Annotated in this window: 44 protein-coding genes, 1 tRNA gene and 2 pseudogenes (1 of these 47 only partly in view); 23 read left to right on the top strand and 24 right to left on the bottom strand. The window is 65.0% G+C overall.

The features are described 5' to 3' along the window. Positions 1-204: 204 nt before the first annotated feature. Complete coding sequence (gene mvaT, locus MXC11_RS06410) at positions 205-588, top strand: histone-like nucleoid-structuring protein MvaT (RefSeq protein WP_250006722.1); 384 nt, start codon at positions 205-207, stop codon at positions 586-588. 51 nt (positions 589-639) lie between these two features. On the opposite strand, the gene sbcB is transcribed toward mvaT, so the two are convergent. After that, positions 640-2079, bottom strand: a complete 1440-nt coding sequence (gene sbcB / locus MXC11_RS06405; RefSeq protein WP_250006720.1) for an exodeoxyribonuclease I — start codon at positions 2077-2079, stop codon at positions 640-642. 149 nt (positions 2080-2228) lie between these two features. On the opposite strand from sbcB, the gene MXC11_RS06400 reads away from it, so the two are divergent. Both MXC11_RS06400 and pyk read left to right on the top strand, forming a co-directional pair. Continuing rightward, positions 2229-3152 (top strand): universal stress protein, encoded by a 924-nt coding sequence (locus MXC11_RS06400; protein ID WP_250006717.1) that lies wholly within the window; start codon positions 2229-2231, stop codon positions 3150-3152. A gap of 50 nt (positions 3153-3202) precedes the next feature. Continuing rightward, a complete protein-coding gene (gene pyk, locus MXC11_RS06395; protein ID WP_250006715.1) occupies positions 3203-4654 on the top strand; it encodes a pyruvate kinase in 1452 nt (483 codons plus the stop codon). Between the two features lie 74 nt (positions 4655-4728). Here pyk and hda read toward each other — a convergent pair whose 3' ends face one another. The 3 genes from hda to MXC11_RS06380 are packed head-to-tail and all read right to left on the bottom strand — an operon-like array spanning position 4729 to position 7559. After that, positions 4729-5433 (bottom strand): DnaA regulatory inactivator Hda, encoded by a 705-nt coding sequence (gene hda, locus MXC11_RS06390; protein WP_250006713.1) that lies wholly within the window; start codon positions 5431-5433, stop codon positions 4729-4731. Beyond that, on the bottom strand, positions 5430-6521 hold the full coding sequence (locus MXC11_RS06385) for an AI-2E family transporter (RefSeq protein WP_462938106.1): 1092 nt from the start codon (positions 6519-6521) through the stop codon (positions 5430-5432). The genes hda and MXC11_RS06385 overlap by 4 nt, the downstream gene beginning before the upstream one ends. Positions 6522-6557: 36 nt before the next feature. Next, a complete protein-coding gene (locus MXC11_RS06380) occupies positions 6558-7559 on the bottom strand; it encodes a DUF2066 domain-containing protein (protein WP_250006711.1) in 1002 nt (333 codons plus the stop codon). Positions 7560-7694: 135 nt separating this feature from the next. On the opposite strand from MXC11_RS06380, the gene purM reads away from it, so the two are divergent. The 3 genes from purM to MXC11_RS06365 are packed head-to-tail and all read left to right on the top strand — an operon-like array spanning position 7695 to position 10154. Further along, a complete protein-coding gene (gene purM, locus MXC11_RS06375) occupies positions 7695-8750 on the top strand; it encodes a phosphoribosylformylglycinamidine cyclo-ligase (protein WP_250006708.1) in 1056 nt (351 codons plus the stop codon). After that, positions 8750-9415 (top strand): phosphoribosylglycinamide formyltransferase, encoded by a 666-nt coding sequence (purN, locus tag MXC11_RS06370; RefSeq protein WP_250006706.1) that lies wholly within the window; start codon positions 8750-8752, stop codon positions 9413-9415. The genes purM and purN overlap by 1 nt, the downstream gene beginning before the upstream one ends. Before the next feature lie 25 nt (positions 9416-9440). Further along, on the top strand, positions 9441-10154 hold the full coding sequence (locus tag MXC11_RS06365; protein ID WP_250006704.1) for a DUF3108 domain-containing protein: 714 nt from the start codon (positions 9441-9443) through the stop codon (positions 10152-10154). 88 nt (positions 10155-10242) lie between these two features. On the opposite strand, the gene MXC11_RS06360 is transcribed toward MXC11_RS06365, so the two are convergent. The 5 genes from MXC11_RS06360 to cysM all read right to left on the bottom strand — a co-directional run bounded on the left by MXC11_RS06360 (position 10243) and on the right by cysM (position 16317). Next, positions 10243-10785 (bottom strand): DUF2058 domain-containing protein, encoded by a 543-nt coding sequence (locus MXC11_RS06360; RefSeq protein ID WP_250006702.1) that lies wholly within the window; start codon positions 10783-10785, stop codon positions 10243-10245. Positions 10786-10821: 36 nt separating this feature from the next. Continuing rightward, positions 10822-11655 (bottom strand): nucleoside triphosphate pyrophosphohydrolase, encoded by an 834-nt coding sequence (gene mazG, locus MXC11_RS06355; RefSeq protein WP_250006700.1) that lies wholly within the window; start codon positions 11653-11655, stop codon positions 10822-10824. A 2-nt stretch (positions 11656-11657) separates the two neighbouring features. After that, positions 11658-13907: a GTP diphosphokinase gene (gene relA / locus MXC11_RS06350; protein ID WP_250006698.1), complete on the bottom strand. Its 2250-nt coding sequence runs from the start codon at positions 13905-13907 to the stop codon at positions 11658-11660. Between the two features lie 91 nt (positions 13908-13998). Continuing rightward, positions 13999-15357: a 23S rRNA (uracil(1939)-C(5))-methyltransferase RlmD gene (rlmD, locus tag MXC11_RS06345; protein ID WP_250006696.1), complete on the bottom strand. Its 1359-nt coding sequence runs from the start codon at positions 15355-15357 to the stop codon at positions 13999-14001. Between the two features lie 54 nt (positions 15358-15411). Beyond that, positions 15412-16317 (bottom strand): cysteine synthase CysM, encoded by a 906-nt coding sequence (gene cysM / locus MXC11_RS06340; protein ID WP_250006687.1) that lies wholly within the window; start codon positions 16315-16317, stop codon positions 15412-15414. Positions 16318-16492: 175 nt separating this feature from the next. Here cysM and MXC11_RS06335 point away from each other — a divergent pair, with 175 nt between their 5' ends. From MXC11_RS06335 to MXC11_RS06305, 7 genes are all read left to right on the top strand, one after another. Continuing rightward, positions 16493-19288, top strand: coding sequence for a response regulator (locus MXC11_RS06335; protein WP_250006685.1), 2796 nt, complete (start codon positions 16493-16495; stop codon positions 19286-19288). 15 nt (positions 19289-19303) lie between these two features. Then, complete coding sequence (locus tag MXC11_RS06330) at positions 19304-20293, top strand: 2-hydroxyacid dehydrogenase (protein WP_250006683.1); 990 nt, start codon at positions 19304-19306, stop codon at positions 20291-20293. 49 nt (positions 20294-20342) lie between these two features. Continuing rightward, positions 20343-20777 carry a hypothetical protein gene (locus MXC11_RS06325; RefSeq protein WP_250006681.1) on the top strand — a complete coding sequence of 145 codons (435 nt, stop codon included), beginning with the start codon at positions 20343-20345 and terminating at the stop codon, positions 20775-20777. Between the two features lie 2 nt (positions 20778-20779). Beyond that, positions 20780-21184, top strand: a complete 405-nt coding sequence (locus MXC11_RS06320; RefSeq protein WP_250006679.1) for an META domain-containing protein — start codon at positions 20780-20782, stop codon at positions 21182-21184. Between the two features lie 102 nt (positions 21185-21286). Further along, positions 21287-21363: transfer RNA gene (locus tag MXC11_RS06315), tRNA-Met, on the top strand. 173 nt (positions 21364-21536) lie between these two features. Then, complete coding sequence (gene rimO, locus MXC11_RS06310; RefSeq protein ID WP_250006677.1) at positions 21537-22862, top strand: 30S ribosomal protein S12 methylthiotransferase RimO; 1326 nt, start codon at positions 21537-21539, stop codon at positions 22860-22862. A gap of 235 nt (positions 22863-23097) precedes the next feature. Further along, positions 23098-23568, top strand: coding sequence for a hypothetical protein (locus MXC11_RS06305; RefSeq protein ID WP_250006675.1), 471 nt, complete (start codon positions 23098-23100; stop codon positions 23566-23568). Positions 23569-23617: 49 nt separating this feature from the next. Here the strand turns inward: MXC11_RS06305 and MXC11_RS06300 are convergent, their stop codons facing one another. After that, positions 23618-26266, bottom strand: a complete 2649-nt coding sequence (locus MXC11_RS06300; protein ID WP_250006672.1) for a PAS domain-containing protein — start codon at positions 26264-26266, stop codon at positions 23618-23620. A gap of 131 nt (positions 26267-26397) precedes the next feature. Here MXC11_RS06300 and MXC11_RS06295 point away from each other — a divergent pair, with 131 nt between their 5' ends. The 3 genes and pseudogenes from MXC11_RS06295 to MXC11_RS12240 all read left to right on the top strand — a co-directional run. Continuing rightward, positions 26398-26868: a prepilin peptidase gene (locus MXC11_RS06295; protein WP_250006670.1), complete on the top strand. Its 471-nt coding sequence runs from the start codon at positions 26398-26400 to the stop codon at positions 26866-26868. Positions 26869-27048: 180 nt separating this feature from the next. Beyond that, positions 27049-27390 (top strand): annotated as a pseudogene (locus MXC11_RS12245) (response regulator); the annotation flags it as partial. Between the two features lie 186 nt (positions 27391-27576). Further along, positions 27577-27765: pseudogene (locus MXC11_RS12240) on the top strand (response regulator transcription factor); the annotation flags it as partial. A 20-nt stretch (positions 27766-27785) separates the two neighbouring features. Here the strand turns inward: MXC11_RS12240 and MXC11_RS06285 are convergent. From MXC11_RS06285 to cpaB, 8 genes are read right to left on the bottom strand one after another with little or no spacing between them, the layout of a single operon-like run. Then, on the bottom strand, positions 27786-28055 hold the full coding sequence (locus MXC11_RS06285; RefSeq protein ID WP_250006666.1) for a DUF3613 domain-containing protein: 270 nt from the start codon (positions 28053-28055) through the stop codon (positions 27786-27788). 60 nt (positions 28056-28115) lie between these two features. Continuing rightward, positions 28116-29192, bottom strand: coding sequence for a tetratricopeptide repeat protein (locus tag MXC11_RS06280; RefSeq protein WP_250006664.1), 1077 nt, complete (start codon positions 29190-29192; stop codon positions 28116-28118). 5 nt (positions 29193-29197) lie between these two features. Continuing rightward, positions 29198-30070 (bottom strand): type II secretion system F family protein, encoded by an 873-nt coding sequence (locus tag MXC11_RS06275; protein ID WP_250006662.1) that lies wholly within the window; start codon positions 30068-30070, stop codon positions 29198-29200. Next, complete coding sequence (locus MXC11_RS06270) at positions 30067-30951, bottom strand: type II secretion system F family protein (protein WP_250006660.1); 885 nt, start codon at positions 30949-30951, stop codon at positions 30067-30069. Before MXC11_RS06270 ends, MXC11_RS06275 begins: the two co-directional genes overlap by 4 nt. Before the next feature lie 57 nt (positions 30952-31008). Then, positions 31009-32256, bottom strand: coding sequence for a CpaF family protein (locus MXC11_RS06265; RefSeq protein ID WP_250006658.1), 1248 nt, complete (start codon positions 32254-32256; stop codon positions 31009-31011). Further along, on the bottom strand, positions 32253-33422 hold the full coding sequence (locus MXC11_RS06260; protein WP_250006656.1) for an AAA family ATPase: 1170 nt from the start codon (positions 33420-33422) through the stop codon (positions 32253-32255). The genes MXC11_RS06265 and MXC11_RS06260 overlap by 4 nt, the downstream gene beginning before the upstream one ends. Positions 33423-33432: 10 nt before the next feature. Further along, on the bottom strand, positions 33433-34656 hold the full coding sequence (locus MXC11_RS06255; RefSeq protein WP_250006654.1) for a type II and III secretion system protein family protein: 1224 nt from the start codon (positions 34654-34656) through the stop codon (positions 33433-33435). Positions 34657-34701: 45 nt separating this feature from the next. Then, a complete protein-coding gene (gene cpaB, locus MXC11_RS06250; RefSeq protein ID WP_250006652.1) occupies positions 34702-35691 on the bottom strand; it encodes a Flp pilus assembly protein CpaB in 990 nt (329 codons plus the stop codon). Positions 35692-36051: 360 nt separating this feature from the next. Here cpaB and MXC11_RS06245 point away from each other — a divergent pair, with 360 nt between their 5' ends. After that, on the top strand, positions 36052-36258 hold the full coding sequence (locus MXC11_RS06245) for a Flp family type IVb pilin (protein ID WP_250006650.1): 207 nt from the start codon (positions 36052-36054) through the stop codon (positions 36256-36258). Positions 36259-36310: 52 nt separating this feature from the next. On the opposite strand, the gene MXC11_RS06240 is transcribed toward MXC11_RS06245, so the two are convergent. Beyond that, entirely contained in the window at positions 36311-38020 is a 1710-nt protein-coding gene (locus MXC11_RS06240) for a ShlB/FhaC/HecB family hemolysin secretion/activation protein (protein WP_250006648.1), read from the bottom strand. 421 nt (positions 38021-38441) lie between these two features. Here MXC11_RS06240 and MXC11_RS06235 point away from each other — a divergent pair, with 421 nt between their 5' ends. The 5 genes from MXC11_RS06235 (at position 38442) to tsaA (ending at position 42872) form a co-directional block, all read left to right on the top strand. Beyond that, entirely contained in the window at positions 38442-38885 is a 444-nt protein-coding gene (locus MXC11_RS06235; protein ID WP_250006646.1) for a TadE/TadG family type IV pilus assembly protein, read from the top strand. 68 nt (positions 38886-38953) lie between these two features. Beyond that, positions 38954-41071 (top strand): pilus assembly protein TadG-related protein, encoded by a 2118-nt coding sequence (locus MXC11_RS06230; RefSeq protein ID WP_250006643.1) that lies wholly within the window; start codon positions 38954-38956, stop codon positions 41069-41071. Positions 41072-41075: 4 nt separating this feature from the next. Next, positions 41076-41651: a TadE/TadG family type IV pilus assembly protein gene (locus tag MXC11_RS06225; protein ID WP_250006641.1), complete on the top strand. Its 576-nt coding sequence runs from the start codon at positions 41076-41078 to the stop codon at positions 41649-41651. Between the two features lie 117 nt (positions 41652-41768). Further along, positions 41769-42134, top strand: coding sequence for a hypothetical protein (locus tag MXC11_RS06220; RefSeq protein WP_250006639.1), 366 nt, complete (start codon positions 41769-41771; stop codon positions 42132-42134). A gap of 45 nt (positions 42135-42179) precedes the next feature. Further along, positions 42180-42872, top strand: coding sequence for a tRNA (N6-threonylcarbamoyladenosine(37)-N6)-methyltransferase TrmO (tsaA, locus tag MXC11_RS06215; RefSeq protein ID WP_250006637.1), 693 nt, complete (start codon positions 42180-42182; stop codon positions 42870-42872). A gap of 2 nt (positions 42873-42874) precedes the next feature. Here tsaA and fpr read toward each other — a convergent pair whose 3' ends face one another. After that, on the bottom strand, positions 42875-43651 hold the full coding sequence (fpr, locus tag MXC11_RS06210; RefSeq protein ID WP_250006635.1) for a ferredoxin-NADP reductase: 777 nt from the start codon (positions 43649-43651) through the stop codon (positions 42875-42877). Positions 43652-43765: 114 nt separating this feature from the next. Between fpr and MXC11_RS06205 the strand changes: the two genes are divergently transcribed. Further along, positions 43766-44692: a LysR family transcriptional regulator gene (locus MXC11_RS06205; protein ID WP_250006633.1), complete on the top strand. Its 927-nt coding sequence runs from the start codon at positions 43766-43768 to the stop codon at positions 44690-44692. Between the two features lie 3 nt (positions 44693-44695). On the opposite strand, the gene MXC11_RS06200 is transcribed toward MXC11_RS06205, so the two are convergent. The 4 genes from MXC11_RS06200 to MXC11_RS06185 form a co-directional block, all read right to left on the bottom strand. Continuing rightward, positions 44696-45064 (bottom strand): diacylglycerol kinase, encoded by a 369-nt coding sequence (locus MXC11_RS06200; RefSeq protein WP_250006631.1) that lies wholly within the window; start codon positions 45062-45064, stop codon positions 44696-44698. Positions 45065-45124: 60 nt separating this feature from the next. Continuing rightward, the gene (gene erdR, locus MXC11_RS06195) at positions 45125-45772 is read right to left on the bottom strand and encodes a response regulator transcription factor ErdR (protein WP_250006629.1); all 648 of its coding nucleotides are present in this window, start codon (positions 45770-45772) and stop codon (positions 45125-45127) included. A gap of 90 nt (positions 45773-45862) precedes the next feature. Next, a complete protein-coding gene (locus MXC11_RS06190; RefSeq protein ID WP_250006627.1) occupies positions 45863-46591 on the bottom strand; it encodes a tRNA-uridine aminocarboxypropyltransferase in 729 nt (242 codons plus the stop codon). Positions 46592-46689: 98 nt separating this feature from the next. Beyond that, positions 46690-48791, bottom strand: the 3' portion of a protein-coding gene (locus MXC11_RS06185) for a xylulose 5-phosphate 3-epimerase (RefSeq protein ID WP_250006625.1). Its footprint extends 262 nt past the window's final position; 2102 of the gene's 2364 nt are visible here — the last part of the coding sequence; the start codon falls outside the window, past its right edge; its stop codon occupies positions 46690-46692.

Below are 48791 nucleotides of genomic sequence, written 5' to 3'. Positions count from 1 at the left end.
CGGATTCGATCCTACTTCCGACATCCCAAAATCGCGTATGCCGCATGATTTGGGGTATTGGGTTGCCGGATTAATACTTTATAAATTCACCCCGTCAACTTTCGAATAAATAAATGTTCGTCACATTTACTTGAATACATTCACTCCCTATCATTTGCACATGTCAGTATTTCGACTGACTTTATTCTTGCAAGGTAAAACATCATGTCGCTGATCAACGAATATCGCGCTACACGTGCCGCCATCGAGGAACTGCAGGCACGTCTTCAAGCCCTCGAGGAAGATGGCAAGCTGCAGCAAGAACTGGAATTCGAACAACGTCTGCGTCAACTGCTGGCGCAATATAACAAGGCGCTACCGGATGTCGTGGCGCTGCTGGATAACGAAGGCAAGAGCCGTCCGGCTCGCCAGGCGCGTGCCAAGGCTGAAAGCGCCCCGGCACGGCGCAGCCGCCGCATGAAGGTCTACACCAACCCCAATACTGGTGAGACCATCGAGACCAAGGGCGGCAATCACAAGCAGCTCAAAGAGTGGAAAGCCATCTGGGGCAGCGACGTGGTCGAAGGCTGGGCCTCGGTACGCGACTGATACCCCGTTCCATCCCACGACCGCTGCACGGCGGCGGTCATGGGATTTGCTTCAGTGCGGCGTCAGCCCGTAACGCTCAGCTATTTGCTGCGCCTGTTGCAGCCAGCTATCCAACAACTGCTGCTGCGCAGGTGTTGCAGACGCCCGCAGGGCATTCGCCTCCTGCATGAACGCCCCCAGCGTCATCGGCGCACCGGCCTGTGGATCACTCAAACGGGTGCGGCAGAACGTTTGCCAGTGCCGCTGTTCCTGAAGATCCAGTGTGTGCGCAAAGTTGCGCGCCCGATAACGGAACAACAACTCCTCAAGACGCTCGTCCGCAAACTGTCCCTGCCAATCACGCAGGCGCTGCGGATCACTTTCGCGAATACGCAGACAGATATCGCGATCACGATCACCGATAAAACCGTCATACAAACGCTGCTCGGGATCGGCCACACCGACAAACTCACCCGCGGCATAAATGACCGCCAACTTGTGCTGCCACAGCGGTAATTCTTCCCGCAACTGGCGCGCGCGCATCTGGCAGGCCTCCAGATCCAGCGCCAGCCGCTGCCGGTCACTGTCACGCAGCACGCTCAGCGGTGCGATCACCGGGCTGCGGTTGATGTGCAACAGTTTGAGCGGTACCGGCCGCTCGCCCGCTTCCAGAGCGTCGTGCCGGGTATACAGCCGCTTGGCCAGCACCTCGGCCGACAGCTCCAGCAGCGGCGTGATGCCCGCCTGCAGATCACAGACGATCAGAGCATTGCGGTTACGCGGATGCCAGGCCAGCGGCAATACCGGCGCGATGAAGTGGCGCGCCGCGCCAAACCGTCCCGAGACATGCAGCAGTGGCTCCAGAAGGCGCACATGGCGGGTGACCTGCGCTTTGTGGCGCAACTGATAGCACCAGTCGTAGAGACGCGGCTGAAGGTCACGCACCTTGCGCGCCAGTGCCAGCGTGGCGCGCACATCCGCCAGCGCATCATGGGCCTGGCCATGCGCGATGCCATTGGCCGCGGTCAGGCGCTCCAGACGCAAGCTGACCCGCCCCTCCTCCTCGGGCCATTCAAGGCCTTCCGGGCGCAGCGCGTACGCGGTGCGCAGCAGGTCGATCAGATCCCAGCGGGCATTCCCGCCCTGCCACTCGCGGGCGTAGGGGTCGAAGAAGTTGCGGTACAGGCTGAAGCGGGTGACCTCATCGTCAAAGCGCAGGGTGTTGTAACCCGCGCTGCAGGTGCCCGGCTGCGCCAGTTCGGCATGCAGGCGGGTCATGAACTCCGCCTCGCACAGACCTTCGCGCTGCAGACGCGCCGGGTCGATGCCGGTGATCAGGCAGGATTGCGGATGCGGCAGGATGTCATCCGCCGGCTGGCAATACAGGTTGAGCGGTGTACCGATCTCGTTGAGCGCCTCATCGGTGCGAATCCCAGCCACCTGCAGGGGACGGTCGCGACGGGGATCGATACCGGTGGTTTCATAGTCGTACCAGAACAGGCTCGCAGTCACGGCAGGGCTCCAGGGATCAGCAGTGCGGCAGTCTACCCGATTGCCTACTTCCGGCCATGCCTCGGGTTGCCGCCCAAGGCCACAGGCGACTAGGCTGAAATCTACTGGCGGCGCCGATCGACTGCGCCGCAGCCTGAGAGGATCTTTGCATGCAACTGCAGCAATTGCTGGTCGTCATCGACCCCGTCCATCCTGATCAGCCGGCCCTGGAGCGAGCCCGCCAGCTGGCCCGGCACAGCGGTGCCCGCGTCGAGCTGCTGCTCTGCGAGTACCACAGCGCCCTGGGCACGGCCAGCCTGTTCCAGCCCGACGCGCAGGCCCGTGCCCAACAGGATCTGCTGGCCCTGCGCCAGCAATGGCTGGAAGGGCTGGCCGAGCCGCTGCGCAAGGAAGGTCTGTCCGTGAGCCTGACTGTACGCTGGGGCAAGCCGCTGCACCGGATGATCCTCGCCCGCATCGAGGAGCTGCAGCCGGATCTGGTGCTCAAGACCGCGCACACCCACGGCCTGCTGCAGCGCCTCTTGCTCAACAACAGCAGCTGGCAGCTGATTCGCCATTGCCCGGTGCCGCTCTGGCTGGCGCGCGCCGGGCAGCCCTGGCAAGGGCAGCGGCTGGCGGTCGCCCTCGACCCGACCCACAGCGCCGACAAGCCGGCCAGTCTGGACCAGCAGCTGCTCGCACAAGGGCATGCCCTGGCCGTCGAGCTGGGCATGGAAGATCATTACCTGCACAGCTATGCGCCGCTGCCACGCACCCTGGTGTTCGATGCCGAACTGGTCGCCGATTACGAGTACTATGTCGAGCGAACCGGCCAGCGGCATCGCGAGGTCTTCGAGCAGTTGTTCGCCGCGCAGACCGATATCCCGCGCAATCACCGGCACCTGCTGCAGGGCTTTGCCGAGGAGACGCTGCCGCGCTTTGTCACCGACAACGGCATCGATCTGCTGATCATGGGCGCGATCGCCCGCGGTCATCTGGATAGCGCATTGATCGGCCACACTGCCGAGCGGGTGCTGGAAAACATCGCCTGCGACCTGCTGGTGATCAAGTCTGCCCAGCGTCCTGCCGCCTGAGCCGCCCGACCGCTGGCCGGCCGCTTTCTTTCCCTTCAAGGAGTGCCCTGATGCCCTCTCGCCGTACCAAGATCGTCGCCACCCTCGGCCCGGCCAGCAGCTCGCCGCAGATGCTCGAGCAGCTGATTCTCGCCGGCATGAATGTCGCCCGGCTCAACTTCTCCCACGGCAGCGCCGAGGACCACATGGCGCGCGCCCATCTGGTACGCGAGCTGGCCGCCAAGCATGGCCGGCATGTCGCGCTGCTGGGCGACCTGCAGGGGCCGAAGATTCGTATCGCCCGCTTTGCCAGCCAGCGCATTGAGCTGGCGCGCGGCGACACGTTCCGCTTCTCGGTCAGCCACCCGCGCGATGCCGGCACCCAGGAGGTGGTCGGCATCGACTACCCGGATCTGGTCAAGGACTGCAAGGTCGGCGACGAGCTGCTGCTCGACGATGGCCGGGTGATCATGCAGGTCGAGCAGGTCACCGCCACCGAGCTGCATTGCACGGTGCTGGTCGGCGGCCCGTTGTCCAATCACAAGGGCATCAACCGCAAGGGCGGCGGCCTGACTGCGCCGGCGCTGACCGACAAGGACAAGGCCGACATCCAGCTGGCCGCGGCCATGGAGCTGGATTACCTGGCGGTGTCCTTCCCGCGTGATGCGGCGGACATCGACTACGCCCGCCAGCTGCTCAAGGAAGCCGGCGGCGACGCCTGGCTGATCGCCAAGATCGAGCGCGCCGAGGCGGTGGCCGATGATGAGGCGCTGGATGGCCTGATACGCGCCAGTGACGGGGTGATGGTGGCTCGTGGTGATCTGGCAGTGGAGATCGGCGATGCCGAGCTGGTCGGCATCCAGAAGAAGATCATTGCCCACGCCCGCACCCTCAACAAGCTGGTGATCACCGCCACGCAGATGATGGAGTCGATGATCCACAGCCCGATGCCGACCCGCGCCGAGGTTTCCGATGTGGCCAACGCGGTTCTGGATTACACCGATGCGGTGATGCTTTCGGCCGAGAGCGCCGCTGGCGAGTACCCGGTGGAAGCGGTGCAGGCCATGGACCGGATCTGCGTCGGCGCTGAAAAGCATCCGACCAGCAAGAAATCCGGGCACCGGATGGGCGAAACCTTCAGCCGCTGCGACGAGAGCATTGCCCTAGCGGCGATGTACACCGCCAACCACTTCCCCGGCATCAAGGCGGTCATCGCCCTGACCGAGAGCGGCTACACCCCGCTGATCATGTCGCGGATCCGTTCCTCGGTGCCGATCTTCGCCTACTCGCCACACCGCGGCACCCAGGCGCGTACTGCGCTGCTGCGCGGCGTCGAGCCGGTGCCCTTCGATGCTGCCGCCCTGCCGCCGTCCAAGGTCAGCCAGGCGGCGGTGGATGAGCTGCTCAAGCGTGGGGCGGTCGAGCCGGGCGACTGGGTGATCCTGACCAAGGGCGACAGCTACACCACGGTCGGCGGCACCAACACCCTCAAGCTGCTGCAGGTCGGTGGTCAGCTGGTCTGAGGCGTCAGGGGGCCGTGCGCCCCCTACCCCGTGTGCCGCTCAGGCTCTGGCTCGTCAGCCTCTGAGCGGCGCGCTTACCAGCCGAGGGTTTCCTTGATGAAGGGGATGGTCAGCTTGCGCTGTGCCTGTAGCGAGGCGTGATCCAGCTGTTCCAGCAGATCGAACAGCGCACTCATGCTGCGCGAGCCACGGGTGAGGATGAAGCGCCCGACCTCATCGGTCAGGTGCAGCCCACGGCGTGATGCGCGCAGCTGCAGGGCGCGCAGCTTGTCCTCATCGGAGAGGCCATGCAGCTGGAAGACCAGCGCCAGGGTCAGGCGCGACTTGAGATCCGGCAGCTTGATCGGCACCTCGCGCGGCGGGGCCGAGGCCGATAGCAACAAGCGCCGGCCGGCATCGCGCAGGCGGTTGAACAGGTGAAACAGCGCCTCTTCCCAGGTCGGATGCCCGGCGATCAGATCCACCTCATCCAGACAGACCAGATCACACTGCTCCAGGTTGTCGAGCAATTGCGGGCCATACATGGCCACCGCATCCAGCGGCAGATAGACCGCCCGACCACCAAACTGCTCCATACGCAGGCAGGCCGCCTGCAACAGGTGGCTGCGCCCGACATCCGCGCCGCCCCACAGGTAGATCAGGTTCTCCGCCCAGTCGGCATCGGTCTCGCACATGCGCTCGACATAGCCGAGTGCCGCCGCATTGGCGCCCGGATAGTAGTTGGCAAAGGTGGCGTCATCACGCAGACGCACACCCAGCGGCAGCTGGATCGGCTTCATGGGGACTCGCGCTCCTCGTCAACGGCCTGCGGTTCGGCGTAGAGGGCCGAGAGTTTATAGAAGTCATGTACATGGCGCAGCAGCACCATGATCACCGCCGCCACCGGCAGCGCCAGCAGCACGCCGGTAAAGCCGAACAGCTGCCCGCCGGCCAGAATGGCAAAGATCACCGCCACCGGATGCAGGCCGATACGATCACCGACCAGGGTTGGAGTCAGCCACATGCCTTCCAGCAGTTGCCCGGCGGTGAAAACCGCCACCACCCCGATCAGCGGATACCACTCGAAACCGAACTGGAACAGCACCGCCAGCAGCGCCGCGACGATCCCCACCACAAAGCCCAGGTACGGCACGATGCTGGCAAGCCCGGCGAGCAGTCCGATCAACAGCCCCAGCTCCAGCCCCACCAGCATCAGGCCGGCAGCATAGACCAGCGCCAGCGCCAGCATCACCAGCAACTGGCCGCGCAGGAAGGCCCCCAGCACTTCATGGCACTCACGGGCCAGCAGGGTGACCAGCCGTTCCTGCCGGCGCGGCAGCAGGTTATGCAGGCGCGCCAGCATCACATCCCAGTCCCGCAGCAGGTAGAAGCCGACCACCGGAATCAGTGCCAGATTGCCCAGCAGCGCCAGCAGGGCCAGCCCGGAGGAAGCGACCCGGCGCAGCAGCGTCTGGGCGATATCGGTGGTCTGACCCAGATGCCCGGCCAGCAACTCGCGCAGCTGGCTGACCTGCCAGAAGTCCGCCTCCAGCCCCAGGCGGCGCTGCAGCCAGGGCAGGGTCTGCTGCTGGAGCAGATCCACCGCCAGCGGCAGCAGCTCATACACGCGCAGCAACTGACGGCCCAGCAGCGGCAACAAAACCAGCAGCATGAGCAGCAGGGTCAGGCTGAAGAAGGTAAAGACCGCCACCACGCTCCAGGTACGGGACAGCCCGCGCGCTTCCAGCCGATCCGCCAGCGGATCACCCAGATAGGCCAGCAGGGTGGCGACCAGAAAAGGCATCAGGACCGGCTGCAGCAGATAGATCAGCCAGGCCAGCAGCAGCGCGCCGACAAGCCACAGCCAGGAGCGCGAGTCACCGAGCATCAGGGCGCTCCCTGTAACAGCCGCCAGCGCGACGCATCATGGACGCACGAACGACAGACGCGCAGGTTGCGTCGTCTGCGCCACAGTGTCGGATGGCTGTTCACGCAGCCCGAGCGCCTGCAGGCGGCTACGGAGCTGCGCCGGCGTGGCGCTGACGGTAAAGCGCAGTACGCGCCCTTCGGCAGCCAGCAAGCGCGGCTTCAAACTGGCCAGTTCACGCTGCAACTGGGCCAGCTGGGCCAGATCCGTGCCGGCAATCTCGACTTCCAGGGTCGGTGCGGCCAGCCCGTCAGCAAAGCGGCGCACCAGCACATTCGCCACCTCGGCAAACACCTGATCAGCCAGTGCCTGCCGGCTGTCGGCACGCTGCGTGCCCTGCTGCAGATGCGTACCGGTCAACAGGCGCCAATCAGCCTGCCATTCCGCCTCGGTGGTGCGCGCCACCACACTCAGTACCCCCTCGGCGGCGTAGGCCTCCGAGGCCAGCTGCAACTCATTGGCCGCGCTGTGGGTCAGCCAGTCCGGCGTGGCCAGCAGCTGCTCCTGCAGATCACCGATCGGCAGCGCCAGCGGCACGCCGCGCTTGAGGGCCGCAGCCTTGAGATCCGCGGCGCCCTCCTGATCGGCCGCCAGCAGCCGGCTGTCGCCATTGGCTTCCTGCAGCCACCAGGCCAGCACTTGCGGGCGCTCGGTATTCCACAGCTTCAAGCCGGCCTCACGCAGTGCCTGCTCGCTGAGCAGCGGATCAAAGCTGACCGAGAGCATCACCGGGCTGCCCGGCTCGTAGACGTAACGCTGCACCAGCTGCTGCGGCTTGGCCAGCAGCGGCTTGAGACGCGGATCACGGGCCGCGCCAGCATCACCGGTCAGCCGCACCGCCAGCGCCTGCACTGCCCGCGCCATGGCCGCCGCTCGCTCCTCGCCCGCCTCAGAGCCGACCGGCTCGCGCACGTCATAAAGCCCCTCGACCTGGGCGGCCAATGCCGGCAGGGCACTCAGGGACAGGCAACAGGCCAACAGGCGGGCGATCAGAGGCATGACAGGGTTCTCTTGGGGACAGTGCGCATACCTTAGACAGCCACCCTGAGCGTGGCAACCGCTCCGGATGACCTGCTTCGCGCGGCAATGCTAGAATCCTGTGCTTTCACGCATCCTCCGCAAAGGCCCGTATTCATGAGCAAGCAACCCTCCATCAGCTACAAGGACGCCGGTGTCGACATCGACGCAGGCGAGGCCCTGGTCGAACGCATCAAGGGCGTGGCCAAGCGCACCGCGCGTCCGGAAGTGATGGGCGGCCTGGGCGGCTTTGGCGCCCTCTGCGAGATCCCGGCCGGCTACAAGCAGCCGGTGCTGGTCTCCGGCACCGATGGCGTCGGCACCAAGCTGCGCCTGGCGCTGAACCTCAACAAGCACGACAGCATCGGCCAGGATCTGGTCGCCATGTGCGTCAATGATCTGGTGGTGTGCGGCGCCGAGCCGCTGTTCTTCCTCGACTACTACGCCACCGGCAAGCTGAACGTGGATGTAGCCGCCACCGTAGTCACCGGCATCGGCGCTGGCTGCGAACTGGCCGGCTGCTCGCTGGTTGGCGGTGAGACCGCTGAGATGCCCGGCATGTACGAGGGCGAGGATTACGACCTGGCCGGCTTCTGCGTTGGCGTGGTGGAGAAGAGCGAGATCATCGACGGCTCGAAAGTGCAGGCCGGTGACGCGCTGATCGCCCTGCCCTCCTCCGGCCCGCACTCCAACGGCTACTCGCTGATCCGCAAGATCCTCGAAGTTTCCGCTACCGACATCGAAGCCACCGAGCTGAACGGCCAGAAGCTCGCGGATCTGCTGATGGCGCCGACCCGCATCTACGTCAAGCCGCTGCTCAAGCTGATCAAGGACACCGGCGCGGTCAAGGCGATGGCCCACATCACTGGCGGCGGTCTGCTCGACAACATCCCGCGCGTACTGCCCGAAGGCACCCAGGCAATCATCGACGTGGCCAGCTGGACCCGCCCGGCGGTGTTCGACTGGCTGCAGGAGAAGGGCAACGTCGATGAGCACGAGATGCACCGCGTGCTCAACTGCGGCGTCGGCATGGTGATCTGTGTTGCTGCCGAGCAGGCCGAGGCCGCCCTGGCCAACCTGCGCGCCTCGGGCGAAGCCCCGTGGCTGATCGGCCACATCGCCGCCGGCACCGACGCCGAGCGCGTGCTGCTGAACAACTTGAAGGCGCACTGATGAATCGGCCCTGCACTGTGGTGGTGCTGATTTCCGGCTCCGGCAGCAACCTGCAGGCGCTGATTGATGCCCTTGCCGACGGCAGCATCCCGGCGCAGATCGGCGCGGTGATCTCCAACCGCGCCGATGCCTACGGCCTGACCCGCGCGCAGAACGCCGGTATCCCCACCGCGGTGCTGGACCACAAGGCGTTCGAGGGCCGCGAGGCCTTCGATGCCGCGCTGATCGAGGCGATCGATGCCCAGCAGCCGGATCTGGTGGTGCTGGCCGGTTTCATGCGCATCCTCACTCCGGGCTTCGTGCGGCATTACGCCGGGCGCCTGCTCAACATCCATCCCTCGCTGCTGCCGCTCTACAAAGGGCTGCACACCCACCAGCGCGCGCTGGAGGCCGGGGATCGCGAGCATGGCTGCAGCGTGCACTTTGTCACCGAAGAACTCGATGGCGGGCCGCTGGTCGTACAGGCGGTGGTGCCGGTACTGCCGAATGACCAGGTGGACAGCCTGGCGGCGCGGGTTCACGTTGCCGAGCACCATATCTACCCGCTGGCGGTACGTTGGTTCGCCGAAGGGCGTCTGCGTCTGGGTGCGCAGGGCGCTGAACTCGACGGCCAGCCGCTGCCGCCCTGTGGTCATCAGGTGCGCGAGCTGCCCGCCGCGCACTGATCGAGCCAGCCTCTGGAGACTCACCATGCGTCAATTGCTGCTCAGTACCGCCCTTGGCCTGACCCTGCTGCCGCTCGGCGCCCAGGCCCTTGAGCCGTTCAGCGCCCAGTACACCGCCGACTGGCAACAGGTGCCGGTCAGCGGCAGTGCGCAGCGTGAGCTCAAGCGCAACAGCGATGGCAGCTGGACCCTGACCTTCCGCGCCTCGATGCTGGTGGCCGGCCTGACCGAAGAAAGCCGCTTCACGGAAGACGGGCCGCGCTTCGTGCCCCTCAGCTACCGCTTCGAGCGCAGCGGTCTGGGCAAGGGCAAAACGATCAGCCATGACTTCGACTGGAGCGCCCGCCGCGTCACCGGCAAGGACCGCAAGCACAGCGTCGATCTGCCGCTGGAAAACGGCTTGCTCGACAAATCCACCTACCAGCTGGCGCTGCAGCAGGATGTGGCCCGCGGCAAGACCAGCATGAGCTATCAGGTGCTAGACGGCGACGAGGTGGAGGTCTTCGACTTCCGGGTACTCGGCCGCGAAACGGTCAGCACCGAAGTCGGTCAGGTCGAGGCGATCAAGGTCGAGCGGGTGCGCGATCCCACCCAGTCCAGCCGCAAGACCGAGCTGTGGTTTGCGCCGAACTGGAATCACCTGCTGGTCCGCCTGCATCAGCGCGAGACCGACGGCAAGGAGTACCAGATCATGCTCAAGCAGGCGACGCTGGACGGCCAGCCGCTCAAAGGGCGCTAAGCCGCCCGCCGCACCACAGCAAAACGCCGCGCCTTCTTCGAGGGCGCGGCGTTTTTTGTGCGCGTTCAGTGCCGCAGCGGCTCGCTGATCACCACATCAGATCATCAGGAATCACGTAATCCTTGTAGGGATCATCCTCGGCATCCGGCACCTCGCTGGCGATGTTGAGCAGGATGATGCGCTGCGGTTCGCGCTCCTGCACCTTGAGCGCCGCCTCGCGGGGAATCAGCTCGTACTTGCCCTCCAGGCGCACGATCGCCAGCGTGCCGCGGCTGAGCTTGTCGCGCAGCATCGGGTTGACGGCAATCCGCTTGACCTTCTTGTTGTCGACGAAGTTGTAGTAATCGTCGCTCTCCAGACGCGGCAGGCGCGAGCCTTCGATCAGCTGGCGAACCTGCGCGGCCCGCGCCTTCTGCTGGGCTTTTTCCTGCTGCTGACGGTTGAGCTCCTGATCGCGGGCGAGCTTCTCGGCCCGCGCCTTGAGCGCCGCCTCACGCTGGCTGTCGTCCTTCTCGGCCTGCCCCTTGAGCTCCAGGCGTTGCTGTTTCTGCTTCTGCTTGCCGACCTGCTTGGCCTGCTTGTCGTTGACCAGCCCCGCCTTGAGCAGCTGGTCGCGTAGGGAAAGACTCATGGGTCGTCCTGATGGCAAATCGATGGATGGGGATGCTCAGCCGCAGGCAGGACCGGCGCGCTCGGCACGCTTGGCCTCGCCCCACAGGGCATCCAGCTCGTCGAGGGCGCAATCTTCCATGCGCCGCCCGTCCTCGCGCAAGGCCTGTTCGATAAAGCGCAGGCGCCGCTCGAACTTGGCATTGGCCGCGCGCAGCGCCGCTTCCGGCTCGACCTTGAGGTGGCGCGCCAGATTCACCGCCACGAACAAGAGATCCCCGACTTCCTCGGCGATATGCGCCTGATCGCCCTCGGCGATCGCCTCCAGCACCTCACCGAGCTCCTCGTGCAGCTTGTCGATCACCGGCAACGGCGCCGGCCAGTCGAAGCCGACCTGGGCGGCGCGCTTTTGCAGCTTGGCGGCGCGCGAGAGCGCCGGCAGCGCCTGCGGCACATCGTCGAGCAGCGACAACTGCTCGGGTACCTCAGCCCGCGCGGCACGCTCCTCGGCCTTGATCTCTTCCCAGCGGCGCTTGATCGCCGCCTCATCCAGACGCGGCTGATCCAGCGGACCATACAGATCGCCATCCGGGAACACATGGGGATGGCGGCGAATCAGCTTGGCGGTGATGCCATCGACCACCGCGGCAAAATCAAACCGCCCCTCCTCACGGCCCAGCTGGCTGTAATAGACCACCTGGAACAGCAGATCGCCCAGCTCGCCCGGCAACTGGGCAAAGTCGCCGCGCTCGATGGTGTCGGCCACCTCATAGGCTTCCTCGAGGGTGTGCGGGACGATGCTGGCGTAATCCTGTTTGAGATCCCACGGGCAGCCGTACTGCGGATCGCGCAGGCGGGCCATCAGGTGCAGCAGATCATTCAACTGGTACATGCTCACACTGCCCCGGAGCGACTGCGCCGGGCCTCGATGATGTTGGGTAACTGATCAATACGCGCCAGCAGACGGCCCAGCGCCGCCATGCCAGGCACCTCGATGGTCAGGTGCATGCTGGCGGTGTGGTCGCTCTTGTCGGAGCGGGTGTTGACCGCCAGCACATTGACCTTCTCGTTGAGCAGCAACTGGGTGATATCACGCAGCAAACCGGCCCGATCATAGGCGCGGATCTCGACATCTACCGGGTAGGTTCGGGCCGGTGCATGTCCCCAGCCGACCTGAATCATCCGCTCCGGCTCGCGCTCGGCCAGCTGCAGCACCGAGGGGCAATCCTGACGGTGGATGCTCACTCCGCGGCCCTGGGTGATGTAACCAATGATCGGCTCACCCGGCACCGGACGGCAGCAGCCAGCCATCTGGGTCAGCAGGTTACCGACGCCAAGGATCTGGATATCGTCCTGCCCGGGGCCACGGCCGCGCGGGCTGCGCAGCGACAACAGCTCCAGCGGATCATCGCTGCGCTCAGGCTCGAGCATCTGCTGCGCGGCATTCACCACCTGCGCCAGACGCAGATCACCCGCGCCGAGCGCCGCGAACATGTCCTCGGCGGTCTTGAGGTTGCAGCGCTCGGCCAGCCGCTCGTGATCGACCGCCTGCAGGGCCAGACGCGCCAGCTCGCGCTCCAGATAGCTCTTGCCGGCGATCACGTTCTGATCACGGGCCTGCAGCTTGAACCAGTGGACGATCTTCGCCCGCGCCCGCGAGGTAGTCACATAGCCGAGGTTCGGGTTCAGCCAATCGCGGCTCGGCGTACCGTTCTTGCTGGTGATGATCTCCACCTGCTCGCCGGTCTGCAGGCTGTAGTTGAGCGGCACGATGCGCCCGTTGACCTTGGCGCCGCGGCAGTTGTGGCCGATCTCGGTATGCACCCGGTAGGCAAAATCCAGCGGCGTGGCGCCGTTGGGCAGGTCGATGGCGTGACCGTCGGGGGTGAATACATAGACCCGGTCCGGCTCGATATCGACGCGCAACTGCTCGGCCAGCCCGCCGATGTCGCCGAGCTCCTCATGCCATTCGAGCACCTGACGCAGCCAGGCGATCTTTTCCTCGTAGTGGTTGGAGCCGGAGTTGACGTCGGTGCCCTTGTACAGCCAGTGGGCGCAGACGCCCAGCTCGGCCTCCTCGTGCATCGATTCGGTGCGGATCTGCACCTCCAGCACCTTGCCCTCCGGGCCGATCACCGCGGTGTGCAGCGAGCGGTAGCCGTTCTCCTTGGGGTTGGCGATGTAGTCGTCGAACTCCTTGGGAATATGCCGCCACAGGGTGTGGACGATGCCCAGTGCCGTGTAGCAGTCGCGCACCTCGGGCACCAGCACGCGCACCGCGCGCACGTCATAGATCTGGCTGAACTCCAGCCCCTTGCGCTGCATCTTGCGCCAGATCGAATAGATGTGTTTGGCCCGCCCGCTAATGTCGGCCTCGATGCCGGCGGCGGTCAGCTCGTTGCGCAGCTGCTGCATGACCTCGTTGATGTAGCGCTCACGGTCCAGGCGCCGCTCGTGCAGCAGCGTGGCGATCTGCTTGTACTGCTCAGGCTCGAGGTAGCGGAACGACAGATCCTCCAGCTCCCACTTGATGTGGCCAATCCCCAGGCGATGGGCCAGCGGCGCGTAGATGTCGAACACCTCGCGGGCCACCCGGTAGCGCTTCTCCTCGGGGGCATTCTTCACCGCCCGGATCGCACAGGTACGCTCGGCCAGCTTGATCAGCGCCACGCGCACATCATCGATCATCGCCACCAGCATCTTGCGCAGGTTCTCCACCTGCGTCTGGGTGCCGAGCACCAGCGACTGGCGCGGATTGAGGCTGGTGCTGATCGCCGCCATGCGCAGCACGCCATCGATCAGCTTGGCCACCGTGCTGCCGAACTGGCGCGAGACCTGCTCGAGGGCCACCTTGCCCTCGCGCACCGCCCGGTACAGCACCGCAGCCAGCAGCGACTCCTGATCCAGCCGCAAATCGGCGAGTATCTGCGCAATATCCAGCCCGGTCTGGAAGCTGGAGGTCCCTTCCGCCCAGATGTTCTTGGCCGCCACCGCCTGGCGCTCGACCTCACGGGCAAACTCGCAGGCCGTGCGCAGGCTGTCCCGATCCAGCGCCGGATCGATCTCGAGAATATGGTCGAGCCAGGCCTCGAGGTTGATGCTGCCATCGTGGTTGACTGGCTGTTGCGCCCTTACCTGTACCATCGTCGTTCACCCTCTCCTGTCCGGCCCGACGGGACCGGATTCGGGCCTTGCGGCCCGCCTGCCGCCGACTGCTGCCGGCGACCTCAAGCTGTTACGCACCCGCGGTGCGCACGAACAGGGCCATGGCCTCGGCGTGGGCGGTCTGCGGGAACATGTCGAGCAGACCGGCCCGCTCCAGCCGATAGCCCAGCGCCACCAGCGCTGCGGCATCGCGCGCCAGGGTCGCCGGATTGCACGAGACATACAGCACCCGCTGCGCCCCCAGCGCCGGCAGGCTGGCCAGCACCGCCGCTGCGCCCTCGCGCGGTGGATCGAGCAGCACCGCGGAAAAGCCGCAGCGCGTCCAGGGCGCCTCACCCAGCGGTTCGGCCAGATCAGCGCGGACAAACTGCACATTCTCAAGGCCATTGGCCGCCGCATTGGCGGCCGCCCGCTCGACCATCGCCGTCACGCCCTCGACACCGACCACCTCAGCGCAGCGCTGCGCCAGCGGCAGGGCAAAGTTGCCCAGCCCGCAGAACAGATCCAGCACCCGCTCATCGGTGCGCGGCGCCAGCCAGTCCAGCGCCTGCGCCACCATCTGCGTATTGATCGCGGCATTGACCTGCACAAAATCCCCCGGCTGCCAGGCCACGTGCAGGCCATAGGGTTCCAGCGTGTAGCCCAGCCACTGCCCGGGCACATCGGCCTGCGGGCTGTCCTCGCCCTGCCACCAAAGCTGCACGTCCAGCCGGGCGCAGAACTCGCGCAGACGCGCGGCATCCGCCTCACTCAAGGGCTCGGTGTGGCGCAGCAGCAGCGCGCGCGTGTTGCCGTGAAACAGCTCGATGTGCCCGATCGCACGCGGGCGCTGGAAGGCGCGCAGTACCGCCGGCAGCTCAGCCAACAAGGCTTGCAAGGGTTGTTCCAGCACCGGGCAGCTGTCCAGATCGACGATCGCCTGACTGGACGCGGCGCGAAAACCGATGTGCAGGTGCTGGCTGCGGGCATCCCAGCGCACCGCCAGACGCGCCCGGCGCCGATAACCCAGCTCGGCCGCAGACAACGGCGCGGCCCAGATCTCCGGCACTACCCCAGCACGGGCCAGCTGCTCGGCCAGACCGCGCTGCTTGAGGGTGACCTGCTCGGCCTGGGGCAGGTGCTGCAGGGTGCAGCCGCCGCAGAGCCCGGCCAGTGCACAGGCCGGCGTGCGGCGCTGCTCACTGGCCAGAAGCACCCGCTCGGTGCGCGCCTCGACCACCTGACTGCGGGTGGCCAGCACCCGCGCCTCGACCGTCTCGCCGGCCAGCGCACCGGCCACGAACCAGGTACGTCCGCCCTCATGGGCAATGCCGCGCCCGTCATGGGCCAGGCGCTCGATGGAAAGACGCTGCTTCTTGCCGACCGGCAGTGCGCTGCTGCGCGCACCCCCCGCCGGCTGAAAGCGCAGTGCGCTGGGGCGTTTGGCCATGAAAAATCCTGCCGTGCAGGGCCGGCAGAGCCGGCCGGTCGAATGAAGCGGCCCTCAGGCCGTGGGCGCGTCGTAGACGCCGGTGGACAGGTAACGATCGCCGCGGTCACAGACAATCGCCACCAGCACGGCGTTTTCCACTTCCTGCGACAGGCGCAGCATGGCCGCCACCGAGCCGCCGGAGGAAACGCCACAGAAGATCCCTTCCTCGCGGGCCAGGCGGCGCATCACCTGCTCGGCCTCGCTTTGTGCCATGTCGATCACCCGATCGACCCGGCTGGCCTCGAAGATCGACGGCAGATATTCCTTTGGCCAGCGGCGGATGCCGGGAATCGCCGAACCTTCCTGCGGCTGCAGGCCGACAATCTGGATCGCCGGATTCTGCGCCTTGAGGTAGCGCGAGGTGCCCATGATGGTGCCGGTGGTGCCCATCGAGCTGATGAAATGGGTGACGGTCCCCGCGGTCTGCCGCCAGATTTCCGGGCCGGTGCCCTCATAGTGCGCCAGCGGGTTGTCCTGGTTGCCGAACTGATCGAGCACCTTGCCGCGGCCTTCGGCCTGCATGCGCAGGGCCAGATCGCGCGCACCCTCCATGCCCTCGCTCTTGCTGACCAGCACCAGCTCGGCGCCGTAGGCAGTCATCGCCGCCTTGCGCTCGGCGCTCATGTTGTCCGGCATGATCAGCACCATCCGGTAGCCCTTGATCGCCGCCGCCATCGCTAGGGCGATGCCGGTGTTGCCGGAGGTAGCCTCGATCAGGGTGTCACCGGGGTGGATCAGCCCGCGCTGCTCGGCGTGGGAGATCATCGATAGCGCCGGCCGATCCTTCACCGAACCGGCTGGATTGTTGCCTTCCAGCTTGACCAGCAGGGTATTGCTGGTCTGGCCCGGCAGGCGCTGCAGGCGAACCAGCGGGGTGTTGCCGACACAATCGGCGATGGTGGGATACTGCAGGGTCATGGAACGCTCGCCACAAGTGAAATCAGCCAGGGCGCACATGATAGCGGCAAACCTCGCCCGCCGATAACACACCCGGCTTCAAGCATAAAACCCGAGGTTATAAGCCCGGGCCGCGCGCTTGCCGGTTACCGGCAAGCCGCTACACTGCCGGCATCCCCTGTGGTGGAGTACCCGCGTGTTTCACTCCCTTGGCATTCATGCCCGACTGCTGCTACTGGCCCTGCTGCCCGGCAGCCTGATTGCCCTGCTGCTGGGGCTGTTTTTCGTCCTGCATCAGACTGATGCGCTGCACACCCAGCTGGAGCAGCGTGGCCAGCTGATGCTGACACACCTGACCCCGCTGCTGGCCGCCCCGCTCGACGCACGGCAGTTGCCGGCCCTGGAGCAGCAGCTCGAGCGCACCCTGGCGCTGGAAGATGTGCGTTCAGTGCGCCTGTTAGATGCTGCGGGACGGCCGCTGCTACACGCTGGGCCGCGCCTTGACCATGCCATGCCCACCCTCGACGCCCAGCGCATGACCATCGACGTACGCCCCGCGTCCAGCTGCTTTGTGCTGCCCATCCACCGCGCCCATGATCCGGCCAGTGGCCTGCCGTCCACCGAGCCGCCGCTGCTCGGCTGGGTAGAAATCGAGCTGACTCATCAGGGCGCTCTGCTCGACATCTACCGCAGCCTGCTGTTCGGTCTGCTGCTGGCCCTGCTCTGCCTGCTGCTGGCCCTGCCGCTGGCCCTGCGTCTAGCCCGGCATATCCGCCAGCCGCTGCAGAGCCTGGCCCAGAGCATCGAGCAGCTCGGCGCCGGTCATCTGGAAACCCGCCTGACGCTCACCGGAACCCCCGAATGCGATCAACTGATCGAGGGCATCAACCGTCTGGCCAGCCTGCTGGAGACTGAACGCGAACAGTGGCAGCAGAACGTCGAGCAGACCACCGCTGAGCTGCGCGAGAGCATGGAAACCATCGAGGTCCAGAATATCGAGCTGGATCTGGCCCGCAAGGAAGCGCTGACCGGCAGCCGCGCCAAGTCTGAATTTCTGGTCAACATGAGCCACGAGCTGCGCACCCCGATCAACGGCATCATCGGCTTTGCCCGCCTGATGCAGAAAACCGCACTGGCGCCCGGCCAGCAGAGCCACCTGCAGACCATCGACAAGTCGGCGCAGAGCCTTTTGAAAATCATCGACGGCATCCTCGAGTTCTCGCGAATCGAGGCCGGCATGCTGACCCTGGAGTCCACGCCCTTCAACCTCGCCGAGCTGATCCAGGACGCCCTGGAACTGCACGCCCCGCAAGCCCACGAGCAGCAGCTGGAGCTGATCGGCATGGTCTATCAGGACCTGCCCTGCACGCTGATCGGTGATGAACTGCGCCTGCGTCAGGTGCTGCTCAACCTGATCGGCAATGCGATCAAGTTCACCGAACAGGGGCATGTGGTGGTGCGCGCCATGCTCGAGGAGGATCTGGGTGATCGGGTGCAGCTGCTTATCAGCGTGCGCGATACCGGGATCGGCGTGCCGCTCGAGGCGCAGCGCAACCTGTTCAATGCCTTCACCCAGGTTGACAGCTCGCGCAGCCGCCAGCGCGGTGGCAGCGGTCTGGGCCTGGCGATCAGCAAGGGCTTCATCGAGGCCATGGGCGGGACAATTGGCGTCAACAGCACGCCCGGCGAAGGGGCCGAGTTCTGGATTCTGCTGACCCTGCCACGCGCCGAAAACAGCGCCGCCGCCACGCCGTCCCTCGGCCCCTGGCCCGTGCTGCTCAGTGAAGCGCATCCGCTGACCCGCCAGGCCCTGCAGCATGTCCTGCGTGGCTGCGGACTGACGGTGCAGGCGCTGGACAGCCCCGAAGCGCTCGCAAGCATGTTCAGTGCAGCCGCCCAGCGCCAGGCCGAGGAGGCCAGCCAGCCGCTCCCGTTGGTGGTGCTGGGCATCGATGCCGACACAACACCTGCGCAGCTCGAAACGCCGCTGCAGACCCTGCTGCACGCCGGGGCGCGTCCCGTGCTGCTCTGTCCGGTGACCGCCATGGCGCGCTATCAGCAGCATTTCCAGAGCCCGGCCATCACTTGGTTGAGCAAGCCGGCCTGTCCGCGCAAGCTGCCGCAGGCACTGCAGCAGCTGCTGGTCGCAGCACCCGGTCTTCCCGCCGAACGCGCCAACGGTGGCGAGCATTACAGCGGTGCGCCGCCACGGATTCTCTGTGTCGATGATCACCCGATCAACCTGCGCCTGGTCAGCACCCTGCTCGAGGGGCTGGGCGCGCGGGTCCAGCAGGCACGCAGCGGTCAGGAGGCGGTGCAGGCGGTGCAAAACCAGCCGTTCGATCTGGTGCTGATGGACATTCAGATGCCCGGCATGGATGGCTGCGAGGCGACCCAGGCGATCCGGTGCTGGGAAGCACAGCACGGCCTCAGCCCCACCCCGATCATCGCCCTCACCGCCCACACCCAGCCGGAGGAGCGCCGCCGGCTGCTGCAGGCGGGGCTGGATGATCACCAGACCAAGCCGATCAGTGAACCGCAACTGATCGAGGTGGTGCGGCGCTGGACCGGCATCCCGCTGCCCATCATCGCAGCAGCAGCAGACAGCGATGCGCCAACCGATTCCACCGCCGCCGCCCCGCCGGTAACGACGCCGCCCGCCCCACAGGTAGTCTTCGATGCCGACGAGGGTCTGCGCCTCGCCGCGAGCAAACCCGCGCTGGCCGCCGAACTGCTCAGCATGCTGCTGGAGAGCCTGGAGCGCGACCAGTCGCTGATCCGCGCCGCCCGCAGCGCTGAAGATTCTGCGGCCCTGCTTGAGCATGTCCATCGTCTGCACGGCGCCACCCGCTACTGCGGGGTGCCGCAGCTGCGCGCCTGCTGCCAGCGCAGCGAAGCGCTGCTCAAGCAGGGCCAGGCCGCAGACGCCGCCCTCGATGAGCTGGAGGCGGCCATCCTGCGCCTGCTGACTCGCCGCCCCACCCACGCCTGAACCGTGAGAACTCTGATGCGTATTGCCCTCTACAGCAGCAAGCCCTACGACCGGGACAGTTTCAGCCGCGCCAATGCCCGGCACGACTATGACCTGCATTGTCTGGAGGTGCGCCTGGATGCGGAAACCGCCGCACTGGCGGCCGGCCACGAGGTGGTCTGCGCCTTCGTCAATGACACGCTGTCGGCGGCGGTGCTGGAGCGCCTGGCAGCCGGCGGTACACGGCTGATCGCTCTGCGCTCGGCCGGTTACAACCACATTGATCTGGACGCCGCGCAGCGCCTGGGGCTGGTGGTGGTGCGGGTGCCCGCCTACTCGCCCCATGCAGTCGCCGAGCACGCCGTCGGCCTGATCCTGGCGCTGAACCGGCGTATTCACCGTGCCTTCAACCGCACCCGCGAAGGGGACTTTTCCCTGCACGGGCTAACCGGCTTCGACCTGCATGGCAAGACCGTCGGGGTGATCGGCTGCGGACAGATTGGTGCGGTCTTCACCCGCATCATGCTGGGATTTGGCTGCCGTGTGCTGCTGGTCGATCCGCAGCGCAATCCGCAGATGGAAACGCTGGGCGCGCGTTATGTCGAACTCGACACCCTGCTCGAGCAGAGCGACATCCTCAGCCTGCACTGCCCGCTGACCCCCGCGACCCGCCACCTGATCAACCAGCCGAATCTGGCACGCATGAAGCGCGGCGCCATGCTGATCAACACCGGGCGCGGTGCGCTGATCGACACCCCAGCACTGATCGCGGCGCTCAAGAGTGGCCAGCTGGGCTATCTGGGGCTGGATGTCTATGAGGAAGAGGCGGAGCTGTTCTTCGAGGATCGCTCGGACCTGCCGCTGCAGGATGATGTGCTGGCCCGCCTGCTGACCTTCCCCAATGTGATCGTCACCGCCCATCAGGCCTTCCTCACCGAGGAAGCCCTGACGGCGATTGCCGAGACCACCCTCGGCAACATTGCCGCCTGGCAGACGGGCAGCCCCTGCAATACGGTGACGCGCTGAAGCGCCGCCAGCGCCCGTGCTAGGATCGCCGCCCCGCCTGGAGACCCCCATGACCGAACACGATTTCCGTTACAGCCTGCTCAACCCGCAGCACACCCTCACCGAATGTCGCGCCCTGGCACCGGGCCGCTATCAGGTCACCGGCAGCGGCGGCTCGATCAAGGCCGGCGATACCCTGCTGGTGACCCTCAAGGGCAGCCGCGAGCTGTCCATGCGCCTGGTCATCGAGAAGGTCCGCCACCTGATCAACCCGCCCGGCCAGTGGCTGGCGGTCGCCCAGGGGCCGGCCTTCCGCGAACTGGAGATCCGTACCGGGCAAGTCCGCTGTGATGCCTGCGGCAAGACGCAGGACATCGAGTTTGCGGTGGAGGGCACCCAGGGTGCAGCCGCCCATGTGCCGGCCATCGAGGCACGCCTGCATGAGCTTGGCTGGCAGAGCCTCGCAGGCCGCCATCTCTGCCCGGCCTGCCGGCAGGAGGCTTGAGCATGCGCCACGCCCTGCCCCTGCTGGCCAGCGCCCTGCTGATCAGCGGCTGCGCCAGCACGGCGCCCGGCATCGCCACCGGTCGCACCTATCAGGTCACCTGGATCGATGCCAAGCCGCTGGTCGAGCGCAGCCATCTGACCCTGACCTTCGAGGCCGACGGTCGCGCCTACGGCACTGGCGGCTGCAATCACTGGTTTGCCGGCTACGGGATCGAAGGCGAGATCCTGCGCTTCAGCAAGATTGGCAGCACCCGCCGCGCCTGCAGTGCAGCGCTGATGGCCCAGGAAGCACGCTTCTTCAAGGCGCTAGATCATGTGCATCGCTGGGATGTCTCGGTACTCGATGAACTGCGCCTGTGGCCGGCCGAAGGCAAGCCGATGCGCCTGGTGATCGAGTGCGATTGAGCGCTTCCCCCACGCTTGGTGCTAAAGCGCGGGGCTTGTGGAGGTTTTTTCGGCGCTGCCCTTGACAGGGCAGCGAATCTGCGTAAAATGCCGCCTCACAGACGCGGGGTGGAGCAGTCTGGTAGCTCGTCGGGCTCATAACCCGAAGGTCGTAGGTTCAAATCCTGCCCCCGCAACCAAATTTTGAAAGGCCATTCTTCGGAATGGCCTTTTTCGTTTGCGCCGATTTTACCCACCGCACCGCGACTCCCCCGCAGCGGCCCGCGACACTGGTCAAGCCTCGCAGGCATGGCTAAAATCGCGCACTTTTTGATCAATGGCGCCGATCGGGCGCCACTCGAGGTTAGCCTGCATGTCCAGCGCATCGCCCAAAGTCGGTTTCGTCTCCCTTGGCTGCCCGAAGGCCACTGTCGACTCCGAACGCATCCTCACCCAACTGCGTATGGAGGGCTACCAGATCGTTCCCTCCTATGAGGATGCCGACGTGGTCGTGGTCAACACCTGCGGCTTCATCGACAGCGCCAAGGCTGAATCGCTGGATGCCATCGGCGAGGCGATTGCCGAGAACGGCAAGGTGATCGTCACCGGCTGCATGGGTGTCTCCGAGGAAGCAATCCGCGATGTGCACCCCAGCGTGCTGGCCGTCACCGGCCCGCAGCAGTACGAGCAGGTGGTCAACGCCGTGCATGAGGTGGTGCCGCCGAAGATCGACCACGACCCGTTCGTTGATCTGGTGCCGCCGCAGGGCATCCGCCTGACCCCGCGCCATTACGCCTACCTGAAGATTTCCGAAGGCTGCAACCACACCTGCAGCTTCTGCATCATCCCCTCGATGCGCGGCAAGCTGGTCAGCCGTCCGGTCGGCGATGTGCTCAGCGAGGCCGAGCGCCTGGTCAAGGCCGGCGTCAAAGAGCTGCTGGTGATCAGCCAAGACACCAGCGCCTACGGGGTGGATCTCAAGTACAAGCTGGATTTCTGGAACGGCCAGCCGGTCAAGACCCGCCTGCTCGAACTGTGTGAAGCGCTCGGCAGCATGGGCGTGTGGGTGCGCCTGCACTACGTCTACCCCTACCCCAACGTCGACGACCTGATTCCGCTGATGGCCGAGGGCAAAATCCTCCCGTACCTGGACATCCCCTTCCAGCACGCCAGCCCCAAGGTACTCAAGGCGATGAAGCGCCCGGCCTTCGAGGACAAGACCCTCGAGCGCATCCGCAAGTGGCGTGAAATCTGCCCGCAGCTGACTCTGCGCTCGACCTTCATCGTCGGCTTCCCCGGCGAGACCGAGGAAGACTTCCAGTACCTGCTCGACTGGCTGAGCGAAGCGCAGCTCGATCGCGTCGGCTGCTTCCAGTACTCGCCGGTCGAGGGTGTGCCAGCCAACGACCTGGGCCTTGAGCCGGTACCCGATGAGGTCAAGCAGGCGCGCTGGGAGCGCTTCATGGCCCACCAGCAAGCAATCAGCGCGGCGCGCCTGCAGCGCAAGATCGGCCAGGAGATCGAGGTGCTGATCGATGAGGTTGATGCAGAAGGCGCGATTGGCCGCTCCGCTGCTGACGCCCCGGAGATCGATGGCAACGTCTACATCGACAGCGAGCGCCCGCTCGCTCCAGGCGACAAGCTGTGGGTGCGGGTCACCGACGCCGACGAATATGACCTGTGGGCCACGGCACTTTGAGAGCTCGGTCACACTAATCCATCGGTACGGCAGGGGCATGTGCCCGACGGTCGCAGCATCCGCACCGCCGCAGGGTTAGAATGCCCACCGCACAGCCTGGCTCCCGCAGGAGTCTGCCCAGCACTGGCCGGTTTGACCCGGCCGGATGGGCGATCCAGACTGAACAGGCAGGATGCCTTCATCCTCCGGCGTGGCATGTGGCCGCGCCGTTCACCCGACTGTCGATGGGTACCTCATGCGCTTTGAACGATTCGCCCGGAATACGCTGGCCAGCCTGAGCCTGCTGGCTGGCATGGCTCTGCTGCCGCTGTCTGCCCAGGCTCAGCAGCCGATCATCGATCCGGAGGCTTACATCCTCAAGAACGGCTACACCTTTAATGGCGTGGGTGGGGACGGCAAGACTCAGCTGTACTCGAGCACGGTTCGCGTCCCCAAAGGCCAGCTGCAGACCCTCAGCAACGGCATTGCAGCCTTGCCAGAACATGCCGACACCCTGAAGGCCTGCAGCTTCCTGGCCAACATGGTGAAGACCAAGATCCTGCAAAATGGTGGACGGATCGACGACGTCCGTGTGGCCCAGCATGGCTACAGCAATGCCATCGTGGCCTGTACCCTCAACTACCTGCCGGTCAGTAGCGGCGGTAGCAAGCTGATCTACAGCAAGACCACCCAGCAGGGCGTCTTCATGGTGTTCGTCAGCGAGTGATCACGCGCCCGTGACCTTGCAGGGCAAGGTCACGGGCAACCAACACCGCTCAGGCGCCGGGTAGCCACACGGTCAGCCGCAGTCCCGCCTCTCCATCATCCGCCACCAAGGCAGCGCCCATACGCTGCAGGTGCTCCTGCTCGATGGCCAGCCCCAGACCTTCGTCCGCTCCCGGCATCGCAAACGGTGCGAACAGCCCGGCATAGTAGGCAGGCTCGTGCGGGCCGGCGTTGTTTTCCAGCACGATAAAACGCCCTCCCGGCGCCAGGCCGTTGCGCAGGTGGATGGCCATCTGCCGATCAGGCGCCTGCTCGCGGCGCGCCAGCAGGTCATCGCGCAGATGCGTCAGCAGACGCACGAGGATCGCTGCCAGCGCGGTCCCCTCGCCCGCCACCGCGCCCATCGGCTGCAGATCGACCTCCAGCGTCACCGCCTGCTGCGCCAGACCCGGCGCCACCTCGGCAACGGCCTGCTCGATGATCGGCATCAGCACACTGCCCGGCCGCGCCTCGGCCGCTGTCGCCTGCGGCTGACAACGCCCAAGCCGCGCCACCGTGCGGGCCAGCCCCTGCAGATCAGCTTCCAGCGCAGACACCTCCGCCGGCGAGGCCGCCAGATGTTGCATCGTCAACCCGGCCTGCAGCCGCGCCAGCGGTGCGGCCAGCTCACTCGCCAGATCGCCAGACAGCTCCTGCATACTCTGCGCCAGCAACACCTGCTGCTGCTCGGCGCGCAGTGCCTGCAGCGCCGTCTGCTCCAGCGCCAGCACTTGTACCTCCAAGAGCGTGCCATCGGCCGCAAACAGCCCCATTTCGCTCCACAGCCAGCTCTGCAGCACCCCGCCCGGCCCCGGCAGCCACAACTCGCTGACCTGCGGCGCACTCGAAGGCTGCAAGGCCTGCAGACGCTGCAGACACGCCGCAGCCTGTGCCTCACCCAGCAGGCGAGACAACTCAAGCTGGCCATTGACTGCCACCGCCTGCAGGGCCGCCAGCAGCGCAGGATTGGCGTAATTGAGCGCAAGATCCGGGCGGTAGCGGCCGATCAGTGCCGGACTCTGCTCGATCAGTGCCCGGTAATAGGCCTCGCTCTGGCGCAGCAGCTCAAGGTCTGCCTGGCCGCCGTCGGTTTCCAGACAGATCCCGAAGACCCCCTGCGGCTGTCCCAGATCATCCCGACGCAGACAGGCCTCATCCAGCAGCCAGCGGTACTGCCCCCAGCGATCACGCAGACGGTACTGCCCGCCCGCCCGCCCGTCGACCAGCAGACGACGGTTGCGCTCCAGGTAGCGCTCGCGATCCTCGGCATGCACCAGCGGCAGCACGCCATGCTCGCGCAGCTCCTCCGCGCTCCAGCCGAGCAGACGCCCAAGCCCGGCGCTGTAGAACGCCGGACGCAGGACGCCCGCTTCATAGCGCTGGGTATAGAGAATCCCCGGCATCTGATCCGCCAGCGGATTCAGCGCTACCGACTCTTCCTGAGCCGCGCCGGCCACCCCCTGCAGATCCTCGATATCCACCGCAAAGCCGACCAGACGCAGGCGCTCGGCGCGCCCATACACCTCAACCGTCACGCGGAACCAGCGCCAGGCGCTCCCCAGACGCAAACGCAGCACCTGAGTAAAGCTCTGGGCATGGCTGGCCGACTCGAGCAACTGCAGGCGGAACGACTCCTGATCGCTCGGATGCAGCAGAGTCAGCCAGGTCGCTGCCGGCTGACCGGCCAGCCCCAGTGAGTCCTGCAGGGCGGGCGCCAGCAACCAGTCGTCCTCATGGGGGCGATACTCCCACCAACCGCCACCCAGCATGCGCTGCAGCAGACCATTGCGGATATTTTCCTCGCGCCGGGACGTCTCGCGCAGATGCTGCAGCAACGGCGTGACCAGGGCCGAGGTCAGCTGCAGCCAGTCATCCACCGTCAGGGCCTCCATGCGCCGGGAGCTCTCATCACACAGGCAGACCAGCCAGGCGGTGACGCCCTCGCGCTCTTCATGGGGCACCAGCCACAGCGGTAGCTGCCGGGCCTGGCCCGCGCTGGCCGCCAGATTCGGCAGCTCCGCCCGGCGCGGCAGACTGCCCACCTGACGAGACAGCAACTGGCCGAGCAGCAGCTCATCCGGGAAGACCTGGGTCGGCCCGGGGACGACAAAACGGCTGTACACATGCCAGCCACCGGCACCGGCCTTAGGCAGCAGCAACCCGACCGCTGGCAGCGACAGACGCAGCACCAGACCTTCCAGGTATTCGGCGCTCAAGGTCTCCAGATCGTTGGCACGCGCGCCGCGCAGGCGCATGGTCATGTTTCCGGCAAAAGCCAGAATACGCAGACGCAATTCCTGGGATTGACGCTGCAGCACCTGATCACTGACATCCAGCAAACGGATCGCCCAGCCATCACTCAGGCGGGTATGCCAGCCACGCAGGTACAGGTTGTGGCCATCCTGGCGGCGCAGTGCCAGCTCCAGGACATCGCCTTCCAGAAACGGCAGATCCGCGACGCACCAGGACACCGGCTCGGCCAGCAGCTGCTGCAGATCGCCACGGTGCGGTACCAGCAGCTCGCTCAGCGAACCACTGCAGTGACGCACGCCGCCCTCGGCATCGAGCTCGAGATACAGCCCCTGCTGCAGTGCCGGACGCGGCAGATCACGCCCCGCCGCCTCTGCCGAAGGTTCATTGCGCCTGAGCCAGTTCCTCATGCGGCCTCCTGCCCGGACATGCCACCCCTCATGGGTGAGCTGCTCCTTTGCATATCATGTGCGCTCATCGTCCTCACCTGCCCTGTCCGCTGACTATCATGGGTGACCGTTTACCGCATCGAGACCACACCATGTCAGTTGTTGTTCTGTTGTACTGGGCCTGCGCCTGTGCGCTCTTCGATGCACGGGCGCGGCGCATTCCCAATTGGCTGGTCAGCAGCGGCCTGCTGATCGCCCTGCTGCACCTGCTGCTTACCCAGACCAGCCTCAGCGGTGCCAGCCCGGCTGCCGCCCTCAGTGGCCTGCTGCTCGGCCTGCTGCTCAGCGCACCGGGCTACGGGATGGGCCGCATGGGTGCCGGGGATGTCAAGATGCTGCTGATCCTGGGATTGGCCAGCAGCCACTGGCATGTCCTGCTGGCCGTAGGCGGCGCTGGCATTGGCATGCTGCTCTGGAGCCTGCTGGCGGATCGCCTCTGGCCCTGCCTGCCACTGGCGCTACAGCGCGCCTTGGCCCTCTTTGCCCCTGCGCAGCGACAACGCCTGCCCTATGCGCCCTTCCTGATTCCGGGATTATTGATCGCCTTGTGCTATGCCCCCTGATCCGGCGGCACGAAGATAACACCTTTCGCAGAGCCCTCTCATGGGCGGCGTGCCATTTGGCCGCCCCGTGACATACCCTGCTGCGCCGCGCCGCATGCTGCCCAAACGTCACCGGGATAACCCAGCACCCGGTCACAAAAGCCATTATCCTGCAGATCCCAAAGCAACGGAGTGCCCTCGATGAGTCATACCCTGCTGATCGTCGATAGCGACCGTGAGTACGCTCACCAGCTGGCGCAGTTTCTGCGTGAACACGGCCTGCATTGTCAGGTCTGCCACACGGCAGAAGCGGCGCGTGCGCACTACCTGGCCGATGCAACGATCGACATCCTGCTCAGCGCCCATAGACCACCACAACTGGACGGCATCCAGCTACTGAGCGAACTGCGCCAGCACAGCGGCATGGCACGTCCGCAGACCGCGATCCTCTACAGCGCTCAGGCCGAACGCAATACGCTGGTCGAGGCCATGCGTGCAGGCTTCTGCGACTACTTCGACAGCCCGATCGATGAGGATGCGCTATTGGCAGCCATCGCCCGGCTGGCCGATGAGCTTGACCAGCGCCAGCGTCTGCTCTCCCTGTGCCAGCGCCTGCAGGACATGAGCCAATCCCTGCAGCTATTGCATGGCGATCTGCAGGAGTTGCTGCCACCACCACGCGCTACCGCAGGCGGCATACAGCCCTTGCGCAGCAGCGCTGATAACGACCTATCCCAACTCTCCCCACGGCAACTGGCGGTTGCACGGCTGGTGGCCCGCGGCCTGACCAACTACCAGATCGCCTGCGAGCTGGGCATCACGGAGAACACTGTCAAGCTGTATGTCTCACAGATCCTGCGCCTGACCCGCATGCACAACCGTACCCAGCTGGCCATGGCGCAGACACCCGGTGCCTGATATCTGCGTCTGTGGACTCGTCAGTCGCTGACCTCGCCCCCAGCTTTCTGCTCGAAGGCCTCGGGAATCGGGTACTCGAAACTGTCCAGCCAGCGCTGCATGGCGCGCTCGCGCTCGGCGGGCGTCAGCTGCTGGGCATGCCGCGAGGCCAGCGTGCCCTCACGCTGCAGCTGCAGCCAGGTTTCAGTCTGGCTGGATGGCTGGGGGGCAATCAGCCCCTGCGTCTCGGTCGCTGCACCGGCCAGTGATGGCAGCAGCAGCGCACCCAGCACCACGAATTGCTTGATCATTTTCAGCATCCCTCTCTTGCACAACGGACTGCCGCCCGGCAGCCCGCTCCATGACTTGACTCAGCGAGTCGCCGGCTGCGGCTGTTGCTGAGCACTGGTAATCGGCACAACCGGGCGCGCGGCCGCCGGAGCCACACGCTGCACGCCGCCCGTGGCCGACACGGGCAAGGCCGGCTGCGGGGCCGGTTGCGCCGGACGCGGCATCACGGGCGCTGCAGGCCGTACACCGACGGCGGGGCGTGGTAGCGGCTGCGCAGCCGCCGGACGCGGCATAGGCTGACTGACCGGCCGAGCACGCTGCGCCGCCGGTGCCGGCTGCGGTTGCGGTTGCGGCTGACGCAGCGATTGCTGCACCGGACGCGCCGGCGCAGGAGCCGCCTGAGGTACAGCCGGTTGTGCGGCAGGTGCGGCGGCGGGTTTCGGTTGTACCGGTGCGGCCTTTGGCATCTGTGCCGGGGCTTGTCCGGCCGCCTGACGGTCATCGCGGCGCATCTGCTGGGCGCGCTGCTCCGCCTCACGGAATTGTGCCGGCGTCAGCTGGCGACGGGTGACCAGTTCACTGGCCTGATTCCAGCGGTTTTCATAAATGAGCAGCGTCAGCAGGTTCTCGGCCGGTCGCATGTCGCGCTCATTGAGCTCCAGCGCCGTGGTCAGCTCAAAGCGGGCTTGCGGCAATTGACGCAGATTCAGATAGACGACGCCCAGATCATTGCGCATCGCATCATTGGTCGGGGACAGGCTGACCGCGCGCGTGAGGTGCTCGACGGCATCGGCATAACGGCCGGCGCTCGCCGCCAGCTGCCCAAGGCCATGGTGGGCGTCCGCCAGCAGGCAAGTGCCCAGCAGGCCTTGGTACAGGGACTGCGCCTCAGGGCGGCCCAACAGACGCAGGATGCGCGCCTTGCGCAGACGCGCCTCGGGCAACTCCGCTGGCAAGCGTTCCAGATTGGCCAGCGCCGCATGCAGGCTGCCGGCCTCCTGCATCTGCTGCGACAGATTGATCGCCAGCTCCTGCTCGCGCGTCAGGGGCGTGCACGCCGGTGGCTGGCCCATTTCGCGCTGGAGCAGCCAGGGTGACTCGACCGAGTTTCCGGCACAGCCGCTCAAGGCTCCGACGACCAGCAGCAAACCACTCACACGCCTCATCCCATCTCTCCCAGGGCATTGAAAATTGCAATGAAACCCGGACCTGCCAGCACCATCAGCAGAGCCGGAAAGAGAAAACTGATCATGACCACGGACATCTTCGCGGACATCTTGGAGACCAGCTCCTGCAGAGCGGTCATGCGCCGGTCATCGATCAGCTCCTTGAGGGACAGCAGCGAAGCCATCGCACCGCCCCCCTGATGGATCAGCTGCTCGAGAATCGCGAAGGTATCGGTGACCTCATCCACATCGACCAGCAATGCCGCGCGGTGCAGCTCGGCGCCCAGCTCAAGACCGCCATCGACCCGCGCCAGCACGTAATCGAGCTCTTTGGCCAGCTCCGGCAGGATCTGCCGGCCATCGGTGGCCAGGGTGCGCAGTGACTGCTCGACGGTCATGCCGACTTCAAACAGGATGCGCAGCAGGGGCAGCACGTTGGACACTTCCAGCGCCAAGGCATTCTGGCGCTGAGCCACGGCGCGCACCAGCAGGCGCTTGGGTAATATATAGCCGATGCCTGCTGCCGCCAGGGGCAGGACCCAGACGGGCGACATCGGCTCCTCCATCAGCAATTGCGCAAGCAACGCCAGCAGCGCCAGCCCTAATGGCAAGCCAAGCTGAATAGCGGTAAACAGCGAGCGCTGGCGAGCCCGGCGCCAGCCCAGACGATCCAGCAGCTGACGTACTTCACTATCCAGAGTCAGCGCACGGCTGAGCAGGGAACTGTTTTCCAGCTCGTAGCGGGCCCGGGCACTGCCACCCAGCCGCTGCAGGACCTGGCGCTGCACCAGACGCTGACGAAAATGCAGGCTGAGCAGCAACACGGCCGACCCCAACAGCAGCAGGGCCATGATCAACGGCGGGTTCATCCGATACTCCTCAGCATGCGCCACATGATGAAGCTGCCCAGCGCCTGGAACACGAACGCCATCAGCAACATGATGCGCCCCATGGGGTCAGTCCACATGCCCATGAAAAACGCCGGGTTGGTCACGAAGATGTAGGCCGCCAGCGAGACCGGCAGCAGCGCCAGAATCAACCCGGAAACACGGGTTTCCCCGGTCATCGCGCGCAGCTGGCGGGCACCGCGGTCACGGTCACGGATCATGCTGATTAGGTTGTCGAGCAGCTCGGTAGCATTGCCGCCGTAACGCTGGTTGACCCGCACGCCCAGCGCCAGAATGCGAAACTCCTCGCGCTCATACAGCTCGGCCACATCATCCAGCGCTTCACTGAGCGGCATGCCCCGCTCGATATTGCGCTGGGTACGCCCCAGCGCATCACCCAGCGGATTGGGCGCGTTCTGCATGGCCATCAGCATCGCATCCCCCAGGGTACGACCGGACTTGAGGCTGCGAATCACATGGTCGAGAAACTGCGGCAGCTGCTCGATCATCCGGCGTAGCCGGCGCTGGTAACGCAGTGCCACGAAACCGCGCAGCAGCAAGGGCGGCAGAATCAACATCAGCAGCAGCGCTGGCCAGCCACCTAACAGCAGCGCCAGCAGTGTCGCCAGCACCCAGCACATCAGCATCATGGACAGCTGCTGTGGAGAGCTCTGATAGCCTGCACGCAGCAGCGCGCGCTCCAGCCAGGCCCAGCTACGGCGCTCCAGCACCGAGACGCGCAGCGCCCCCAGACGCTCCATGATGCGCTCGGACACCGCCTGGCGCAGACCGCGACGCAGCAGGAGCAGGCCCGCCAGCAGCAGCAGCACTGCCAGCGACCACGCAAGCAAGGCTGTATTCATCGCATTATTTTCCTATCCATGTGGCTTCGATCACCCATCCGGCCCGCCGAAATGCGGTCAGAAGTCGCGACGCAGCTTTTCGGTCGAAGGATTGACTGCCTCGCGCAGGAATCCGCCGCCACCGCGCCGATCCAGTCGGAACAGCGTGCTGGTCACGTAGTTGCCTTCGCGCAGGCCGACGACCTCCAGCACCTCGCTGATGCAGCGGCGACCATCTGGCAATCGGGTCAACTGCAGTACCACATCAATGGCGGCGCAGATGGTCTGGCGCAGGGTGCGCTCCGCCACCTGGGTGCCGGACAGGCCGACCAAGGTTTCCAGGCGCAGCAGGGCATCCTGTGCGGTGTTGGCGTGCACGGTACTCATCGAGCCGTCGTGACCGGTATTCATGGCGGTCAGTACATCCAGTACCTCGACGCCACGGATCTCCCCAAGGATGATCCGGTCCGGACGCATCCGCAGGGCATTGCGGACCAGCTCACGCGCAGCAATCTCGCCGTGGCCATCGGCATTCGGCGGGCGGGTTTCCAGACGTACCACATGGTCATGGTTGAGCTGCAGCTCCGCGGTATCCTCGATGGTGACGATCCGCTCGCGATGATCGATCAGCTGGCTGAGCATGTTCAGCAGGGTGGTCTTACCGGTGCCGGTCCCCCCGCTGATCAGGATATTGCAGCGCTGCTCGACGGCCTGCTGCAAAAACTCGAGCATCTCGACACTCAAGGAGCGCGAGGCCACCAGATCAGCGCTGCGCAGCATGTCCTTGCGGAACTTACGCACCGACAGACAGGGGCCATCCAGCGCCACCGGCGGGATGACCGCATTGATACGGCTGCCATCGGGCATGCGCGCATCGACCATCGGCGAGGATTCATCCAGACGCCGCCCAATCGGCGCCAGGATGCGCTGAATGACCCGCAGCAGATGCTGGTCATCCATGAAACGCAGATCGCTGTGCTGCAAGACACCACTGCGCTCGACGAACACCCGGTGCGGGCCGTTGACCAGAATCTCGGTGATCGTCGGATCGCGCAGCAACACTTCCAGCGGGCCGAAACCGGTCAGCTCATCGACCAGCTCCTCGCTGAGGTGGTCGGTCTCATAACGCGAGATCGGCAGCTGACGGCGCCGAACATAGTCATTGACCTGATCGCTGACGAACTGGGACAGGCCCTGGCGGGTGCCTTCCAGCAGATTCTGCCCCTCTTCCTCCAGCGCATCGATGATGTGCCGGTGCAGCAGGGTCTTCAGGCTGCTGGCATCCAGGCCACGCTGGTTGCCCCCAAACAGCGACTCCCCTCTCATTTGAGCCTCCCAAGCAGACGTTGCAGCAGGTTGCCGCCACTCACCTCGCCCGGCTTGGCACCGCTGTTTTCCACCAGCTGCTGGAGGGCCCGGCTCAGGGCATCGCGCGCTGCCAGCTCGAACACGGACTGACCCTGATTACGGGCGCGCAGACGCAAGGTAGGCGATGCGGGCAGCGCAACCGCCAGGGGCATTTCAAAGGTACGCGCCAGGGTGGCAGCATCCGGCGCCACCTGCGGGATATAGCGATCGACCAACAGTTGCACGCTGTCGAGTTTGATGCCCTTGCCCTGCCAGAGCTGCAGGCAGTCGAGATTGCGCCGGCAGTTGGAGACACTTTGATCGATATACCAGTACAGACGCTGGGCATTGTTGATGCAGGTGCGCAGGGCATCGCTGTCCGGCTGTCCGCACAGATTGATCACCACATGAGCAAAGCTCTGCCGCAAGGAGCCGAGCAGCAGGTAGAGCTCGGCGGAGGAGCAATCCGCCAGCCGGTCTTCTGGCATCTGTGGCAGGATACGCATGCCGCTGGGGTGCCGGCAGAAGGCGCTCTCGATCAGGTTACTGTCCAGACGGCGCAGGTTACGCAGCGCATCACCGAAGGTGAAGGAGGTCTCCGACTTGAACAGCTCAAGGCTCTCTCCCGCCGGCAGGCCCAAATCGACCAGCAAGGTCGCCTGACCGCGCTGCTGCAAGCCGAGCGCCAGGTGGCTGGCGACTAGCGAGGCATCCACATCAGGTTGCACACCATAAATGACTGTCAGCCCGCCCTGCTCGCGGCGCGCCGGCAGTTGCGGCAGGCGCTGGGTCAGGCGCCGGACCAGACCCAGCACTTCGCTGCTGCGCAGGCCATAGGACATGAAATCACGCGCGCCGGCCCGCATCGCCGAGATGACCAGCTGGTTATCAAAACCATCGCCAATGGCGACCACCACCAGCATCGGGCGGGCCTCGAGCAGGCCCTCGATCAGCGCACACTGCGCCACGGTATGCTCGCGATCGATACCAACGAATACCAGACTGGCGCCGGTGACCTCGATCAGCCCGAGCAGCTCATCCAGGGTATCGCCTGCACGCAGTACCTGACCGAGTGGTGCCAGCGCTTCCTGCAGCCACTCGGTATCGGCCGCCCGCTGCGAGGCGGCGAGGAAAGTATGTTCCATGGGTTATCCCTTACCGTGACAGGCCAGTGCGGCCATCGAAGCGGCCATCTTCGAACAGCACCTGATCGATGACGCTCGGGTCATACTGGCGCAGTGATTCACCCGGCAGCTGCGGCAGGCGCGCATCACTGGCCAGCGGGCGCACCAGGCGCGGCGTGACGATCATCATCAGTTCACGCTCTTCACGTTCAATCCGCGAAGAGCGGAAGAAGGCGCCAAGTACAGGCAAGCTACCCAAGCCTGGCAGCTTATCGACAGCTGAGGTGTTGTTGGCGCTGAGCAAGCCGCTGATCACGAAACTTTCACCGTCGGCCAGTGAAACCGTGGTATCAGTCCGCCTTACACTGAGAGCCGGCACATCAGTTCCTTGAATTTTGACGCCGGCGGTAAAGTCCAGCTCACTGACCTCCGGCGCTACCTTGAGGGTGATGCGGTCATTGGAGACCACGGTCGGGGTCAGATTGAGGCGCACCCCGAACTCTTTGTATTCGATGGTAACTGAATCACTACCGCTACTAGGGATAGGCACCGGGAACTCACCGCCGGCCAGAAAACTGGCAGTCTTGCCACTCATGGCCACCAGGCTCGGCCGTGCCAGGGTGTAGGCAAATCCGCTGCCTTCTAGCGCATTCAGGGCGCCCAGCACGCGATTACTGCCGCCGCCCCACAGGATATTGAAGCCGGTATCAGGCAGTCCGAGCGTTGCACCCACCGCCGAGCCGGCTACACCACCCACCGTAGCGCTGCTGACGGTAGCGGGTGCCCCAAAGAGGAAGTTCTTCGAATTCGAGCCCCCGAACAGAGAAACGCCGATCTCCCGCAGCTTGGTCCGGTTGACCTCCACAAACTGAATGTCCGTCTGCACCTGGCTGGGCAGCTCCGGATCGTCGTATTGCGGCAGTACCGGGCGGGCCACGGCCATGGTCGCCGCGCCCTGCACAAAGACCATGCTCTGGCGCGGTTCGCTGGAGCAGGAGGTCCAGACCGTCACATTGGTGGCCCCGCCGCGCTTACCGGTCAGCAGAAAGCCATTGCGCCCGACCAGACGCACATCGGCCACCTCAGGATCACCGATGGCCAGCCGCTTAATGGCCACGGGGTAGCGCATTTCACGCTGCATCCCTTGCACCACTTCCAGCACAGAAGGTACAGGCTCAAGCGCGGCACAGGATGCGGCTGCATGAGCAGGCAACAGGGCCAGGGCGGCCAGCAGAGCGGCTGCAAGACGGGTCATTGGCTGGGTTCTCTTAACTTGGGTCATCATCCGCTTCCTTGCCCATCAGGGATTCTGCTTGGTCAGCTCGGTGCCACGATAGACTTCAATCGCTGCCGGCGGACGGGGCACCAGGCCAGCACGGGCCTGAGGCTGGGCAGGACGTGCATTGCCACCACGCAGGGCCAGCTTCTCGAACTGGAACAGCTTGCGCTTGAGCTCATCGACATTACCCACCAGCGGCTTGCCGGCGTAATAATCGGCCAGCAGGCGCTCATCAGCACTGCGCACCGCCAGACGCAGACCACCTATCTGCGGCGGCAGCTGTGCCGCCAGCATGAAGCGGGTCAGCAACGGCTCAGGCACTGCCAGCACCGCCGTACTCGCGGCCTGCGGACGGCGGTTGCGCGCCTCTTCCTCTTCAGCGCTGCGTACCACTGCGGGCTCACCACTGTTGGTCGCCCCCAGGGCGTCGCCAAAGCTCAGCACCCGCAGGGCCGGGATCACCACCTGAGCGGTCTGATCGCGATTCTTTTCACTCTCGCGAAGGTACAGCAGCACATCGACAAAATCGCCCGGCACGACATGACCACCGCCACCGATCACCTCGTCAACGGCAATCGCCAGCGCACGCTCCTCCGGGCGAATCATCCGCGCCAGCGGCCCGCCCATCTCGAAGCTCGCGGCATTCAGCACGCTACCGGCCGGGATATCACGCCAGGTGGTGCGGTTGAGCAGCGCGTCGATGCTGGAGAAACTGCCGGGCGGTGCGAGGCGCAGGCGCTCGATAGTCAGATCTTCCGCCACGATCGGGGTCAGCGCCTTGAGCTCGCGCGCCAGTACCACAACCGCGGTGCGCTGCTCTTCTTCAATCCGCGCCTCGACACGCTGACGTACCTCTTGAGGGTCAGGCAGTGCCGACTGCTCGGCGGGCAGCACTTCGGTGACCGGAGGCGCTACATCGGGCTGGCGACTCATACTCATCCCCCAGTAACCAGCAATCAGCGCCCCCACCAGGAGGAGGCCTGCCAGCCCCAGAGTCAAACGACTATTCATGACGGCGCTCTCCTTACAGCCGCGACAACACAATACGGAAGGCTCACGCCACCTGAGCCGCTTGGGACTGACAGGTTGAGGGTGAGGTCAAAAAATCAGTGCAGGGAGGGAGATCCCCACAGGGTACTAAAGCGTGCCAGAAAAAATGGAACCATTCTGCGGACACGCCCTCATAGCCAGAAGTATCATCGCACAGACAGGAGGTGTGGCGGGAGGGCAGCCCTAGCACAAGTCACGGCAAACGCCTACCACGCCACAACCTTGAGAATAATTCGATTTATGTATATCTGCCTCGCCCTCCAGGCCTTAAAATTGAGGCACGAACCAACCACTCCTCCAACCACATAGGACGGAATTCACATGAGTGACAAGATGCTTTCTCTGTACTGCAAGGCCAAGGCCTTCCTGAGCCGTGAAGACGGCGCTTCGGCGATCGAATACGGCATTATTGCCGGCCTGATTGCGCTAGCGTTTATCGTGGCAGCCACAGCTGTGGGTACTGACCTCAGCGACCTATTCACAAAGGTCAGCGAGAAGCTGCAAGAAGGCACCGCCAAAGCAAATTAAGAACGAACACGGCCAACGAGAGCCAGGGTTTCCTAGCTCTCGTTGTGCGGAGTCACCGCAAATCATAATTCAGCGTAAACCCAACCCGCGGCTCGCGGTTGTTGGTATCAATCGCCTTGTCTCCCAGCGGCTTGGCCGCCTCCACCGCCAGGTTGTAGTACTTGCGATCGCCAAAGCGCATCCCCAGCGCCAAGGACGACAGGTTCGCCGCATTCCCCGACTCGTTGTACCAGGTACGCGATTTATCGAGCACCGCATAAGGCTGCAGCATGCGCACCCAGGTACCTTCGCGGTTGAAGGTGCGGTTCAGCTCGTAGCTGAGCCCCCAGCCCTTGTCCCCACGCGCCTGATCCTCCGAATAACCGCGCCCGAAGTTACGATCCCCGAACAGCACCTGTTCGCTTTCCGGCAGCGTATCTTCCGACCAGTACAGCACGCCCGAAGCCACACCCTGCCATGCTCCGCCAAACTGATTGCTCTCCAGGGCATTCAGGCGCAGGCGTAGAAAATCCAGATCCGGCTTGCTGCCCGGCTCGACCTGATTACCCAATACCGTGAGGCGATAATCGGCACCCAAGGTATTCAAGCCCTGATAGACGCCCGCCCCCAGCACCCGCAGCTGCCCCTGCTTGGCGGTACGCTGTTCACCTTCCAGTGCCAGTACGCGCACTTTGCTTTCTAGCTCCAGCGCATCCTTGATCACCGGCTGCGGCTCGACACGGGTGAACTTGCGCTCGTCATCAACGCCATACAGGCGGGCCGTGGCACTGAGGATCTCGCCACCGGCCAGTCGGATTGGATGCTTCACCCCCACAGACACCCGATCGTTGCGCCGCGCAAGCTCAGTCTGCGCCGCGCCGATCGCCACACGATCCTCAGGCTCACTGCGATAAGTCGAGGCAAAGGCCTGCAGACGAGTCCCTTCGGCATTGATGAACTGGCTGTAATCGATCCGCGCATAGCGCTCACGATCCTCACCCTCCGGCGCCAGCGTACTCACCGACACCTGCTCACCCAGCGCGGTCTGCGAGTTGCTGCTGACGCCGAGCACCGCCTGGAAGCTGTCCTGACTGCCATCATTGATCGAGGCATTGGTTGCGAAAGGCTGACGAGTGGCCTCAGTGACCAGGGTCACGGCACCGTCGGTGGTCGAGGGCGGCGCGACCGAAGCACGCACCTTGACCCCCGGCATCTGCGCCATCAGCGTGGTGTAACGCTGGAACGACTCGCGGCGCAGCGGACGCTCGCCAACCAGCTTGGCAGCCAGCTGGTCGATATAGCCTTGGGCGCGACCAATATCACCGCGCGCCTCATGGACACTGATGTAACCCTCAACCAGCACCACACGCACCTGCCCGCTGCGCAGATCCTGTGCCGGCACAAAGGCATAAGACAGCGCATAACCATCTGCCTGATAACGCTGCGTGATCTTTTGCGTCACCGCCAGCACATCACTGAGCGCCACCGTGCGCCCGATCAGCGGCTGATACAGCGCCGCAATCTCCTCGAAGGGATAAACCGTGCCCCCCTCAATCAGCACCCCCTGCAAACGCACCGCCGCCATGGCTTGTCGAGGTTGCGGCTGGGTTGTCGGCAGCCTGACCTCCGCCTCACGCGGGCGCAGCTCCTCAACCGGAAGGTTCGCCCGCGGCAGCACGCTGTCCACATCATTGCTGTTGGTAAAAGCAGGGGTTTGCGCCCAGACTGGGACGGCCGCCAGCAGGGCCAATGAGGGAATCAGGCGAATACTGCGCGCGCGCATACAAACAACTCCATAAGGCCGGGGCTGCTGCCGGCAGCCCTCAGAAGAATTCGGCGGGCTGCCTCTTGATGAGCAAAGACCGCTGTCTTGAAAGCTGCATTGTCACGGATTCTCCACAGGCCTGCAGCAGCGAGTCAGCCGACTGGTCGCAAAAAGCCTGAAAAACGGATCGGGCGCACACTCCGGGGACTGCAAAACCGCTAATCACGCTCGTCGGCCAAGCCGCAAAATTGTGCTGCATAGTTCACCAACGCAGCGATTTTGCATCGCCCCGATGAAGAGCAACCCGTTATGATAAAAGCCGATATCCGGATGACTTCAACACCCTTCCGCCACAGGGTCGGCACTAGTAGCACTAGGCTCAGCTTGCACACCCTAGTTGGCGTCAAGACCGTCATCACCTCGCAGGATCCGCATACGCATGGCGAACATCATTGACCGTAAACATCAGCAGGGTGCTGCAGCCATCGAGTTCGCCGCGGTCTTCGTACTGTTCTTCGTACTCTTCTACGCAGTGGTCGGCTACATGCTGCCCCTGCTGCTGGCTGCCACCTATGAGGAAGTTGCTGCCGACGCGCTACGTGAAGCAGTACGCCACCCGGATGTGCTGGTTGCTACTCCGCAAATTCAGTCCGCCCAGCGACAAAAGGTCAGGGAAGCCATTGATCTGCTCAAGCTGCCGCCAAGCTGGAAGAGCGTCTGTGCAGACCGCAGTGACTACCTGACTATCGCGGGCAATCTGTGGAGCGTCTGCCTGCGCCATCCGGATCCGCGCAGTATCCTGCCGCCCATTTCCCTACTGGGTATCGATGTTCCGCAACTGCCCGATGAAATTCGCGGCGAGGCCAGCTTGCGGATTCGTTAACACCATTTCGCCCCAGCAGCCCGGTGCAGACCGGGCATGAACGCTCAAGGCTTCAAGGACTCACACCCATGCAGAACCACCACACACTGCAACGCCGCGCGCGACAAAAGGGTGCCTTCGGCATCCTGGCGGCCAGCGCGATGAGCCTGGCCCTTGGTTGCCTGGTACTGGTGGTCGATGGTGGCCGTCTTTATATGGAACAACGGCGTCTGCAGAAAATTGCCGATACAGCTGCCCTCGAATCAGTGGCTCGTCTGCCTCAAGGCAGTTGCTCGATGGATCCGGCACTGGCATTGCAAATTGCCAAAGAAAGCGCCCAGCGCAACAACTTCCTGCAAGATGCGCGGCAGGATATTGAGGCCAACTGTGTCAATGTCCGCAGCATGGATGGTCTGCGTGTGGCTGTACCACGTGTTGGCCAGGAGCCTGCGGCCTCCGTGGAAGTTGCAGCTAGCCATACCGTCCCTGCAAGCATCATCCTGCGTACCGCCAGCCTGTTCAGCAGCGAAGTGCGTGAAGAGGTCACCCTGACAGCCAAGGCCACAGCCGAGCGCGAAACCCCCAGCGCCGTCTTTGCTGTGGGCTCACAACTCCTGCGCCTGGATAACAGCAAATTGCTGGGACAACTACTTGGCGCCGTGGGTCTTGACGTACAGAAACTGACCCTGCTGGATCGCAACGGCCTGGCAGATGCCAGCATTACCCCCTCCGGACTGCTCAACGCCTTGGGCATCAAAATCGGTATCGAGCGCCTGCGCGCACTCTCCCCTCAAGGGCTAATTGACCTGGTCAATACTGAAGTCGGCTTGCTCGGCGTCGATCGCCTGCTAGCGGTATCCGCAGAACTGGTTTCCGACTCGGTGCTGCGCGCCCAGATCGAGCTGCTAGGGCAAGAGATCCTCAAGAATCCCCTAATCGGCGACATCAATCTGTTTGCCGGTGAAGGTGCTCCCGGGTTGCTCTCCATCAGCTCAGCGCCCGACGGCACCGTCGGCAGCGCACTCGATGCGCGCATCAATCTCGAGCAGATTCTCACCACCAGCCTGATGATCGGGGTGGCCAGCGAGGGGCGCGCCCTCAAACTCGACGGACTGGACCTTCTGGGCATCATCACCGTCAAGCTGGGCATCGTCGAACCGCCGTCGATCGGTATCGGCCCGATCGGTACCACCGCTTATAATGCCCAAGTACGCCTACTGGTCGATGTTGATACCAACCGAAATTCCAGCTCACTGCTGGGTGCTGGCTCCCTATTGGAACTGTTGGGCACCCGTATCAAACTGCCGATCATCGTTGAGCTCGTCGATGCCAAAGGCACACTGAAAGCAGTCAACTGCAGCGTGGCACCGCCCACCGCCACTATTGACGTGGAGTCGCGCATTGGCAGCGCATGCATAGGCCGCATGCCTGAAGAGACCCTATGGTCAAAACGCCAGAGCTGCACCGAAGTAGTACAGGATGAGCGCCTGATTCGGCTACTAGGCATCAACCTGCTTTACGGCAAAGTTGCCCTGCCGGTGCTCAGCAAATTCGATGAAGTCACCCTGAGCCCGCCTCCAAGCGAAAATAACATTGCCTCTACAGGCGTTAACAATCTACAGATTGGTACTTTGGTTAGCCGCCTGCTCGATGAGCTGCTGACCCTGCTGGCCAACAGCCCTATTCTCAAACAGAAGCAATTTACTGAAGAGCAGGCGGGTGAGATTGCTACAGAAATTCTCTCCTCCCAAGACCTTTTACCGACCGGCACAAACGGTACTTATACGAACAGCAATCTCGATCGCATACGCACGCGCATGGAAAATCTCGGTCTTGAATGGAATCGTCCGGGCGGATTACTCGGTCTTTTCTCCACCACCATGCCGGTGGAATGGCGCTACTCTGTCGGCGGCTCTTGTAATACCGATAGCTGTGTACGCAGCAAGCTGATTGCCTCTTTGCAGACCCCTGAACGCGATGGTCTACTCTCAAGCCTTCTGACTGGCTTGCTTGGCGGTCTCCTTGGCGGGCTACAGCCGTTGTTGGCGGCTGTCCTTGGGCCTGTGGTGGCGTTGCTTGAGCCGATCCTCAATGCTGTCGGCACACTGCTGACCACTCTGCTGGCCGACATCCTTGGCGTTGAGCTGGGCCGCACTGATGTCGAGCTGTACTCAGTCGGCTGTGGCACTCCCAAACTAGTGAGGTAACCCCATGCCCCCATTACCTCATGCATCGATACACAACCCACCTCACTGCGCACGCTGCCAGCGCGGTGCGGTAGCCATCGAGTTCGCCGCTTTATTTGCGCTGTTCTTCGCGATCCTCTACGGCATCCTGGCCTACAGCCTGCCGCTGCTGCTGCAACTGAGTTTTAAGCAGATCACTGCTGATGCCGCCCGCCGGACGGTACGGGTCGATCCAGCGCTTGAGGAAGGCGATTACCTGCGCATTGTGGCTCGCGAGGCTGCGCTGACGGTCAGCAACAGCTGGCTACCCGCCGACTGGGTCAGCGGCAACTGCCCGGCCCCTGCCAGCGGCTGGACGGCCTTGCCAGCAGAGGCTCCTTACGGAGTGCTGGGATACTATCGCCTTGTCGGTGAACAGCTTCAGGATCGCCGCTACATCCTCGATATCTGCCTGCAGCGCAAGTACAACCGCACCGGCGCACCCAACGAGACCGCCATTCTGCCGACCCTTAATCTGCTCGGCTTTGATATCCCCTCGCTGCCTACCGATGCAGACAGTGGGGATGTAGTGATCCGCGGGCGGACTGAAATTCGCCTGTGAGGGCATCCTGGCTGGTGAGGTGATGGCCAGCATGCGACCATGCCGGCCAGCTTGCCCCGCACCGCGTGATGCGGCGCCAGCCCAAGCCCCTTTTGAGTGAACCACGGATCTGTCGCCATGCACCCTCTCCTCCCTGCCCTGCTGCTGACCACCCTGCTGGCCGGCTGCACAGCCTCGTCACTGCCAGGGTCTGGTAGCCGCGAGCTGCATGGCCATCTGTCACTCGGGCCGCAGTTCAGCGCGCTGCGCCCCTGCGGTAGCGAACACAGCTGGCAACTGGTGGTACCGGCTTCGCTGGGTGAGCAGCTGGAGGCGCGCTACCTGCAGCAGGCTGGCGTTCCCTATGAAGAGGCCTACCTGCATGCCCGGGTACGCCCCCAGACCCAGATGGCAGACTGCCGCGATTGTCAGGAGCATGCCGGCATCCTGCAGCTCGATGAGCTGATCGAACTGCGCGCCGCCGCGAGCAGCGATTGCCGCTGAGTCGCCAGCGCGCCCTGCCACCTCTTATCTGCTTCGGTTTTCGCCATGCGCTACAGCGTTCGCCCCGTCGGCATCCTCAAATCCTGCTTCAAGGAAAAATTCGCCATCCCCCGCCAGCCGCAGCTGGCGCCGGCAGCCCGTGGCGTACTGGAGCTATTGCCGCCCTTCGAGGATGGCCGTGCGGTGATTGGCCTTGAGCAGGTCAGTCATGTCTGGCTGCTGTTCCTGTTCCATCAGGCCCTGGAGGAAGAACCCCGCCTCAAGGTGCGCCCCCCGCGGCTGGGCGGCAACCGCTCGCTGGGCGTGTTTGCCACCCGCGCCACCCACCGACCCAATGGCATCGGCCAGTCGGTGGTCAAGCTGGACAAAGTGGAGGCCGGGCGGCTGTATCTGTCCGGCATCGACTTGCTGGATGGCACGCCGGTGCTCGATATCAAGCCCTATGTCCCCTACGCTGACCGCGTGCCAGAGGCCCATAACGCCATCGCCGAAACCCCGCCCCACCCCATCACAGTCGAGTGGGATGCCGAGGCGCTACGCCAGGCGCATGCACAGGCGCAGCGCCTGAGTGAGCCGGTGGTTGAGCTGATCGAGCAGTGCCTGGCACAGGATCCGCGCCCGGCGTATCAGACCCCAACGCCCGAGCGCCGCTATGGCGTGCTGTTCTGGGATCTGCAGGTGCGCTGGCATTACCCAGCGCCCGACCGCATCCGCGTGCTGGAAGTGGTGCGCGACTAACCTCACTTCTCCACAAAGGCGCGCTCGATCAGGTAATCCCCCGGCTCACCGAGGCGCGGCGAGATCTTCAGGCCAAAGCCATCCAGCACCTCGCAGGTCTCCTCCAGCATGCTCGGGCTGCCGCAGATCATCGCCCGGTCATCCTGCGGGTTGATCGGCGGCAGGCCGATGTCGGCAAACAGCTGGCCGCTGCGCATCAGGTCGGTCATTCGCCCTTGGTTGCGGAATGGCTCGCGGGTCACGGTCGGGTAGTAGATCAGCTTCTCGCGGACCAGCTCGCCAAAGTACTCATGCTGCGGCAGCTCCTCGGTGATGAACTGCGAGTAGGCCAGCTCACTGACCCAGCGCACGCCGTGCACCAGAATCACCTTGTCGAAGCGCTCGTAGGTTTCCGGGTCCTGAATCACGCTCATGAACGGCGCCAGCCCCGTGCCGGTGCCAAACAGGTAAAGGTGCTTGCCGGGCAGCAGATCATGCAGCACCAAGGTGCCGGTGGGTTTGCGGCTGACCATCAGCTCATCGCCGGGCTGGAGGTGCTGCAGGCGCGAGGTCAGCGGGCCGTCCGGCACCTTGATGCTGAAGAACTCCAAGTGATCCTCGTAGTTGGGGCTGGCAATGCTGTAAGCCCGCATGAGCGGACGGCCTTCGACCTCCAGGCCGATCATCACGAACTGGCCGTTCTCAAAACGCAGCCCCTGATTGCGGGTGGTCTTGAAGCTGAACAGGGTATCGTTCCAGTGGTGGACACTGACGACGCGCTCGCTGATCAGGTTGCTCATGGGGGGACTCCTCAAACTGACGGGCATCAACCGGCCCGGTTGCCGCGCATTCTAGAGCGCGGCAATATATCCGCTAAATGAATATTAAAGATAAACCCAATAGGCATTACAGATATGCGATTCACCCTGCGGCAGCTGCAAGTCTTCACCGCCATCGCGCGCCTTGAGAACGTCTCGCGGGCGGCGGAGTCGCTGGCGTTGTCACAGTCGGCGGCCAGCACCTCACTGGCCGAACTGGAGCGCCATTACGACAGCCCGCTGTTCGACCGGCTGGGCAAGCGCCTGACCCTCAATGCGCTGGGGGCACAGCTGTTGCCCAAGGCCGTGGCGCTGCTGGATCGCGCGGCGGAAATCGAGCAGCTGCTGCAGGGGCGCAGCGGGTTCAGCGCGCTGCAGCTGGGCGCCACGCTGACCATCGGCAACTACCTGGCCACCCTGCTGGTCGGGCGCTTCATGCAGGATCACCCCGAGTGTCGGGTGCGCCTGCAGGTGCAGAACACCAGCCATGTGGTGCAGGGCGTACTGCGCCATGAGCTGGATCTGGGGCTGATCGAGGGGGACTGCCAGCAGGCGGATATCGAGGTGCATCCCTGGCTGGAAGACGAGCTGGTGGTGTTCTGCGCGCCACAGCATCCCCTGGCCGCACAGGGCCATGCCTCCCTGCAGGCCCTGACCCGCGAGGCGTGGATTCTGCGCGAGCAGGGGTCGGGTACCCGGCTGACCTTCGATCAGGGCATGCGCCATCATTTGTCGCGGCTGGATGTGCGGCTGGAACTGGCGCATACCGAGGCGATCAAGCGGGCGGTGGAATCGGGGCTGGGGATCGGCTGCGTCTCACGGCTGGCGCTGCGCGATGCCCTGCGCCGCGGCAGTCTGGTGGCCCTGCAGACCCCGGAGCTGGATCTGCGCCGTCAGTTCAGCTTTATCTGGCATCGCCAGAAGTACCAGAGCAGCGCCATGCAGGCCTTTGTCGCGCTGTGCCGTCAGTTCAGCGCCGGCGCCCAGCACAGCGACCAGCTGCCCTTGCCCGCAGTGCCCTGAAACTCAGCCCAGCAGGATGATGCCCCACACCAGCGCAATCAGGGTCAGCGCCACCAGTTGCGCGGCGCTGCCCATGTCCTTGGCATTCTTGGACAGCGGGTGACGCTCCAGAGAGATGCGATCGACCACCGCCTCGATCGCCGAGTTGAGCAGCTCGACAATCAGCGCCAGCAGGCATGCCGCCACCAGCAGCGCGCGCTCAGCACGCGATACCTCCAGCACGAAAGCCAGCGGCACCAGCAGCAGGTTGAGCAGCACCAGCTGGCGGAATGCCGCCTCACCGCGCAGAGCTGCCAGCAGGCCGTCGCGGGAGTACCCCGCGGCATTGAAGATGCGCTGCAGGCCGCGCTGGCCCTTGAAGGGGGATGTCATGGATCACCTGGATGGACTGAACGAAAGCAGCCAGTCTGCCGCGCGCAGCTTGCGCCTACCTTAAGAGGGCACCGACTCCATCTGCTGCAGCAGCAGCGCGGCCTGGGTACGGGTCCGCACACCCAGCTTGCGGAAGATCGCCGTCACATGCGCCTTGACGGTAGCCTCGGAAACACTCAGCTCGTAGGCAATCTGCTTGTTCAGCAGCCCCTCGCAGACCATGGTCAGCACCCGGAACTGCTGGGGAGTGAGGCTGGCCAGCCCTTCGCTGGCGGCACGCATCTCATCGGACAGCGCGGCGGCCTCTTCCAGCTGCGGCGGCCACCAGGTATCGCCGTCCAGCACCGCGCGCACGGCGCTCTGGATGGTTTCCAACGGGCTGGATTTGGGGATGAAGCCGCTGGCACCGAACTCGCGCGAGCGTTGTACCACCGCCGCCTCCTCCTGGGCCGAGACCATCACCACCGGGATCTGCGGATACTGCCCACGCAGCAGCACCAATCCAGAGAAGCCGTAGGCGCCGGGCATATTCAGATCGAGCAGCACCAGATCCCAGTCACGCTTGGCCTCCAGATGCGCCTCCAGCTCGGTGATGCTGGCGACCTCGATCAAGCGCGCCTCATCACCGAGCCCGAAGGTCAGGGCCTGCTGCATGGCACTGCGAAACAGCGGGTGATCGTCGGCAATCAGGATTTCGTAGGTGGCCATGACAGGTCCTGCGGTTATTGGTGCGGGTGGGCATTCTACTGCGACTCACTGGCGCAGGGTACCAGCCCGTGCCGGCAATCGCCCCGGGGATCAGTCCAGAAACGCCTGAAGACGCTGATGGGCCTCGCTGTCCAGATTGGCCGCCTGCTGGCGCTTGCTGCCCAGATAGCGCTCGCTGAACACATCCAGATAGGCATCCAGCGTCTGCGCCGCGCGGCTGTCACCGGCCAGCTCCAGACACAGCGCGGCCACCTCGGCGGTACACAAATGCTCGCCACGGGTCGAGCGGCGCAGGCGGTAACGCGATTGCTGCTCAGGGGTCAGGCTGAGCACCGGAAAGCGCTCAAGGTACGGGCTTTTGCGAAACATCTTGCGCGCCTCGGTCCAGGTGGCGTCCAAGAGGATGAACAGCGGCCGCCGCGCGGGCGCATCCGCCGCCGGCGGCGCGGCAACCTGCTGCACGACCCGCTCGGGCGCGGCATATTCACCGGGAAACACCACATAAGGCTGGCAGGTCGGATCCTCCAGCAGCGCCAGTAGCGCCTCATCCACCGCGGTGCGCGACCAGCAGAACGCCTGAGTATCCGGCAGCAGGTCGGCAATCAGCCAGCCGGTATTGCTAGGCTTGAGGGCTTCGATGTCATGCATCAGCAGGCAGACCCGGCTGCGCGCCGTCACCTGCGGGCGCATCCCGCACAGGCAGTGGCTGGGCGCCAGACGGCACTGGCTGCAGCGCGCCAGCCGCGAGCCTCGGGCAACAAATGGCTTGAGGCTGCGGGCCAGGCGCTCCTCGCGCAGACGGGCAACACTGTGGGACATCGGGCAACTCCGGGCAGGCCGCGCTCGCCGGCAGGTGACGAGCAGAGAAAACGGGAGCGCGAGTCTAACAGAGCCTCCGTCTGCCCTGCCCGCCCGCCTCAGCGCAACACGGCAGGATCACCCCGCCCGACCAGCGCCGCGGCCTCCTCGGCGCTGAGCAGCGCGGTGCGCGGGATATCCAAGAGCCGCGCACAAGCCGACAGCACCGAGGCCCACGTGCACTGATTGGCGAACAGCATCCCGGCAGTATCAAAAGCGCCGCCACGGTTGCGATAACCAAGCACCACGCTGCGCGCGGCATCGGGCAGCAGTGGCCAGAGCTGCCCGCGCAGCACTTCAGCGCGCAAATGCGTCAGCAGCACTCGGCGCGTGATGTGCACCGGGAACAACGCCTCGCGCAGCGCATCCTCAGCGCAGACTGCCTGCTCCAGCTCATCGCGCGGCGCACGAAAACGCCCCGGCTCCTGCAGATACACCAGCAGCCACGCCAGCCCGACCTCACTCAGGCGCTGCGCGGCACGCTGCATCTCGCTGAGCTGATGGCTGCCGTGGGCGATCAGGAGCAGCGGCTCGCCCGGTGCCTGGTGCTCGGCCACGCACAGCGCACCGTCGCGGGCCAGCTGCTCGGCCTGCTGCGCATCGAACACGCAGGGGCGCTCAGTCTGGGGCAGCAGCAGACAGGCCAACCGCCCCCGCGCCTGATAGATCGGCGCCAGCAGCGCCAGCGTGCTGTTGTAATCGGCCGGGGACAGCAGCCGGATGCCGTCGCTCATCTCACCCAGCAGCGCCTCACCGAACGAGGTGTCCTGCTGGGCGCGTGCTGGCTGGACGCCGTCCCACGTCTGCGCCGTGAGTACCAGCGGCCAGCCCAGCCAGCCGGCCGGGCGCCGGATCTCGCGCTGCTGGCGGGCAAAACGCAGCGTCTGACGCAGCGCATCCAGCAGCGCGCTGCCCTGCGCCTCCTCGCAAACCAGCAGGTTCAGCCCGCCCTGATTAGCGAGGCAGACCGCCAGCGCCTCCTCCGGGCTGAAAGTGCCCAGCACCGCACCCAACCGGGATTCGCGCGCCGTGCGCGGCGCACAGACCCGCTCATGCAAGGCCGCGCGCAGCGCCTCCAGTGGCGGCGCGATTGGAGCCGTCGGCAGCGGCTGCGCCACCCGCGGGCGCAGCGCCGGATTAGCTGCCGCCAGCGCGAGGAAGAACGCCTCGACTGCCTCCAGCGGCGGGGCCGCCAGGGCACTGAACGCCAGTGCCGGTTGCTGTGGTAACGGGGGCTGACGCTGGACCAGCGCCTGCTCAGATTCGCGCACCCGCCCCGGCCGTGACTGCGCCACGGTGGCGAGCGCCGCGTGCAGGGCCTCGGGCTCGACCCACAGCGCGGCGATCTGGCGCTGCACGGCCTCACGCAACGCCGCCTCATCATCAATAGCCCCCCACAGCCCCTCCTCACCCGCTACATCCTCCGCCAGGCCGCACGGCAAGGGCAGCGGATCGGTCAGCAGCCCGCGGCGCTGCTCATCCAGGCGATGCGCCAGGTGCTGCTCCATCTCATGTAAGGCGCAGACAACGGCGGCCGGATCACAGCCATCGAACGGCACAGGATCGAAGCCCCGGCTGCGCAAAAACTCTCCCCCATCGGGCGGCAACGCATCAGACTGGGGCACCCCGACGCCCGCCAGCACCAGCGGCAGCACTACGCCGCAGTCCTCGACGCGCCACCAATACGGCATAGCAGCAGAGTTGGCGGTGCGCTGGATCGCCTCTGCACTCAGGCAGGCCACCAGCGTCTCACCGGGCAACGGCTGGTGCACGCACTGCAGCACGATCGATATCGGCTCACTGCCCTCGCTGAGCGCGCCGGCGGTGTAGGCGCTGGGATACGGCCCCAACGGTACGCCCGCCAGCCCGTCCGCCGCCGGCGTGCTTGCGGCAAAATCTGCCACCAACCGGCTCAGGCCCGCCTCATCCACGGGGTAACGCGCTGCCTGTTCAGGATGCAGGTTGCCGGTCAGCACATTGAACGCCTCGATGGCCGCCCCCGCACGCCCCTCGCCCAGACGCCAGGCGCGGGTTTCGCCGCTCAGAGCATTGAGCGCCAGATAGCCGGCATAGGCGGGCACCCAGGGCAGCGCATCGCGGATAGCGGTGAAGGGCTGTGCCTTGAAGTCCTCAGGCATCAGCGGCGCGCCATCCAGATGCA

The organism is Pseudomonas eutrophicaquae (assembly GCF_023544715.1).
Lineage (GTDB): Bacteria > Pseudomonadota > Gammaproteobacteria > Pseudomonadales > Pseudomonadaceae > Geopseudomonas.
Note: the sequence above shows the minus strand (reverse complement) of the source record. Positions and strands in the feature narration are given on the sequence as shown.

Bases quoted from the DNA above. Each gene is read 5' to 3' on its own strand.
- mvaT (WP_250006722.1), top strand. From the start codon at position 205: ATGTCGCTGATCAACGAATATCGCGCTACACGTGCCGCCATCGAGGAA.
- MXC11_RS06400 (WP_250006717.1), top strand. From the start codon at position 2,229: ATGCAACTGCAGCAATTGCTGGTCGTCATCGACCCCGTCCATCCTGAT.
- pyk (WP_250006715.1), top strand. From the start codon at position 3,203: ATGCCCTCTCGCCGTACCAAGATCGTCGCCACCCTCGGCCCGGCCAGC.
- hda (WP_250006713.1), bottom strand. From the start codon at position 5,433: ATGAAGCCGATCCAGCTGCCGCTGGGTGTGCGTCTGCGTGATGACGCC.
- MXC11_RS06385 (WP_462938106.1), bottom strand. From the start codon at position 6,521: ATGCTCGGTGACTCGCGCTCCTGGCTGTGGCTTGTCGGCGCGCTGCTG.
- MXC11_RS06380 (WP_250006711.1), bottom strand. From the start codon at position 7,559: ATGCCTCTGATCGCCCGCCTGTTGGCCTGTTGCCTGTCCCTGAGTGCC.
- purM (WP_250006708.1), top strand. From the start codon at position 7,695: ATGAGCAAGCAACCCTCCATCAGCTACAAGGACGCCGGTGTCGACATC.
- purN (WP_250006706.1), top strand. From the start codon at position 8,750: ATGAATCGGCCCTGCACTGTGGTGGTGCTGATTTCCGGCTCCGGCAGC.
- MXC11_RS06365 (WP_250006704.1), top strand. From the start codon at position 9,441: ATGCGTCAATTGCTGCTCAGTACCGCCCTTGGCCTGACCCTGCTGCCG.
- MXC11_RS06360 (WP_250006702.1), bottom strand. From the start codon at position 10,785: ATGAGTCTTTCCCTACGCGACCAGCTGCTCAAGGCGGGGCTGGTCAAC.
- mazG (WP_250006700.1), bottom strand. From the start codon at position 11,655: ATGTACCAGTTGAATGATCTGCTGCACCTGATGGCCCGCCTGCGCGAT.
- relA (WP_250006698.1), bottom strand. From the start codon at position 13,907: ATGGTACAGGTAAGGGCGCAACAGCCAGTCAACCACGATGGCAGCATC.
- rlmD (WP_250006696.1), bottom strand. From the start codon at position 15,357: ATGGCCAAACGCCCCAGCGCACTGCGCTTTCAGCCGGCGGGGGGTGCG.
- cysM (WP_250006687.1), bottom strand. From the start codon at position 16,317: ATGACCCTGCAGTATCCCACCATCGCCGATTGTGTCGGCAACACCCCG.
- MXC11_RS06330 (WP_250006683.1), top strand. From the start codon at position 19,304: ATGCGTATTGCCCTCTACAGCAGCAAGCCCTACGACCGGGACAGTTTC.
- MXC11_RS06325 (WP_250006681.1), top strand. From the start codon at position 20,343: ATGACCGAACACGATTTCCGTTACAGCCTGCTCAACCCGCAGCACACC.
- MXC11_RS06320 (WP_250006679.1), top strand. From the start codon at position 20,780: ATGCGCCACGCCCTGCCCCTGCTGGCCAGCGCCCTGCTGATCAGCGGC.
- rimO (WP_250006677.1), top strand. From the start codon at position 21,537: ATGTCCAGCGCATCGCCCAAAGTCGGTTTCGTCTCCCTTGGCTGCCCG.
- MXC11_RS06305 (WP_250006675.1), top strand. From the start codon at position 23,098: ATGCGCTTTGAACGATTCGCCCGGAATACGCTGGCCAGCCTGAGCCTG.
- MXC11_RS06300 (WP_250006672.1), bottom strand. From the start codon at position 26,266: ATGAGGAACTGGCTCAGGCGCAATGAACCTTCGGCAGAGGCGGCGGGG.
- MXC11_RS06295 (WP_250006670.1), top strand. From the start codon at position 26,398: ATGTCAGTTGTTGTTCTGTTGTACTGGGCCTGCGCCTGTGCGCTCTTC.
- MXC11_RS06285 (WP_250006666.1), bottom strand. From the start codon at position 28,055: ATGATCAAGCAATTCGTGGTGCTGGGTGCGCTGCTGCTGCCATCACTG.
- MXC11_RS06275 (WP_250006662.1), bottom strand. From the start codon at position 30,070: ATGAACCCGCCGTTGATCATGGCCCTGCTGCTGTTGGGGTCGGCCGTG.
- MXC11_RS06270 (WP_250006660.1), bottom strand. From the start codon at position 30,951: ATGAATACAGCCTTGCTTGCGTGGTCGCTGGCAGTGCTGCTGCTGCTG.
- MXC11_RS06265 (WP_250006658.1), bottom strand. From the start codon at position 32,256: ATGAGAGGGGAGTCGCTGTTTGGGGGCAACCAGCGTGGCCTGGATGCC.
- MXC11_RS06260 (WP_250006656.1), bottom strand. From the start codon at position 33,422: ATGGAACATACTTTCCTCGCCGCCTCGCAGCGGGCGGCCGATACCGAG.
- MXC11_RS06255 (WP_250006654.1), bottom strand. From the start codon at position 34,656: ATGACCCGTCTTGCAGCCGCTCTGCTGGCCGCCCTGGCCCTGTTGCCT.
- cpaB (WP_250006652.1), bottom strand. From the start codon at position 35,691: ATGAATAGTCGTTTGACTCTGGGGCTGGCAGGCCTCCTCCTGGTGGGG.
- MXC11_RS06245 (WP_250006650.1), top strand. From the start codon at position 36,052: ATGAGTGACAAGATGCTTTCTCTGTACTGCAAGGCCAAGGCCTTCCTG.
- MXC11_RS06240 (WP_250006648.1), bottom strand. From the start codon at position 38,020: ATGCGCGCGCGCAGTATTCGCCTGATTCCCTCATTGGCCCTGCTGGCG.
- MXC11_RS06235 (WP_250006646.1), top strand. From the start codon at position 38,442: ATGGCGAACATCATTGACCGTAAACATCAGCAGGGTGCTGCAGCCATC.
- MXC11_RS06230 (WP_250006643.1), top strand. From the start codon at position 38,954: ATGCAGAACCACCACACACTGCAACGCCGCGCGCGACAAAAGGGTGCC.
- MXC11_RS06225 (WP_250006641.1), top strand. From the start codon at position 41,076: ATGCCCCCATTACCTCATGCATCGATACACAACCCACCTCACTGCGCA.
- MXC11_RS06220 (WP_250006639.1), top strand. From the start codon at position 41,769: ATGCACCCTCTCCTCCCTGCCCTGCTGCTGACCACCCTGCTGGCCGGC.
- tsaA (WP_250006637.1), top strand. From the start codon at position 42,180: ATGCGCTACAGCGTTCGCCCCGTCGGCATCCTCAAATCCTGCTTCAAG.
- fpr (WP_250006635.1), bottom strand. From the start codon at position 43,651: ATGAGCAACCTGATCAGCGAGCGCGTCGTCAGTGTCCACCACTGGAAC.
- MXC11_RS06205 (WP_250006633.1), top strand. From the start codon at position 43,766: ATGCGATTCACCCTGCGGCAGCTGCAAGTCTTCACCGCCATCGCGCGC.
- MXC11_RS06200 (WP_250006631.1), bottom strand. From the start codon at position 45,064: ATGACATCCCCCTTCAAGGGCCAGCGCGGCCTGCAGCGCATCTTCAAT.
- erdR (WP_250006629.1), bottom strand. From the start codon at position 45,772: ATGGCCACCTACGAAATCCTGATTGCCGACGATCACCCGCTGTTTCGC.
- MXC11_RS06190 (WP_250006627.1), bottom strand. From the start codon at position 46,591: ATGTCCCACAGTGTTGCCCGTCTGCGCGAGGAGCGCCTGGCCCGCAGC.